The sequence below is a fragment of the Aeromicrobium terrae genome (assembly GCF_008039565.1).
Taxonomy (GTDB): domain Bacteria; phylum Actinomycetota; class Actinomycetes; order Propionibacteriales; family Nocardioidaceae; genus Aeromicrobium; species Aeromicrobium terrae.
The window spans coordinates 503,865-560,637 of record NZ_VDUX01000001.1 but is presented as its reverse complement, the minus strand read 5'-3'; the positions used below and the strand labels follow the sequence as shown (position 1 = coordinate 560,637).

Annotated in this window: 54 protein-coding genes (2 of these 54 only partly in view); 32 read left to right on the top strand and 22 right to left on the bottom strand. The window is 70.4% G+C overall.

Translation table 11 applies throughout. The features are described from left to right. The 6 genes from whiA to FHP06_RS02760 all read left to right on the top strand — a co-directional run. Window positions 1-568 carry the 3' portion of a DNA-binding protein WhiA gene (whiA, locus tag FHP06_RS02785; protein WP_147683531.1) on the top strand. Its footprint begins 440 nt before the window's first position, so 568 of the gene's 1,008 nt are visible here — the last part of the coding sequence; its start codon lies off the left edge, out of view; the stop codon is at window positions 566-568. Between the two features lie 80 nt (window positions 569-648). Then, on the top strand, window positions 649-1,653 hold the full coding sequence (gene gap / locus FHP06_RS02780) for a type I glyceraldehyde-3-phosphate dehydrogenase (protein ID WP_147683529.1): 1,005 nt from the start codon (window positions 649-651) through the stop codon (window positions 1,651-1,653). Window positions 1,654-1,668: 15 nt separating this feature from the next. Next, window positions 1,669-2,865 carry a phosphoglycerate kinase gene (locus tag FHP06_RS02775; protein ID WP_147683527.1) on the top strand — a complete coding sequence of 399 codons (1,197 nt, stop codon included), beginning with the start codon at window positions 1,669-1,671 and terminating at the stop codon, window positions 2,863-2,865. Next, a complete protein-coding gene (gene tpiA / locus FHP06_RS02770; protein ID WP_147683525.1) occupies window positions 2,865-3,656 on the top strand; it encodes a triose-phosphate isomerase in 792 nt (263 codons plus the stop codon). The genes FHP06_RS02775 and tpiA overlap by 1 nt, the downstream gene beginning before the upstream one ends. Before the next feature lie 19 nt (window positions 3,657-3,675). After that, window positions 3,676-3,912, top strand: a complete 237-nt coding sequence (secG, locus tag FHP06_RS02765; protein ID WP_147683523.1) for a preprotein translocase subunit SecG — start codon at window positions 3,676-3,678, stop codon at window positions 3,910-3,912. A 1-nt stretch (window position 3,913) separates the two neighbouring features. Continuing rightward, a complete protein-coding gene (locus FHP06_RS02760) occupies window positions 3,914-4,267 on the top strand; it encodes an RNA polymerase-binding protein RbpA (protein ID WP_147683521.1) in 354 nt (117 codons plus the stop codon). Window positions 4,268-4,402: 135 nt separating this feature from the next. Here the strand turns inward: FHP06_RS02760 and pgl are convergent, their stop codons facing one another. From pgl to tkt, 6 genes are read right to left on the bottom strand one after another with little or no spacing between them, the layout of a single operon-like run. After that, window positions 4,403-5,092, bottom strand: coding sequence for a 6-phosphogluconolactonase (pgl, locus tag FHP06_RS02755; protein WP_147683519.1), 690 nt, complete (start codon window positions 5,090-5,092; stop codon window positions 4,403-4,405). Next, window positions 5,089-5,991: a glucose-6-phosphate dehydrogenase assembly protein OpcA gene (locus FHP06_RS02750; protein WP_147683517.1), complete on the bottom strand. Its 903-nt coding sequence runs from the start codon at window positions 5,989-5,991 to the stop codon at window positions 5,089-5,091. Before FHP06_RS02750 ends, pgl begins: the two co-directional genes overlap by 4 nt. Next, window positions 5,988-7,532: a glucose-6-phosphate dehydrogenase gene (gene zwf, locus FHP06_RS02745; protein ID WP_147683515.1), complete on the bottom strand. Its 1,545-nt coding sequence runs from the start codon at window positions 7,530-7,532 to the stop codon at window positions 5,988-5,990. The genes FHP06_RS02750 and zwf overlap by 4 nt, the downstream gene beginning before the upstream one ends. Next, window positions 7,529-9,112, bottom strand: coding sequence for a glucose-6-phosphate isomerase (locus FHP06_RS02740; RefSeq protein WP_147683514.1), 1,584 nt, complete (start codon window positions 9,110-9,112; stop codon window positions 7,529-7,531). The genes zwf and FHP06_RS02740 overlap by 4 nt, the downstream gene beginning before the upstream one ends. Before the next feature lie 3 nt (window positions 9,113-9,115). Further along, window positions 9,116-10,204: a transaldolase gene (gene tal, locus FHP06_RS02735; RefSeq protein WP_147683512.1), complete on the bottom strand. Its 1,089-nt coding sequence runs from the start codon at window positions 10,202-10,204 to the stop codon at window positions 9,116-9,118. Window positions 10,205-10,229: 25 nt separating this feature from the next. After that, entirely contained in the window at window positions 10,230-12,416 is a 2,187-nt protein-coding gene (tkt, locus tag FHP06_RS02730; protein WP_230973384.1) for a transketolase, read from the bottom strand. Window positions 12,417-12,511: 95 nt separating this feature from the next. On the opposite strand from tkt, the gene FHP06_RS02725 reads away from it, so the two are divergent. Genes FHP06_RS02725 through FHP06_RS02715 form a run of 3 tightly spaced genes read left to right on the top strand, consistent with a single transcriptional unit; the run spans window position 12,512 to window position 15,049 of the window. Then, window positions 12,512-13,456, top strand: coding sequence for a heme o synthase (locus FHP06_RS02725; protein WP_147683508.1), 945 nt, complete (start codon window positions 12,512-12,514; stop codon window positions 13,454-13,456). A gap of 34 nt (window positions 13,457-13,490) precedes the next feature. After that, the gene (locus tag FHP06_RS02720; protein WP_147683506.1) at window positions 13,491-13,988 is read left to right on the top strand and encodes a GNAT family N-acetyltransferase; all 498 of its coding nucleotides are present in this window, start codon (window positions 13,491-13,493) and stop codon (window positions 13,986-13,988) included. A gap of 5 nt (window positions 13,989-13,993) precedes the next feature. Further along, complete coding sequence (locus FHP06_RS02715) at window positions 13,994-15,049, top strand: hypothetical protein (protein ID WP_147683504.1); 1,056 nt, start codon at window positions 13,994-13,996, stop codon at window positions 15,047-15,049. On the opposite strand, the gene FHP06_RS02710 is transcribed toward FHP06_RS02715, so the two are convergent. The 4 genes from FHP06_RS02710 to FHP06_RS15845 form a co-directional block, all read right to left on the bottom strand. Beyond that, window positions 15,010-15,930 (bottom strand): COX15/CtaA family protein, encoded by a 921-nt coding sequence (locus tag FHP06_RS02710; protein ID WP_147683502.1) that lies wholly within the window; start codon window positions 15,928-15,930, stop codon window positions 15,010-15,012. The two genes, FHP06_RS02715 and FHP06_RS02710, sit on opposite strands and share 40 nt — an antisense overlap. Beyond that, on the bottom strand, window positions 15,921-16,697 hold the full coding sequence (locus FHP06_RS02705) for an ABC transporter permease (protein WP_147683500.1): 777 nt from the start codon (window positions 16,695-16,697) through the stop codon (window positions 15,921-15,923). Before FHP06_RS02705 ends, FHP06_RS02710 begins: the two co-directional genes overlap by 10 nt. Further along, a complete protein-coding gene (locus FHP06_RS02700; RefSeq protein ID WP_230973383.1) occupies window positions 16,694-17,614 on the bottom strand; it encodes an ABC transporter ATP-binding protein in 921 nt (306 codons plus the stop codon). Before FHP06_RS02700 ends, FHP06_RS02705 begins: the two co-directional genes overlap by 4 nt. Window positions 17,615-17,682: 68 nt before the next feature. Beyond that, window positions 17,683-17,838 carry a DUF6131 family protein gene (locus tag FHP06_RS15845; protein WP_187271747.1) on the bottom strand — a complete coding sequence of 52 codons (156 nt, stop codon included), beginning with the start codon at window positions 17,836-17,838 and terminating at the stop codon, window positions 17,683-17,685. A gap of 104 nt (window positions 17,839-17,942) precedes the next feature. Between FHP06_RS15845 and FHP06_RS02695 the strand changes: the two genes are divergently transcribed. Beyond that, window positions 17,943-19,028: an ATP-dependent DNA ligase gene (locus FHP06_RS02695; RefSeq protein ID WP_147683498.1), complete on the top strand. Its 1,086-nt coding sequence runs from the start codon at window positions 17,943-17,945 to the stop codon at window positions 19,026-19,028. Between the two features lies 1 nt (window position 19,029). On the opposite strand, the gene FHP06_RS02690 is transcribed toward FHP06_RS02695, so the two are convergent. Continuing rightward, on the bottom strand, window positions 19,030-19,872 hold the full coding sequence (locus tag FHP06_RS02690) for an SGNH/GDSL hydrolase family protein (protein ID WP_147683496.1): 843 nt from the start codon (window positions 19,870-19,872) through the stop codon (window positions 19,030-19,032). A gap of 58 nt (window positions 19,873-19,930) precedes the next feature. Here FHP06_RS02690 and FHP06_RS02685 point away from each other — a divergent pair, with 58 nt between their 5' ends. Then, window positions 19,931-20,434: a nuclear transport factor 2 family protein gene (locus FHP06_RS02685; RefSeq protein WP_147683494.1), complete on the top strand. Its 504-nt coding sequence runs from the start codon at window positions 19,931-19,933 to the stop codon at window positions 20,432-20,434. A gap of 6 nt (window positions 20,435-20,440) precedes the next feature. Here FHP06_RS02685 and FHP06_RS02680 read toward each other — a convergent pair whose 3' ends face one another. Further along, window positions 20,441-21,550: a DNA polymerase domain-containing protein gene (locus FHP06_RS02680; RefSeq protein WP_147683492.1), complete on the bottom strand. Its 1,110-nt coding sequence runs from the start codon at window positions 21,548-21,550 to the stop codon at window positions 20,441-20,443. Between the two features lie 43 nt (window positions 21,551-21,593). Between FHP06_RS02680 and FHP06_RS02675 the strand changes: the two genes are divergently transcribed. From FHP06_RS02675 to abc-f, 11 genes are all read left to right on the top strand, one after another. Beyond that, window positions 21,594-23,714: an MMPL family transporter gene (locus FHP06_RS02675; RefSeq protein WP_147683490.1), complete on the top strand. Its 2,121-nt coding sequence runs from the start codon at window positions 21,594-21,596 to the stop codon at window positions 23,712-23,714. 150 nt (window positions 23,715-23,864) lie between these two features. Beyond that, window positions 23,865-30,836 carry a choice-of-anchor P family protein gene (locus FHP06_RS02670; protein WP_147683488.1) on the top strand — a complete coding sequence of 2,324 codons (6,972 nt, stop codon included), beginning with the start codon at window positions 23,865-23,867 and terminating at the stop codon, window positions 30,834-30,836. A gap of 70 nt (window positions 30,837-30,906) precedes the next feature. After that, complete coding sequence (locus FHP06_RS02665) at window positions 30,907-31,608, top strand: helix-turn-helix transcriptional regulator (RefSeq protein WP_147683876.1); 702 nt, start codon at window positions 30,907-30,909, stop codon at window positions 31,606-31,608. Then, the gene (gene sufB, locus FHP06_RS02660; RefSeq protein ID WP_147683487.1) at window positions 31,605-33,041 is read left to right on the top strand and encodes a Fe-S cluster assembly protein SufB; all 1,437 of its coding nucleotides are present in this window, start codon (window positions 31,605-31,607) and stop codon (window positions 33,039-33,041) included. The genes FHP06_RS02665 and sufB overlap by 4 nt, the downstream gene beginning before the upstream one ends. Beyond that, a complete protein-coding gene (gene sufD, locus FHP06_RS02655; protein WP_147683485.1) occupies window positions 33,038-34,204 on the top strand; it encodes a Fe-S cluster assembly protein SufD in 1,167 nt (388 codons plus the stop codon). Before sufB ends, sufD begins: the two co-directional genes overlap by 4 nt. Further along, the gene (locus tag FHP06_RS02650; protein WP_147683483.1) at window positions 34,204-34,533 is read left to right on the top strand and encodes a non-heme iron oxygenase ferredoxin subunit; all 330 of its coding nucleotides are present in this window, start codon (window positions 34,204-34,206) and stop codon (window positions 34,531-34,533) included. The genes sufD and FHP06_RS02650 overlap by 1 nt, the downstream gene beginning before the upstream one ends. Further along, window positions 34,530-35,321, top strand: coding sequence for a Fe-S cluster assembly ATPase SufC (gene sufC, locus FHP06_RS02645; protein ID WP_147683481.1), 792 nt, complete (start codon window positions 34,530-34,532; stop codon window positions 35,319-35,321). The genes FHP06_RS02650 and sufC overlap by 4 nt, the downstream gene beginning before the upstream one ends. Beyond that, window positions 35,318-36,571 carry a cysteine desulfurase gene (locus FHP06_RS02640; RefSeq protein ID WP_147683479.1) on the top strand — a complete coding sequence of 418 codons (1,254 nt, stop codon included), beginning with the start codon at window positions 35,318-35,320 and terminating at the stop codon, window positions 36,569-36,571. Before sufC ends, FHP06_RS02640 begins: the two co-directional genes overlap by 4 nt. An 11-nt stretch (window positions 36,572-36,582) precedes the next feature. Beyond that, on the top strand, window positions 36,583-37,038 hold the full coding sequence (sufU, locus tag FHP06_RS02635; protein WP_147683477.1) for a Fe-S cluster assembly sulfur transfer protein SufU: 456 nt from the start codon (window positions 36,583-36,585) through the stop codon (window positions 37,036-37,038). Further along, complete coding sequence (locus FHP06_RS02630) at window positions 37,031-37,396, top strand: metal-sulfur cluster assembly factor (protein ID WP_147683475.1); 366 nt, start codon at window positions 37,031-37,033, stop codon at window positions 37,394-37,396. Before sufU ends, FHP06_RS02630 begins: the two co-directional genes overlap by 8 nt. A gap of 102 nt (window positions 37,397-37,498) precedes the next feature. Continuing rightward, window positions 37,499-39,097 (top strand): ribosomal protection-like ABC-F family protein, encoded by a 1,599-nt coding sequence (gene abc-f / locus FHP06_RS02625; protein WP_147683473.1) that lies wholly within the window; start codon window positions 37,499-37,501, stop codon window positions 39,095-39,097. Here the strand turns inward: abc-f and FHP06_RS02620 are convergent. Further along, a complete protein-coding gene (locus tag FHP06_RS02620) occupies window positions 39,070-39,828 on the bottom strand; it encodes an SURF1 family cytochrome oxidase biogenesis protein (protein ID WP_147683471.1) in 759 nt (252 codons plus the stop codon). The genes abc-f and FHP06_RS02620 overlap by 28 nt on opposite strands. Before the next feature lie 57 nt (window positions 39,829-39,885). On the opposite strand from FHP06_RS02620, the gene moaA reads away from it, so the two are divergent. Continuing rightward, window positions 39,886-40,872 (top strand): GTP 3',8-cyclase MoaA, encoded by a 987-nt coding sequence (gene moaA, locus FHP06_RS02615; RefSeq protein WP_222706326.1) that lies wholly within the window; start codon window positions 39,886-39,888, stop codon window positions 40,870-40,872. Between the two features lie 59 nt (window positions 40,873-40,931). Here moaA and FHP06_RS02610 read toward each other — a convergent pair whose 3' ends face one another. Continuing rightward, entirely contained in the window at window positions 40,932-41,132 is a 201-nt protein-coding gene (locus tag FHP06_RS02610; RefSeq protein ID WP_147683467.1) for an acetone carboxylase, read from the bottom strand. After that, window positions 41,125-41,439 carry a DUF3099 domain-containing protein gene (locus FHP06_RS02605; RefSeq protein ID WP_147683465.1) on the bottom strand — a complete coding sequence of 105 codons (315 nt, stop codon included), beginning with the start codon at window positions 41,437-41,439 and terminating at the stop codon, window positions 41,125-41,127. Before FHP06_RS02605 ends, FHP06_RS02610 begins: the two co-directional genes overlap by 8 nt. Before the next feature lie 54 nt (window positions 41,440-41,493). Between FHP06_RS02605 and FHP06_RS02600 the strand changes: the two genes are divergently transcribed. Further along, the gene (locus FHP06_RS02600; protein WP_147683463.1) at window positions 41,494-41,709 is read left to right on the top strand and encodes a dodecin; all 216 of its coding nucleotides are present in this window, start codon (window positions 41,494-41,496) and stop codon (window positions 41,707-41,709) included. A gap of 3 nt (window positions 41,710-41,712) precedes the next feature. Here the strand turns inward: FHP06_RS02600 and serB are convergent, their stop codons facing one another. After that, window positions 41,713-42,930, bottom strand: coding sequence for a phosphoserine phosphatase SerB (gene serB / locus FHP06_RS02595; protein WP_147683461.1), 1,218 nt, complete (start codon window positions 42,928-42,930; stop codon window positions 41,713-41,715). A gap of 92 nt (window positions 42,931-43,022) precedes the next feature. Here serB and FHP06_RS02590 point away from each other — a divergent pair, with 92 nt between their 5' ends. From FHP06_RS02590 to FHP06_RS02580, 3 genes are read left to right on the top strand one after another with little or no spacing between them, the layout of a single operon-like run. Further along, window positions 43,023-43,832, top strand: coding sequence for an ABC transporter ATP-binding protein (locus tag FHP06_RS02590; RefSeq protein ID WP_147683459.1), 810 nt, complete (start codon window positions 43,023-43,025; stop codon window positions 43,830-43,832). Then, on the top strand, window positions 43,829-44,278 hold the full coding sequence (locus FHP06_RS02585) for an NfeD family protein (protein WP_147683457.1): 450 nt from the start codon (window positions 43,829-43,831) through the stop codon (window positions 44,276-44,278). The genes FHP06_RS02590 and FHP06_RS02585 overlap by 4 nt, the downstream gene beginning before the upstream one ends. Then, entirely contained in the window at window positions 44,278-45,390 is a 1,113-nt protein-coding gene (locus FHP06_RS02580; protein ID WP_147683455.1) for an SPFH domain-containing protein, read from the top strand. Before FHP06_RS02585 ends, FHP06_RS02580 begins: the two co-directional genes overlap by 1 nt. 68 nt (window positions 45,391-45,458) lie before the next feature. Here FHP06_RS02580 and FHP06_RS02575 read toward each other — a convergent pair whose 3' ends face one another. After that, on the bottom strand, window positions 45,459-45,986 hold the full coding sequence (locus FHP06_RS02575) for a YbhB/YbcL family Raf kinase inhibitor-like protein (RefSeq protein WP_147683453.1): 528 nt from the start codon (window positions 45,984-45,986) through the stop codon (window positions 45,459-45,461). Between the two features lie 18 nt (window positions 45,987-46,004). On the opposite strand from FHP06_RS02575, the gene FHP06_RS02570 reads away from it, so the two are divergent. Then, window positions 46,005-46,808 carry a TrmH family RNA methyltransferase gene (locus FHP06_RS02570; protein ID WP_222706325.1) on the top strand — a complete coding sequence of 268 codons (804 nt, stop codon included), beginning with the start codon at window positions 46,005-46,007 and terminating at the stop codon, window positions 46,806-46,808. A gap of 3 nt (window positions 46,809-46,811) precedes the next feature. On the opposite strand, the gene def is transcribed toward FHP06_RS02570, so the two are convergent. Further along, window positions 46,812-47,408, bottom strand: coding sequence for a peptide deformylase (gene def, locus FHP06_RS02565; RefSeq protein ID WP_147683451.1), 597 nt, complete (start codon window positions 47,406-47,408; stop codon window positions 46,812-46,814). Window positions 47,409-47,576: 168 nt separating this feature from the next. Between def and FHP06_RS02560 the strand changes: the two genes are divergently transcribed. The 3 genes from FHP06_RS02560 (at window position 47,577) to FHP06_RS02550 (ending at window position 50,639) form a co-directional block, all read left to right on the top strand. Next, on the top strand, window positions 47,577-48,884 hold the full coding sequence (locus FHP06_RS02560) for an acyl-CoA dehydrogenase family protein (protein ID WP_230973382.1): 1,308 nt from the start codon (window positions 47,577-47,579) through the stop codon (window positions 48,882-48,884). A gap of 14 nt (window positions 48,885-48,898) precedes the next feature. Then, a complete protein-coding gene (locus FHP06_RS02555) occupies window positions 48,899-50,113 on the top strand; it encodes an acyl-CoA dehydrogenase family protein (RefSeq protein ID WP_147683449.1) in 1,215 nt (404 codons plus the stop codon). Window positions 50,114-50,183: 70 nt separating this feature from the next. Beyond that, window positions 50,184-50,639: a MarR family winged helix-turn-helix transcriptional regulator gene (locus FHP06_RS02550; protein ID WP_147683447.1), complete on the top strand. Its 456-nt coding sequence runs from the start codon at window positions 50,184-50,186 to the stop codon at window positions 50,637-50,639. 13 nt (window positions 50,640-50,652) lie between these two features. Here the strand turns inward: FHP06_RS02550 and FHP06_RS02545 are convergent, their stop codons facing one another. After that, window positions 50,653-51,699, bottom strand: coding sequence for a zinc-dependent alcohol dehydrogenase family protein (locus tag FHP06_RS02545; protein ID WP_147683446.1), 1,047 nt, complete (start codon window positions 51,697-51,699; stop codon window positions 50,653-50,655). 54 nt (window positions 51,700-51,753) lie between these two features. Between FHP06_RS02545 and FHP06_RS02540 the strand changes: the two genes are divergently transcribed. Continuing rightward, the gene (locus FHP06_RS02540) at window positions 51,754-52,116 is read left to right on the top strand and encodes an FKBP-type peptidyl-prolyl cis-trans isomerase (RefSeq protein ID WP_147683444.1); all 363 of its coding nucleotides are present in this window, start codon (window positions 51,754-51,756) and stop codon (window positions 52,114-52,116) included. Between the two features lie 3 nt (window positions 52,117-52,119). Here FHP06_RS02540 and hrpA read toward each other — a convergent pair whose 3' ends face one another. The 3 genes in view from hrpA to ypfJ are tightly spaced (at most 4 nt apart) and all read right to left on the bottom strand, a layout consistent with a single transcriptional unit that may run on beyond the window. Beyond that, window positions 52,120-55,731, bottom strand: coding sequence for an ATP-dependent RNA helicase HrpA (gene hrpA / locus FHP06_RS02535; RefSeq protein ID WP_147683442.1), 3,612 nt, complete (start codon window positions 55,729-55,731; stop codon window positions 52,120-52,122). After that, window positions 55,728-56,492 (bottom strand): CPBP family intramembrane glutamic endopeptidase, encoded by a 765-nt coding sequence (locus FHP06_RS02530; RefSeq protein ID WP_147683440.1) that lies wholly within the window; start codon window positions 56,490-56,492, stop codon window positions 55,728-55,730. Before FHP06_RS02530 ends, hrpA begins: the two co-directional genes overlap by 4 nt. Window positions 56,493-56,496: 4 nt before the next feature. After that, window positions 56,497-56,773 carry the final stretch of a KPN_02809 family neutral zinc metallopeptidase gene (gene ypfJ, locus FHP06_RS02525; protein WP_147683438.1) on the bottom strand. Its footprint extends 626 nt past the window's final position, so 277 of the gene's 903 nt are visible here — the last part of the coding sequence; its start codon lies beyond the right edge, outside the window — the gene reads right to left on this strand; it ends in the stop codon at window positions 56,497-56,499.

Here is a 56,773-nt window from a genome sequence, read left to right as displayed (position 1 = left end):
GTCGCTGGAGGTCAGCTGTCCCGGTCCCGAAGCCGCCCTGGCGCTCGTCGGTGCCGCTCGCCGCCTCGGCATCAGCGCCAAGGCGCGCGAGGTCCGCGGCGTCGACCGCGTCGTCATCCGCGACGGCGAGGCCATCGGCGCGCTGCTGACCCGGCTCGGCGCCCACGAGTCCCTGCTGGCCTGGGAGGAGCGCCGCATGCGGCGTGAGGTCCGAGCCACCGCCAACCGGCTCGCGAACTTCGACGACGCCAACCTGCGCCGGTCGGCGCGGGCCGCGGTCGCCGCCGGTGCCCGCGCGCAGCGTGCGCTGGAGATCCTCGGCGAGGAGGTGCCCGACCACCTGAAGATGGCCGGCACCCTGCGCGTCGAGCACCGTCAGGCCAGCCTGGAGGAGCTCGGGCAGCTGCACGACCCGCCGCTCACCAAGGACGCGATCGCCGGCCGGATCCGCCGGCTCCTGGCCATGGCCGACAAGCGTGCCGAGGAGCTCGGCATCCCGGACACCGAGGCCAGCCGCCCGGACGACTGGGAGGAGCCGGCCGCGGACGAAGCGGCTACTGGTTCGTAACAGAACCGGGGCGTCGGGGAGGTGCACCCACTCGATAGGCTGGGACCTCAGACCCGTCGACCTGCAGGAGCATCTCCGCCGTGACCGTTCGCGTAGGCATCAATGGATTCGGCCGCATCGGCCGCAACTTCTTCCGAGCGGCTCGTGCCGCCGGCGCAGACATCGAGATCGTGGCCGTCAACGACCTGACGGACAACGCGACGCTCGCCCACCTGCTCAAGTACGACTCGATCCTCGGCCGTCTCGACGCCGAGGTCAGCCACGACGCCGGCTCGATCACCGTCGGCGACGCGAAGATCGTCGCCTTCGAGGAGCGCGACCCGGCCAAGCTCGACTGGGCCTCGGTCGGCGCGGACGTCGTCGTCGAGTCCACCGGCTTCTTCACCGACGCCACCAAGGCCTCGGCGCACGTCGAGGGCGGCGCGAAGAAGGTCATCATCTCCGCCCCGGCGAAGAACGAGGACGTCACGGTCGTCATGGGCGTGAACCACGACCAGTACGACGCCTCGGCGCACACGATCATCTCCAACGCGTCGTGCACCACCAACTGCCTCGCCCCGCTCGCCAAGGTCCTCAACGACGGCCTCGGCATCGAGAAGGGCCTGATGACCACCATCCACGCGTACACGCAGGACCAGAACCTGCAGGACGCCCCGCACAGCGACCTGCGTCGCGCCCGCGCCGCCGCGGTGAACCTGGTGCCCACGTCCACCGGCGCCGCCAAGGCCATCGGTCTGGTGCTCCCGGAGCTCAAGGGCAAGCTCGACGGCTACGCGGTGCGCGTGCCGGTGCCCACCGGCTCGGCCACGGACCTCACCGTCACGGTGGGTCGCGAGACCAGCGTCGACGAGGTCAACGAGCTGTTCCAGGCCGCGGCCGAGGGGCCGCTGGCCGGCTACCTCACCTACAACGTCGACCCGATCGTGTCGTCCGACATCGTCACCGACCCGGCGTCGTGCATCTACGACTCGCCGCTCACCAAGGTCATCGGCGACCAGGTCAAGGTCGTCGGCTGGTACGACAACGAGTGGGGCTACTCCAACCGCCTCGTCGACCTGGTGAACCACGTCGGCGCCTCGCTCTGAGCGCCGCCGCGACCTGTGAAAACGATCGACGACCTGGGTGACCTGCGTGGTCGCCGCGTGCTGGTCCGCAGCGACCTGAACGCCCCCCTCGAGGGGAGCACGATCACCGACGACGGCCGCGTCCGCGCGAGCGTGCCGACCCTGAAGAAGCTGGCCGACGCCGGCGCCAAGGTGCTCGTGGTGGCCCACCTCGGGCGCCCGAAGGGTGAGCCCGACCCGGCGGCGTCGCTGCGTCCGGTGGCCGAGCGGCTCGGCGAGCTGCTCGGCGCCGACGTGAGGTTCGCCGAGGACACGGTCGGCGAGGACGCGCAGCGCGTCGCCGGCGAGCTGCAGGACGGCGAGGTCGCCGTGCTGGAGAACGTCCGCTTCAACGCGGGGGAGACCAGCAAGGACGACGACGAGCGTGGTGCCTTCGCCGACGAGCTCGCCGCCCTGGCGGACGTCTTCGTCTCCGACGGCTTCGGTGTCGTGCACCGCAAGCAGGCCAGCGTCTACGACGTGGCCACGCGCCTGCCGGCCGCCGTCGGGGGCCTCGTGCTCAGCGAGCTCGAGGTGCTCAAGCGGCTCACCGAGGACCCGGAGCGCCCCTACGCGGTCGTGCTCGGCGGATCCAAGGTGTCCGACAAGCTGGGCGTCATCGACCACCTGATCGACAAGGCCGACTCCCTGCTGATCGGCGGCGGCATGGTGTTCACGTTCCTCGCGGCCCAGGGCCACGAGGTGGGGACGTCCCTGCTGGAGTCCGACCAGCTCGACACCGTCCGTGGCTACATCGAGCAGGCCGTCGAGCGCGGCGTCGAGCTCGTGCTGCCCACCGACATCGTGGTCGCCCCGGAGTTTGCCGCCGACGCGCCCCCCACCGTGGTGGCGGCGGACGCGATGCCGTCCGACCAGATGGGGCTCGACATCGGCCCGGAGTCTGCGCAGCGGTTCGCGGAGGCGATCGGCGAGGCGAGGACGGTGTTCTGGAACGGGCCGATGGGCGTCTTCGAGATGCCGGCGTTCGCCGCCGGGACGAAGGCCGTCGCGCAGGCGCTCGCCGACCTGGACGGCCTGTCCGTCGTCGGTGGCGGCGACTCCGCCGCCGCGGTCCGCCAGCTCGGCTTCGCCGACGACGACTTCGGCCACATCTCCACCGGTGGTGGAGCCAGCCTGGAGTACCTGGAGGGCAAGACCCTCCCCGGACTCGCCGTACTGGAAGGTGACGCCTGATGGCCCGTACCCCGCTGATGGCCGGCAACTGGAAGTCCAACGTGAACCACCAGGAGGCCGTCGTCCTGGTGCAGAAGCTCGCCTGGACGCTGCAGGACAAGAAGCACGACCCGGCGAAGGCCGAGGTGGCCGTCATCCCGCCGTTCACCGACATCCGCAGCGTGCAGACCCTCGTCGACGGCGATCGTCTCACCATCCGGTACGGCGCCCAGGACGTCTCCGAGCACGACGGCGGCGCCTACACCGGTGAGATCTCGGCGGCCATGCTGGCCAAGCTCGGCTGCGCCTACGTGGTCGTCGGGCACTCCGAGCGCCGCGAGTACCACGGCGAGACCGACGCGGTCGTCAACACGAAGGCGGCCAAGACCCTGGCGGCCGGAATGACGCCGATCGTGTGCGTGGGCGAGGGACTCGAGGTCCGCCAGGCGGGGGAGCACGTCCCCTTCACGCTGGCGCAGATCGACGGATCCCTGGCCGGATTCACGCCCGAGCAGGTCGCTGGGCTGGTCGTCGCGTACGAGCCGGTGTGGGCGATCGGCACCGGCGAGGTGGCCACTCCGGAGGACGCCCAAGAGGTCTGCCAGGCGATCCGCGGGCGCGTCGCTGAGACCTTCTCGCCCGAAGCGGCGGACTCGTTGCGTATCCTTTACGGCGGATCGGTGAAGGCGGCGAACATCGCCGCGATCATGGCCAAGTCCGACGTGGACGGCGCCCTGGTCGGCGGTGCCAGCCTCCAAGCGGAAGAATTCGCCGCCATCGCCCGTTTCTACGACATGCCGAACCTCGGCTGACCCAGACGAAGGACTCGACGTGATCCTCCTGTTCTCCATCATCCTCGCGATCTCGAGCGTGCTCATGATCGTGTTGATCCTCATGCACAAGGGACGTGGCGGAGGTCTGTCCGACATGTTCGGCGGTGGCATCTCCAGCTCCCTGGGCGGCTCGTCCGTCGCGGAGCGCAACCTCGACCGCATCACCGTCGGCATCGCCGCGGTGTGGGGTGTCTGCATCGTGGCCCTCGGGCTGCTCCTGAAGGTGAGCAACTGAGGTGGCCGCCGGCGCCATCCGGGGCAGCCGTATCGGCTCCGGCCCCATGGGCGAGGCTGAGCGCGGAGAGGCCGCACCGCGTCAGTCGGTGACGTACTTCTGCAGCAACGACCACGAGACGGTGCTGCAGTTCTCCGTCGAGGCCGAAGTCCCGGACTCCTGGGACTGCCCGCGCTGCGGCATGCCCGCCAGCCGGGACGAGGAGAACCGTCCCACGGCCCCGAAGATCGAGCCGTACAAGACGCACCTCGCCTACGTGAAGGAGCGCCGCAGCGACGCCGAGGCCGCCGAGATCCTCACCGAGGCCCTGGAGACCCTCCGCACCAAGCGGAAGTCCGGCGAGATCATCTTCTGACCGCTGACGAGGGACTTCCGCCCCGCTGACGAGCGGATTCCGGCACCCTGACGAGCGGATTTCGGCGTCGAGCGGCGCCGGAACTCTCTCGTGGGCGGGCCGGAACTCTCTCGTCAGCGGGCCGGAAGTCTCTCGTCAGCGAGACGCGGCGGCCTCGTCGAGGAGCCAGAGCGTCTCTCGACGCCCGGTGACGCCGCGGGCGGGAGTCTCGTCGACCGTGCCGTCGTCGGCGAGCGCTCGCGCGACCGCGTCGGCCTTGCCGTCGCCGGCCACGATGAACCAGGCCGCCTCGGTGTGGTTGAGCGTCGGCAACGTCATGGAGACGCGCACAGACGGCGGCTTGGGGGAGTCGAACACCTCCACGCACGCCCGCGCGGTCTCGTGCAGCTGGTCGAAGCCCGGGAACAGCGATGCCACGTGGCCGTCGGGGCCCACGCCGAGGAGCACGACGTCGAACGGCTCGGACGGGAGCGTCGCGGCGTACTGGTCGGCCGCCTGGGCGGCGCTGAGCGAGCAGTCGTTGCCGGCGACGCTGTGCACGCGGGTGGCGCCGACGCGGTCGAGGAACGCGTCCCGGGCCTGCTGGTCGTTGCGGTCCTCATGGCCCTCGGGGACGAAGCGCTCGTCGCCGAACCAGAGCTCGACGTCGGACCAGTCGGCGCCGTCGGCGTCGATCAGCTCGTACGCCGCGATCGCGATCGTGCCCCCGGTGAGGACGACCTTCGGGGTGCGGCCCTCGGCCTGGATCTCCGCGACGCGCGCGGTGAGGCGGGCGGCGATGTCCGCGGCCAGCGACCCCGCGTCGGAGTGGACCTCGACCGTCACGAGGTCTCCAACAGGTGCTTCAAGGTCTTGGCGTAGACGTCGTCGGCGTCGAGCCGGCGCAGGTCCTCGGCGAGCAGCTCGGCCAGGGTGCGGCGGCCGAGCGGCACCTCGCGCGGAGCGGACCCCGGGACGCTGAAGTGGCAGGCCGAGTCGCTGATGCGCTCGATGCAGACCTCGCCGGCGGCCGTGGTCAGCAGGACCTTGCTGATCTGCGCCGTGGTGCCCTTGCGCATGGTGATCGGCACCTTGAGTCGGCTCTCCAGCCAGGCGACCAGGAGCGCGGCGACCGGGTTGCCTGGTCCGACCTCGACGGACCCGCCGGTGACCTTCTCGGTGGCCTGGTCCAGGGCCGCTGCCAGCAGGGCTCGCCACGGAGTGAGGCGCGTCCAGGAGAGATCGGTGTCGCCCGGTGCGTAGTGGCGCCCGGTGGCCTTCAGGGTGCGGACCGGCGTGCTCGTGCGTTCGGCGTCGGTGATGCGGCGCCGCGCGAGCTGGCCGATCGGGTCCGCCGACGGGTCGGTGGGCCCGTGTCCCGGCCACCAGGCGACGACGGGGGAGTCGGGCAGCAGGAGCGGCAGGACGACGGACTCGGCGTGCTTGGCGACGGGGCCCCTCAGCCGCAGCAGGATGGACTCGCCGGCGGCGTCCTCGCCGACCTGCACGGTGGCGTTGAGCTGGGGGCTCCCGCGGCCGTCGCCGATGACGATGGCGATGACGCGGGCCGGGTGCTCCATCGAGAGGGTGGCCGCCGTCTTCAGCGCGTCGCCCACCGTCTCGTCGTCGGTGATGATCAGCAGCGTCAGCACCATGTCCATCGCCGGGCTGCCGGCCGCGATGCGCGCCTTCACCAGCGCCTGGGCGATCTCCGGCGAGGTGGTGTGCTCCAGCGAGATCCTCACGGGCGCCTCCAGGTCCGGCCGTCGCGCGCGATCATCGCGTCCGAGGAGGCAGGGCCCCACGTGCCGGCAACATAGGTGTCGATGCGGGACTGCTTGGCCCAGTGCTCGATGACCGGGTCGAGGATCTCCCAGGCCAGCTCGACCTCCTCGAGCTGCGGGAACAGCGGCGGATCGCCCAGGAGCACGTCGAGGATCAGCCGCTCGTACGCCTCCGGGCTGCTCTCGACGAACGCGCCACCGTAGGCGAAGTCCATCAGGACGTCGCGGATCTCCATCGTGGTGCCGGGCACCTTGGCCCCGAAACGCAGCGTGACGCCCTCGTCGGGCTGGATCCGCATGACGAGCGCGTTGCTGCCGAGCTCCTCGACGTCGTGCTTGGCGAACGGCTGGTGCGGCGCCGGCTTGAACACGACGGCCACCTCGGTGACCCGGCGGCCGAGCCGCTTGCCCGCGCGCAGGTAGAACGGGACACCGGCCCAGCGTCGGGTGGCGATGTCGATGCGCATCGCCGCGTACGTCTCGGTGGTGGACGACTGCGGGATGCCCTCCTCCTCGAGGTACCCGGCGACCTGCTGCCCACCGGCCCAGCCGGACACGTACTGGCCGCGCGCGGTGTGGAAGTCGAGGCGCGGCGCCGGACGTGCGTTGGCCAGGATCTTCTGCTTCTCGATCCGCAGGCTCGACGCCTTGAACGACACCGGCTCCTCCATGGCGATGAGCGCCATCAGCTGCAGCAGGTGGTTCTGGATGACGTCACGCGCCGCGCCGATGCCGTCGTAGTAGCCGGCGCGGGTGCCGATGCCGATGTCCTCGGCCATCGTGATCTGCACGTGGTCGACGTAGTTGCTGTTCCAGATCGGCTCGAACATCCCGTTGGCGAACCGGAACGCGAGGATGTTCTGGACGGTCTCCTTGCCGAGGTAGTGGTCGATGCGGAACACGCTCTCCGGCGGGAACACGTCGGAGACGATGCTGTTGAGCTCCTTGGCCGACGCGAGGTCGTGGCCGAACGGCTTCTCGATGACGACGCGGCGCCAGCCGCCGTTCGACGCTCCGCCGTCACCGTCGGACGTGGCCAAGCCGTGCTTCTTGATCTGGGAGACGACGACGGGGAACAGCCCGGGCGGGATCGACAGGTAGAACGCGTGGTTGCCGCCGGTGCCCTGCTTCTCGTCGAGCTCGCGCATCGTCTCGCCGAGCCGCTCCCACGCGGCGTCGTCGTCGAACTCGCCGGGGACGAACCGGATGCCGGCGGCCAGCTGCTTCCAGACGGTCTCGCGCCACGGGGTGCGCGCACCCTCCTTCGCGGCGCTCTTGATCATCCCGGCGAACTCCTGGCGCCCGAAGTCGTGCCGGGCGAAGCCGACGAGCGCGAAGCCGGGTGGCAGCAGGCCGCGGTTGGCGAGGTCGTAGACGGCGGGGATCAGCTTCTTGCGGGCGAGGTCGCCGGTGACGCCGAACAGGATCAGGCTGCAGGGGCCGGCGATGCGCGGCAGGCGACGGTCCTGCGGGTCGCGCAGGGGGTTGTGGGTGGCGCTCACGTCAGCAGCTCGCGCAGCGTCGGCAGGGCGGCCTCGACGTCGGCCAGGTGCAGGCGCAGGACGGGACGGCCGTGGTCGCGTAGCACCTGGGCGTCGCCCTCGGCCTGCGAGGCGATGAACTGGCCGAACGTGAAGTCGCGACCCGGCACCGGCAGGTCGTCGACCGGGTCGGACGTCAGCTGCAGGAAGACGCCGTTCGGCGGACCGCCCTTGTGGTACTGACCGGTGGAGTGCAGGAAGCGCGGCCCCCAGCCGAACGTGACCGGACGGCCGGTGCGCTGCGCGAGCACCTCGCGGAGCCCCGCGTAGGCCGGGTGGCCGATCCGGTCCAGGTAGGCCTGGATCGCCACGTAGCCGTGCGAGAGGTCGAGCTGGTCGAGCAGCGCGGTGACGGCCGCCTGGACGGAGTCCGCCTCGATGCCGTACGCCGTGATGCCGTCGCCCTGCGCCGTCGGGTCCTCGCTGGAGGACTGGCCGAGCCGGTCGCGGGCGGCCTGCTTGGCGCTCTCGACGTCGGGCTGGTCGAACGGGTTGATGCCGATCAGCCGCCCGGCGATCGCGACGGCGGTCTCCCACAGCAGCATCTGCGCGCCCAGAGGACCGCCGACGGCCGCGCCGTAGCCCGACTGGGCCTCCGGGGCGGCCCTGCCGCCGATCGCCACCAGCACCGAGTCGGCGGTGCTGGGGTAGAAGTTGACCGCGTTCTCGAACGGCACGACGACCGGCAGGATGCCGCGGCCGATCTTGCCGGTGGACTCCGCGACCAGCTGCTCGATCCAGTCGCCGAGGCCGGCGCGGGTCTGGTCGGCGAGCACGAGCTTGTCGACGTGGTGCCGGTTCGCGACGCCGAGCACGGCGCCGAGGCGCAGGGCCGGGTTGTCGGCGTCGTCCAGGGTCAGCGAGGGGGCGAGATGTTCGGCGTCGTCGAGGAGAGCGCCGATGTCCGCACCGGCGAGGCCGCTCGGCACCAGGCCGAACGCGGTGAGCGCTGAGTAGCGGCCGCCGACCTCGGGATCGGCGTGGAAGACGCGGTAGCCGGCCTCCGTGGCCTCGCCGTCGAGCGGGGAGTCCGGGTCGGTGACGACGACGATGTGGTCGCTGGGCGTCAAGCCGGCATCGGCGAACGCCTGCTCGTAGGCGCGGCGCTGGCTGTCGGTCTCGACCGTGCTGCCGGACTTGCTCGACACCACGACGATGCTGCGCTCGAGCCGGTCGGCGAGCGCGCGCCGCACCATGTCCGGCTGTGACGAGTCGAGCACCGTGAGCTCCACCTCCGCGGCGCGGCAGATGACCTCCGGCGCCAGCGACGACCCGCCCATGCCGCAGAGCACGACGTGGTCGAGACCGCGGTCGTTCAGGTCGCTGCGCAGGCTCTCGATCTCCGCGACGAGGCCGCGGGACTTCGTGGCCGCATCGGTCCAGGACAGCCGGATGCTCGCCTCGTGCTCGGCGTCACGCCCCCAGAGCGTCGCGTCGTGGCCGGCGAGGCCGGACGCCACGCCGTCGTCGATCAGGCGCCGCAGCGCGTGCTCGAAGCCCTGATGCGGGACGTCCAGGGTCAGGGCGACGGAGTCGGCCATCGCCTAGGCCTTGTCGAGCTCGTTCGAGACGGTGTCGCGCAGCTCGGCCCACGAGGTGTCGAACTTCTCGACGCCCTCCTCCTCGAGCACCCTGACGACGTCGTCGTAGCTGATGCCTTCGCGCTCGAGGGCGGCCAGGACGTCGCGGGCGTCGTCGTACGTGCCGTGGACGGTGTCGCCCCTGATCTCGCCGTGGTCGGCGACGGCCTTCATCGTCTTCTCCGGCATCGTGTTGACCGTGTTGTCGACGACGAGCTCGTCGACGTACATCGTGTCGGGATAGGCCGGGTCCTTCACACCGGTGGAGGCCCACAGCGGGCGCTGCTTGTTGGCGCCGGCGGCCTCCAGCTCGATGAAGTCCGGGCCGGAGAACACCTCCTCGTACGCCTCGTAGGCGAGCCGGGCGTTCGCGATCGCGGCCTTGCCGCGCAGCGGGTGGCCGTCGCCGAGGCGCTTGTCGATCTCGGTGTCGACGCGGCTCACGAAGAACGACGCCACCGAGTGGATCGTGCTGAGGTCGTGGCCGCCGTCCTTGGCCTGGCGCAGGCCCTCGAGGTACGCCTCCATGACGCCGCGGTAGCGGTCGAGGGAGAAGATCAGCGTGACGTTGACACTGATGCCGGCCGCGATGGTGGCGGTGATGGCCGGCAGGCCCTCGACGGTGGCCGGGATCTTGATGAACAGGTTCGGCCGGTCGACGCGCTTCCAGAGACGCTGGGCCAGGTCGACCGTGTGGTCGGTGTCGTTCGCGGCGCCCGGGTCGACCTCGATGGAGACCCGGCCGTCGACGCCGTCCGTGGCGTCGAAGACGTCGCGCAGGACGTCGCACGCCTGCTGGACGTCGGACGTGGTGAGCTCGAAGACGGCGTCGTCGACGCTCGCGCCATCGGCCTTCAGCTGGGCGACCTGCTCGCTGTACTGCTCCCCGTCGGAGAGGGCGTTGGCGAAGATCGTCGGGTTGGTGGTGACGCCGACGACGCCGGACGTCTCGACGAGCTCGGCGAGGTTGCCGGTGACGATGCGCTCGCGCGACAGGTCGTCGAGCCAGATGGACACCCCCGCGTCACGGAGGGCTTGCAGCTTCTCGTTCATGCGGACTCCTTGTGGGTGGTCTCGATCAACGCGGTGCCGGACCGGTGGGTGCGTCCGGGTTGTCGCCGGGCCCGACCGGTCCGGCCGGACGGGCGTGGAACGCCACGCCGCCCGTGGTCTTGGCGGCGGCGATCGACTCCTTCGCGGCGGCCACCACGGAGTCGGCGGTGATGCCGAACTTCTCGTAGAGCGTCGCGTAGTCGGCGGAGGCGCCGAAGTGCTCCAGGCTCACGGTGCGGCCGGCGTCGCCGACCACGTCGCGCCAGCCGAACGCCACGCCGGCCTCGACGGAGACGCGGGCGCGCACGCTCGGCGGGATGACGCTGTCGCGGTAGTCGGCGTCCTGCTGCTCGAACCACTCGCGGCAGGGCATCGACACGACGCGGGCCTGGACGCCCTCGGCGGCAAGGGACGCGCGCGCCTCGACGGCCAGCTGGACCTCCGAGCCGGTGGCGACGAGGACGACGTCCGGCTCGCCCTCGCTGTCGAGCAGCACGTAGGCGCCCTTGGCGACGCCGTCGACGGCCGCGAAGCCATCGGTGCCGCGCGGGAACGTCGGCACGTTCTGCCGGCTCAGCGCGAGCGCGGCGGGTCGGTCGGTGTGGCTGAGCACGGTGCGCCACGCGGCGATCGTCTCGTTGGCGTCGGCCGGGCGGACGACGTCGAGGCCAGGAATCGCGCGCAGCGCGGCGAGGTGCTCGACCGGCTGGTGCGTGGGGCCGTCCTCGCCGAGACCGATCGAGTCGTGGGTCCAGACGTAGGTGACCGGCAGCTCCTGCAGCGCGGCGAGCCGCACCGACGGACGCATGTAGTCGCTGAACACCAGGAACGTGCCGCCGTACGGGCGGGTGGGGCCGTGCAGCGCGATGCCGTTGAGGATCGCGCCCATGGCGTGCTCACGGATGCCGAAGTGCAGCAGGCGGCCGTACCAGTCGCCCTGGAAGGACTTGGTGGACCGCTCCGGCGGCAGGAACGACGGCTCGCCCTTGGGCGTCGTGTTGTTGGAGCCGGCGAGGTCGGCCGAGCCGCCCCAGAGCTCCGGCAGCTGCGGAGCCGCCGCGGTGAGGAAGTCGCCGGACGCGACGCGCGTGGCGACGCCCTTCTGGTCGGCGTCGTAGGACGGCAGGTCGGCGTCCCAGCCGTCCGGCAGCGCGCGGTCGTGGAGGCGGTCGAGCAGCGTCTTGGCGTCGGGGTTCGACTCCGCCCACGCGGTGAACTTCTCGTCCCACTCGGCGTGCGCCTCGGCGCCGCGGTCCTTGACCTCACGGGCCCGGGCCAGGACGTCGTCCTCGACGATGAACGTCTCGTCCGGGTCGAAGTCGAGCTCGCGCTTGGTGGCCGCGACCTCGTCGTCCCCGAGCGCCGAGCCGTGGGAGGCGCCGGTGTTCTGCTTGGTTGGGGCGGGCCACGCGATGATCGTGCGCAAGACGATCAGGCTCGGCCGGTCCGTCTCGGTCCGCGCCGCCGCGTAGGCGTCGTAGAGCGCGGGGACGTCCTCGGTGTAGCCGGTGCCGCCGTTGGTCCAGTCGACGGTCTGCACGTGCCAGCCGTACGCCTCGTAGCGCTTCGCGACGTCCTCGCTGAAGGCGACGTCGGTGTCGTCCTCGATGGAGATCTGGTTGTCGTCGTAGAGCACCGTGAGGTTGCCGAGCTGCTGGTGGCCGGCGAGCGACGACGCCTCGGAGGAGATGCCCTCCTGGAGGTCGCCGTCGGAGGCGAAGACGTAGACCTGGTGGTCGAAGACGCTCTCGCCCGGGGCGGCGTCGGGGTCGAGCAAGCCGCGCTCGCGGCGGGCCGCCATGGCCATGCCGACGGCGTTGCCGATGCCCTGGCCGAGCGGACCGGTGGTGACCTCGACGCCCGGGGTGTGGCGGTACTCCGGGTGGCCCGGCGTCTGGCTGCCCCACGTGCGCAGGCTCTTCAGGTCGTCGAGCGACATCGGGTAGCCCGAGAGGTACAGCTGGATGTACTGCGTGAGGCTGGAGTGGCCGCAGGACAGCACGAAGCGGTCGCGCCCGATCCAGTGCGGGTCGGCGGGGTCGTGCCGCATGATCCGCTGGTACAGGAGATAGGCGGCGGGGGCGAGGCTCATCGCCGTGCCGGGATGGCCGTTTCCGGTCTTCTGGACGGCGTCCGCGGCGAGCAGCCGAACGGTGTCCACCGCCCTGTCGTCGAGCTTGGTCCAGTGCAGTGCGGGGGTTGCGGTGGTCACCAGCAAGGACTCCTGATCCGTAGCGATGATGGGCGCCTCTGCGACTCTTCGAGCCGTCGCCTCGACCCTACTGCGGTCGGTCTAGACTCTGCGACGTGAGTGCCCTCGAGACGTCGACGCCATCGGCCGTCTCTGCACCCGTACCCGAACGGGCTCGGACCACGCACGTCGTGGGTGCCTACGTCGCCCTGATGAAGCCGCGGATCATCGAGCTCCTGCTGCTGACCACCGTCCCGGTGATGTTCCTCGCGGCCGAGGACGTCCCGTCCTTCTGGCTCGTGGTCGCCACCGTCGTCGGCGGCACGCTGTCGGCCGGCAGCGCCAACGCGCTGAACTGCGTCGTCGACGCCGACATCGACGTCAAGATGCGTCGCACCGCGCGTCGCCCGCTGCCCAAGCACGAGGTCTCCAGCCGCTCCGCGCTGGTCTTCGGCGTCGCGCTCGGCGTCGTCTCCACGCTCTGGCTCGGGTTCTTCGTCAACTGGCTCTCATCGGGCCTCGCGCTGGCCGCCAACGTGTTCTACGTCGTCGGCTACACGATGATCCTCAAGCGCCGGACCACCCAGAACATCGTCTGGGGCGGAGCGGCCGGCTGCTTCCCGGCGATGATCGGCTGGACGGCCGTCACCAACGAGCTCGCGTGGACGCCCGTCGTCCTCTTCCTCGTCGTGTTCTTCTGGACGCCGCCGCACTTCTGGTCGCTCGCGATGCGTTACCGCGAGGACTACGCCGCCGCCAACGTGCCGATGCTGCCGTCCGTCACGACGTCGCGGGAGGTGGCGAGCCAGATCGTCACGTACTCCTGGGTCATGGTCGCCACGTCGGTCGCGCTGTGGCCGGTAGCCGGCATGGGCTGGTTCTACACCGGCATGGCGCTGACGCTCGGCATCGTCTTCCTGGTCGAGGCCTACGACCTCAAGGCGCGCTCCCGCGAGACCGAGGAGCTCTCCGTCATCAAGCCGATGCGGCTGTTCCACCTGTCGAACGCCTACCTCGCGCTGCTGTTCGTCGCCGCGGCGGCGGACCCCTTCCTCAGGTGAGACTCGGCAGGGGTGCCGGGCCCTGGGCGGCCAGATGAGCGCAGGCGACTGGTCCCTCGAGGCCGGCGTGACGATGAAGGTGCGCGAGGTCGGGCCGGACGACTGGCAGGTCTGGCGGCTGCTGCGGCAGCGCTCCCTGACCGAGGACCCGCAGGCCTTCGCCGCGTCCACCGAGCACTGGACCGGCGACCTGGACACCGAGGAGAGGTGGCGGGACCGCCTGGTCCAGCCCGGCGCCTGCTTCGTCGCCGAGCACGGAACCGCCCCGGTCGGCATGGTCGCGTGGCGGCCACGCGACGACGGGGGTGCCGAGCTCATCTCCATGTGGGTGGCTCCCGGTGTCCGTGGCCGCGGCGTGGGCCGCGCGCTCGTCGGGCGCGTGGTGGCGGAGACGGCCGGGCGACCCCTGCGCCTGCGCGTCATGGACGGCAACGAGGACGCCATCCGGCTCTACCAGCGGTGCGGCTTCGTCCTCGACGCGTGCGACGCGGACGACGAGGGGTGCCGGGTCATGCTTCGCCAGGCACACTGAGTCGGGTGACGACACCGGCGCACCGGCTCGAGGCGCTCGCGGGGGACGACCACCTGCTGGCGCGCTTCGTGAACCGGTTCCGGCGTGCCGGGCTGCGTGGCCTGTTGGCCGACCTGAACCGGTCGGCGACGCGGGTCGAGGTGCCGGCCGAGGCCGCCGTCGACGGCTTCACCTGGGAGCCGAAGGACCGATCGACCCGGCGCTGGTGGCCGCAGGGCATCACCACGTCGGCCGACGCGTACGGGGCGGACCCGAGCGGCGGGATGTTCGAGGGCCACAGCGTGATCGTCACCAGCTGGTACGCCCGCGGGATCATCGGGCGGCTCTGGCTCGGGTCGCGGCTCACCGTGCTCGACGCCGGTGGCGACGGTGACGCGCCCTACCGCCACGTCCTCCTCGTCGAGCCCCGGAGACGCTTCGGGCTGCTGTGGCTGAAGACCGTGCGCGTCCACGCGGGCGGCATCGTCTGGTACGGCAAGCACCTCTTCGTCGCCGGCGGTCCACGCGGCATCCGCGTCTTCCGGCTCGACGACCTGGTGCGCGTCCGCAACCCGCTGCGTGCCCGCGGCTACCGCTACGTGCTGCCCCAGACCAGCGCGTACGCCCCGGGCGTCGACGAGGGGAAGTCGATGACCTACTCGTTCATGTCGCTGGACCGGGCCGGCGAGGAGGATCACCTGGTCGTCGGCGAGTACGGGCGACGCGGCGGCTCGCACCGCCTGATGCGGTACGCGATCGACCGCGACACCGAGCTGCTGAAGGGCGACGATCGCGGCTTCGCGTTCCCCACCGAGCTGCACGACCAGCAGGTCGAGCGGATGCAGGGCGCCGCTCTCGCGCACGGCACGTGGTTCCTGACGTCGAGCATGGGCGAGGGGAACCCCGGCGACCTCTGGGTGGGGAAGCCGGGTGAGTACCGGCGGCACCGCGGCGTTCTGCCGACCGGGCCGGAGGACATCACGTACCTGCCCCAGCGGCACCAGCTCTGGACGCTGACGGAGTGGCCGGACCGGCGCTGGGTCTACGCGATCGACGCGGAGCGCTGGGCGTCGGCCGAGTGAACCGGCACGACGACCGCCACGAGCAGCCGGGTCGTCACCGCCACCAGCACGGCCGCACCGACGAGGTGGGCGGCGACGATCGCCACTGGCAGATCGGTGAAGTACTGGACGAACCCGATGACACCCTGCGCCAGCTCCACGGCGAGCACGAGCCGGACCGCGCCCGCGGCCGCGTGGTTGCGGAGCACGACGAGGAGCAGCACCGTGAGCCCGATCAGCAGGTACACGGCGCCGGCGTGGATGTGGCTCATCACCTGGGGGTTGAGGCCGTTGCGCGGGACCTCCGCGTCGCCGGCGTGCGGGCCGCTGCCGGTGACGACGGTGCCGAGGTACACGACGACGGCCACCATCGCGCCGAGGGCGCCGGCGATCATCACGGCGGCCGGCGGGACGTCGACCCGCTGGAGGCCGCGGACGTCCATGATGAGCACCATCGAGCCGGCGACCAGCAGCATCGAGAGCAGCAGGTGCAGCGAGACGATCCACGGGTTGAGGTCGGTGAGCACCGTGATCCCGCCGATCACGGCCTGCAGCGGGATCCCGAGGGCGAGGACCACCGCGAGGCGCCGGCGGAACGGCGTCGTCGCCGCCCACCGCCAGATCGCGACCAGGGTGCCGACGGCGATCGCGGTCAGCACGTAGGTGAGCACCCGGTTGCCGAACTCGATGACGCCGTTGATGCCCAGCTCGCGGTGCGGCGTGAAGGACTCGGGGGTGCACTTCGGCCACGTGGGGCAGCCGAGGCCGGAGCCGGTGAGGCGCACCAGGCCACCGGTGAGGACGAGCGTCGCGTTGGCGACCAGCGACGCCCACGTCCAGCGGCGGACCGCGGTGTCGGTGGGTGTCAGGAGCGCCTTGTCCAGGGCCGGGTTCACTCCCATCGGAACGTCCTCCCCGTCGCGACGCCGGCCACGGCACCCCACACGAGCAGGACGACGACCGGCAGGAGGCCCGGACCGGAGCCGGCGAACGCGTCGCGCAGTCCTTCGCCGAGCGCACCCGACGGCAGCAGCTCGAGCACGTGCCGGGTGCCGCCGGGGTACCGCTCGAGCGGGACGATGAGCCCGCCGCCGACGAGCAGCACGACGTAGACGAGGTTGGCGACCGCGAGCGTCGCCTCGGCCCGGAGAGAGCCGGCGATCAGCAGCCCGAGCGCCCCGAACGCGAACGTGCCGAGCACGGCGAGCAGGACGAGCCAGCCGAACGCCTCGGCGCCGCCGTGGGGGTCCCAGCCGACGAGCTGCGCCACCAGCGCCAGCACGACGAGCTGCGCGATCTCCACGACGACGACCGCGCCGATCTTGCCGACCATGAGTCCCCACCGCGGCAGCGGGGACGCGCCGAGCCGCTTGAGCACGCCGTACCGGCGCTCGAAGCCGGTGGCGATCGCCAGTGACGTGAACGACGTGGACAGCACGGCGAGGGCCAGGACGCCCGGCGTGATGATGTCGATCGGCCGGCCGGGTCCGAGGTCGACGATCTCGTCCGACCGGGTGCCCATGACGAGGAGGAGGAGCGGGATCACGAGGGTGAGCAGCAGCTGCTCGCCGTTGCGCGCCAACAGCTTGAGCTCCATCGCGGCTTGAGCGCGCAGCATGGGGCCGGTGGCCGCGGCGCCGGGCCGGGGGGAGAGGTCGAGGGTGCTCATCGGAGGGCCTTCCCGGTCAGCTCGAGGAAGCGGTCCTCCAAGGTCTGCCGCTCGACGAGCACCGACTCGGCGAGCACGCCCTGAGCGGCGCACCACGACGTCAGCGTGGCGAGCAGGCCCGGGTCGACGTGGCCCGCGATGACGTAGTGGCCGGGCTGCTGCTCGTCGACCTTCGTGTCGTCCGGAAGGGCCCGCATCAGGTCGATGACGTCCAGGCCCGGTCGGGCCGTGAACCGCACGGTGTTCTTGGCGCCGGACTCGGCCAGCTCCGCGGGCGTGCCCGAGGCGATCACGCGGCCGGCGTCGACGATGTGCACGACGTCGGACAGCGCTTCGGCCTCGTGCATGAAGTGGGTGGTGAGCACCGTCGTGACGCCCGCGGTCCGGAGCTCGTCGACGAGGTCCCAGGTGGCGTGGCGGGCCTGCGGGTCGAGCCCGGCGGTGGGCTCGTCGAGGAACAGCAGCCGGGGCCGGCCGACGACGGCCATGGCGAGGCTGAGCCGCTGCTGCTGGCCGCCGGACAGCCGGCGGTAGGGCGTGCTCCCGCACGCGCCGAGCCCGAGCCGCTCGACCAGGGCGTCGACGTCCAGCGGGTGCGCGTGCAGCGACGCCATGTGCCGGAGCATCTCGCCGGCACGGACGCCCGACCAGGCGCCGCCGGACTGGAGCATCACGCCGACGGCGGGCCGCAGCGTCGCAGCATCGGCGATCGGGTCGAGCCCGAGCACGCGGACGCTGCCCGACTGCGGGCGACGGAATCCCTCGCAGGTCTCGATGGTGGTGGTCTTGCCCGCGCCGTTGGGGCCCAGGATCGCCGTCACCGTCCCCGGTGAGACGTCGAGCGAGAGCCCGTCCACCGCCGTCACCGCGCCGTAGCGCATGACGAGGTCGTGCACCTCGACGGCCGGCTGGGTCACCTCCACAGTCTAGAGAGGCGGCGACGCCCGCCTCCGGGGAGGCGGGCGTCGCGTCGATGAGTCAGGCGTCACCAATAGTGGGCTCGTCCGCCGAAGCCGCGGCCGGCGCGGCCCATCAGCATCAGGACGAGACCGACGATCAGCAGGATGATGCCGATCGTGTACAGGACCGGGACGCCGATCACGAGTCCCAGGATCAACAGGATCGCTCCGAGGATGATCATGACTACTCCCTCTTCCAGAGCGTCGACACGATGTCGCCGCGTCCCAAGGATGAGGCTGCTCGGAGGTCGGCGCATGTCGAGCGCGGACGTGAAAGTCTGTGGTCATGGACCTGCCCGTGATGCCGCCCGTCCAGCCGATGCTCGCGAAGTCGGTCAAGGGGGTGCCGGCAGTGGACTCCGTCGACGGGGGACTGTCCTACGAGCCGAAGTGGGACGGGTTCCGAGCGATCGTGTTCCGCGACGGTGACGAGGTGGTGCTCGCCAGCCGGTCCACCAAGGAGCTGACGCGCTACTTCCCGGAGGTCGTCGACGCCGTCCGCGCGAACCTGCCGGAGCGCTGCGTGGTGGACGGCGAGATCGTGGTCGCCCTGAACGGCCGCCTGGACTTCGACGCCCTGTCGCAGCGCATCCACCCGGCCGACTCCCGGGTCCGGATGCTCGCCGAGGAGACACCGGCCAGTCTCGTCGCGTTCGACCTCCTGGCCATCAGCGACGAGTCGCTCATGGACGCGCCGTTCTCCGAGCGTCGCGACCGGCTGGAGCAGGCGCTCGCGTCCGCCGCCCCGCCGGTGCACGTCACGCAGCGGACGGTCGACGCCGACGAGGCCGAGCAGTGGTTCGACCGGTTCGAGGGCGCCGGGCTCGACGGCGTCGTGGCCAAGCGGCTCGACGGTCCGTACGTTCCCAACGGCCGGACGATGCTGAAGATCAAGCACTCGCGCACGGCTGACGTCGTGGTGGCGGGCTACCGGCTGCACAAGACGTCCACCGAGGAGCGCCCTCTGCTCGGGTCGATGTTGCTCGGCCTCTACTCCGACGACGGGAAGCTCCAGCACGTCGGCGTCTGTGCGTCGTTCAGCGAGGCGCGACGCGCGGAGCTGCTGCAGGAGCTCGACCCGCTCCGGGTCGACTTCGCCGACCACCCCTGGGGCGCCTGGCAGGACGAGGCGGCGCAGGCGAGCGGCCGACTACCCGGCGGCCAGAGCCGGTGGACGGGCACCAAGGACCTCTCGTTCGTGCCCCTCGCTCCCACGCGAGTGGCCGAGGTCGGCTACGAGCACATGGAGGGTGACCGGTTCCGGCACACCGCCCAGTTCAAGCGCTGGCGCGACGACCGCGAGCCGGAGTCCTGCGGCTACGCGCAGCTCGAGGAGGTCGCCACGTACGACCTCAAGGACGTCCTGCTCTGACCTACTCGAGGCCTAGTGCGTCGATGGCGTGCTGCGCCATGCCGGCCTCGCCCTTCACGTTCGGGTGGATGACCGCCAGCTTCGGGACCAGCACCGGCTCGACCCAGCGGACGTCGGCACGCTGGCACGCGTCGCGGCCCTCGGAGACCTCGGAGAAGTCGAGGAACTCGATGCCCGTGTCGTCGGCCGCGCGCTCGATGGCGTCGGACAGCGTCTGCTGGATGCCGCGCAGGTACGGGATGTCGCCGCGGGCGAGCGGCATGACCGGGAAGCAGCCGCGCGTCGGCGGGATCAGCCACAGGTAGTTGGCCGCGACGATCCGCGCGTTCGGCGCCTTGGCTTTGACGGCGGTGAACGCCGCGACGAGGTTCGCGTACGTGCTGGTGCGGATGGTCTCGGCGAAGGAGTCGCCGTACTTCTTCTCGCACGGGTTGCCGAGGCCGAGGTGGCTGATCGCGGCGGCTCCGCACTTGCCGGCGACGTTGAGGAGCGTGCCGTTGTCGTTGCCGCCGATCGTGAACGTCACCAGGTCGGTGTCGGCGGACAGGGCGTCCAGCTGCGGTGCCACGCCGTCGTACTGCGAGCCGGTGAAGTCCTTGGTCTGCGCACCGCCGCACGAGACGTCCGTGAGGCGGTAGCCCTTGGCGATCGCGATGTCGTGCGCCCAGTTGCGTGCCGACTGCAGGCAGCGGGGGTCGAAGCCGCGCGCGAGCGGCAGGTTGCCCGACCCGGCGCTGTACCTGTCGCCCAGGTTCACGTAGTCCACGTCGGGATCGGCATGGGCTGCGCCGAGATTCCCCATGACGGCGAGGACTGCTGCAAGGATGACGACGACGCGCTTCATGGCGACTCCGGTCTCGAAGGGACGGTGCCCAGATGCTACCGATCGGTAGGACTTTGTCATGACCCAGTGGAGTCGTGGCGAGCTGGCGGAGGCGTTCGCCCACTACGGGACCGAGGTCCAGGCCGCGTCCGACGCGAGGGACTGGGGACGCTTCGCCGACCTGTTCACCGAGGACGCGACCTACGACGAGCACCTGTACGGCACGTTCACCGGCCGCGAGCAGATCCGCTCCTGGATCGTCGAGACGATGACCACCCGGCCCGGCTCCTGGATGCCGTCGTTCCCGGCCAGCTGGTCCGTGGTCGACGAGGAGCGCGGCCGCATCGTGTGCGAGATCCTCAACCGGATGCAGGACCCGGGCGACGGCTCGATCCACGAGGCCACCAACATCACGATCCTCACCTACGCCGGCGACGGCCTCTTCTCCAAGGAGGAGGACGTCTACAACCCGGCCAAGTTCGTCACGGCCATCAGTGCGTGGGCGAAGGTCGCGCACGAGCACGGCACCCTCGACGACGAGGACATCGCCTGGCTCGACGCGGCGATGCCGGGGTGGCGCTGACCCCGGTCAGGACTGGACCCGCTTGCCGTCCTCGTCCCAGTGGTCGGCGACCTTCTTGCTCGGCTGGACCCGCGGGGGCTCGCCGGGCATCTTCGGGTACTCCGGCGGATACGGCATGTCCGGCAGGCCGCGCTCGACGTCGGAGCGCCAGAGGTCGAGCATCGGCTCGAGCGACTGCTGCACGTCGTCAATGGCGGCCATCGGGTCGCCGATCGAGGCGAGCCGGGCGGGCACGGTGCGCAGGGTGAACTCGCGCGGGTCGGTGAGGTCCGCCAGCTCGTCCCAGGTGACGGGGGTGGAGACCGGACCACCTTCCTTGGGCCGGAGGCTGTAGGCGCTCGCGATGGTGCGGTCGCGGGAGTTCTGGTTGAAGTCGACGAAGACGTTGTCGCCGCGCTCCTCCTTCCACCAGGCCGTGGTGACGCCGTCCGCGCGACGCTCGAGCTCGCGCGCGAACCCGATCGCCGCGTGCCGGACGTCGGTGAACGTCCAGCGCGGCTCGATGCGGAGGTAGACGTGCACGCCGTTCTTGCCGCTCGTCTTCGGGAAGCCGACCAGGCCGAGCTCGTCGAGCAGGTCCTTGGCCGCGCCGGCGACGCGCACGGCGTCGACGAACGACGTCGATCCGTACGGGTCGAGGTCGATGCGCAGCTCGTCGGGCCGGTCGTTGTCGTCCGCGCGCGTGGGCCACGGGTGGAACGTGATCGTGCCCATGTGGGCGGCCCAGGCCACGACGGCGACGTGGTCTGGACACAGCTCGTCGGCGATGCGCCCGGACGGGAAGTGCACCCGCGCCGACCTGGCCCACTCGGGCATCCCGCGCATCAGTCTCTTCTGGTAGAACGCGTCGCCCTGCGGCCCGCGGCCGTGCGTCGCGTCCCGCGCGGTGAGCCGCATCCCGGGCAGCACGCCCTTGGGCCAGCGCTCCAGCGACGTGGGCCGGTCGCGCAGGGCCCGCACGATGCCGTCGGCGACCGCGACGTAGTACTCGACGACCTCCAGCTTGGTGACGTCCGGGCCGAGCTCGGAGGCCGGGAAGATGACACGGTCCGGGCTCGACACCCGGACGGCGCGGCCACCGGCGTCGACCTCCACCGCCGCAGCCTTTGACGCCATGACCTCACCTTATGCGTGGGAACGCTCCGATACGTTGATCCTCGTGTTCACCTCCGTGGGTCGTTTCATCTCTCGTCATCCCTGGTACGTCATCGCCGCGTGGGTCGTCATCGCGGTCGTCGTGGTCATGACCGCGCCGGCCCTGACGTCCACCACCGACGAGGCCGAGTTCCTGCCCGACCACTACGAGTCGATCAAGGCGGAGACGATCCGTGCCGACGCGTTCCCCGGACAGGGCAGTCCCGGCGCGATCCTGGTGTTCGACCGCAAGGACGGCGGCAAGCTCACCGATGCGGACAGCGCCGACGTCACGCGGGTGATGGACGAGCTGAACCAGGATCTGCCCAAGGTGTTCACGCCGGGAGCCGCGCAGCCGCCGGCGGAGAACCGGCTCGTGCAGATCGGCGCGGTCGGGCTGGCGGACAACGCCACCGGCTTCGACACCCCCTCGATCGACGGTGCCAAGGAGCTGCGCTCCACGCTCAAGGACCTCGTCAAGGGCACCGACCTGCGCGTGCAGACCACCGGCGCCGCACCCCAGAGCCTCGACTCGCAGGACTCGTCGGAGAAGACGCTGGCCATCGTCGGCATCGCCACCATCGGGCTGATCATCGTGCTGCTCGCGATCATCTTCCGCAGCGTCATCATCTGCTTGCTGCCCATCGCCGTGGTGGCGCTTGTCTCGACGATCGCCAACGGCCTGATCGCCTGGGCGAACGAGGCGTTCGACCTCAAGGCGGACAGCTCCATCGAGGTCATCCTGATCGTGGTGCTGTACGGCATCGGCACCGACTACATCCTGTTCCTGCTGTTCCGCTACCGGGAGCGGCTGCGCACCGGCGAGGAGCCCAAGGAGGCGATCGTCCACGCCCTCGGCCGGGCCGGCGAGGCCATCGCGTCGGCGGGCGGCGCGGTGATCGTCAGCTTCATGGCGCTGGTCCTCTCGTCGCTGAGCATCTTCCGGTCCATCGGTCCCGCGCTCGCGATCGCCGTCGCGACGACGCTGCTGGCCGCACTCACCCTCGTGCCGGCGTGCATGCGCCTGCTCGGACGCGCCCTGTTCTGGCCGTCCAAGAAGTGGGCCGTGCCGTCCACCGGCAGCCGGTTCGCGCGGATCGGCACGACGCTGGGGGAGCGGCCCGCCCGGTTCGCCCTCGCCTCCGGCATCGCGCTCGCCGTGCTCGCCATCTTCGCCATCGGGTTCAACCCGTCGTTCGACTTCAACTCCAGCCTCCCCAAGAACCTGGAGTCCACGAAGGCGCTCGACACGTTGCAGAAGGGTCTGCCCAAGGGAGCCACGGATCCCACGGCCGTCATCCTGAAGTCCGACGATGGCAAGCCCATCCCCGCCTCGGACCTGACCGCGTTCCGGTCCGACCTCGCGGCGCTCGACGGCATCGCCGCCGTCGCTCCGGCCACCCCGTCCAAGGACGGCTCCACCGCACTCTTCAACGCGCTGCTCGAGGGCGACCCGGGCTCCGACGCCTCGATCGCCGCGGTCAAGGGACCGATCCGCGACGGCGCGCACGCGGCGGCGCCGAACGGCACCGAGGCCCTCGTCGGCGGCACCACGTCGGTGTTCGTCGACCTCCAGAAGGCGATGAACCGCGACTACTCCATCGTGTTCCCGGTGGCCGCGCTGGTGATCATGATCATCCTGGGCCTGCTCCTGCGCAGCCTCGTCGCGCCGTGGTACCTGATGGCGTCCGTGGGCCTCGGGTTCGGCGCCACGCTCGGTGCCACCGTGATCCTCTTCCAGCACGTGAAGGGGGAGTCCGGCCTCATCTTCATGCTGCCCATCTACATCTATCTGTTCGTCGTCGCGCTGGGCACCGACTACAACATCCTGATGATCGCCCGGCTCCGCGAGGAGGCACGAGAAGGCAAGGACTCGCGGGCCGCTGCCGCGGAGGCGGTCCGTCATGCCGGTCCCACGATCGCGGCGGCCGGACTGATCCTGGCCGGCACGTTCGCGGCGCTCATGCTCGGCGGAGATCCGCTGATCCAGTCGATGGGCTTCGCCCTCTCGTTCGGCATCTTCGTGGCGGCGTTCGTGATGGCGATGTTCTTCACGCCGTCGCTCACCGCGCTCATCGGGCACGCGGCCTGGTGGCCCGGACACGGCGACGAGGCCCGGGATCACGCGGAAAAACCGATTCACTGAGCAGGTTCGGCATGGTCCTTTCGGGCCATGGCCCCCTCCTTTCGGGCTACTTGACAGTGAACCCGTACATCGGAAACCTGATCCGCAACTTCTGACTTCGCTCGGGATCTCAGTCGCCTTCGGGGGCTCGTCCGATCCAGTGGAGGAAGAGTGTCCCGGTTCAAGCTGATCCCCGCAGCGTTGCTGGCCACCACGTTCTTGGTGTTCGTTCCCACGACGGAAGCCGTCGGCTCCGTGTCGCTCGCGTCGTTCCAGCAGTGCGCCAACGGCACCGGCACTGCCACCAGCTGCGCCGGCGGCTGGGTGAACGGTGGCCTCGGCAGCGGCAACTCGCACTACCGGGAGGACGACTCGGTGCCGCAGCGGATCGCCATGAACCTGACGGACGGGGCCGAGTACACGGTCACGATCAACTACATGGCCCGCAAGGGCGGCAAGCACACGTACGACTCACTGGCGACGTGGAACTACACGACGACGACGGCCGACCCCTGCCAGGGCCTGGCGGCCTCCATCTGTTCCGGCACCCCGTCCACGCTGCAGATGGCGTCGGACTCGACGGTCGTGCCGCCGATCGGTGCCGGCATCGCCTCGGCGTCGACGAACGGTGCGGGCGTCCTCGCGAACAGTCACGAGCTGCCCGCCGCCGACCGCAAGTGGACGATGTACGGCGCCGAGCTGATCTCGACGACCGCTGTCACCCACTCCGCCGCGGCCAACCAGAATGCCGACGACACCGCGAGCGTCACCCTGAAGTTCAAGTCCACCTCCGCCTCAGGCGGTCCGGCCGTCCTGCTGTTCGGTGGCCACGTGGCGGTCAGCGGCGGCCCGAGCCAGCCTCGTGCCTGGGGCGTCGACCTCGGCGGTTCGCACGCGCCCGGTTCCTCGTACCACATCGACAACTCTCTGGGTGGCGGCGACAACCAGCTCCAGGCCGGGGCGGTGCAGTCGCTCACGCCGGCTGCGTTCACGATCACGAAGACCGTCGACGGTCAGAGCTCGATCACCGCCTCCACTGGTCAGCAGGTCGAGTACAAGGTCACGGTGAAGAACACCGGCCAGCAGTCGGGTTCGACGACGTTCGTCGACAACTTCGACGACGCCGTCGATCCGTCCGCGGTGAGCGGCGGCACCTGTAACGAGGCCGGTGGACAGCTGTCCTGCACGACCTCGACGATCAACGGCGGCGGCGAGCAGGTGTTCACCTACACCGCGAACATGCCGGCGTCGTTCACGAAGGACCCAGGCGGCACGCCCTGCTCGTCGACTCAGTTCCTCGTGAAGAACACGGCGACCCTGGCCAACGGCTCGAGCGCCTCCTCGTCGGTCTGCGTCACCGCGGCCTCGTCCTTCAGCATCACGAAGACGACCGACGCGACGCCGGTCGGCTCCGGCAACCCGCAGAAGTACACCGCGAGCCCCGGCCAGCTCGTGGAGTACAAGGTCGTGGTGAAGAACACCGGGACCGCCAACGGGTCCACGACGTTCGTGGACGACTTCGACGGCAGCATCGACCCGTCGGCCGTGTCCGGCGGCACCTGCGACGAGGCCGGCGGGCAGCTGTCCTGTCAGACCGGCTCGCTCGCGCCCAACGCCGAGAAGACGTTCACGTACACCGCGGCGATGCCGTCGACCTTCAGCGGAGAGTCCGGCGGCGGCGTCTGCGACGCCGGCGAGTACCCGGTCGAAAACACCGCGACGCTGGCGAACGACGGCGGCAGCGACGCCGTCACGGTCTGCATCGCCGCGGCGTCCGACTTCACGATCACCAAGTCGACCAACCTCGACCCCGGTGAGACCGTCGGTCCCGGCGACTCCGTCACCTACACGGTGACGGTCAAGAACGTCGGCACGGCGGCCGGATCGATCGAGTTCGTCGACGACTTCGACGACGCTCTCGACTTCACGGGCGACGACGCCGACATCCCCACGGGCTGTGAGCTGGTCGTCGACGAGGACACCAGCAACGAGAGCTTCTCGTGCGAGACGAACCCGCTCGCAGCCGACGAGGACCAGACGTTCACGTACACCGTGTCGATGCCGACCTCCTTCACCGGCCCGTCCGGTGTCGGGGACTGTGACGACGGTGCCTACCCGGTCGTCAACACCGCGACGATCGCGGGTGTGGACCCGGCCTCGACGACCGTCTGTGTCGTCGCGTCGCCGGCCTTCTCGATCGAGAAGACGTCCAACGTGCCGGAGGGCGAGACCGTCGCACCGGGCGCCCTCGTGACCTACAAGGTCGTCGTCAAGAACACCGGCGCCGCTCCCGGCTCGACCGGGTTCGTCGACGACTATGACGACCGCGTCACCGATGACGACGATCCGTCGGGAGCCTCCATCACGGACGGCTCGTGCGTGAAGAGCACGCTCGGCAACGACGTCCTGCTCTGCGAGACGGGCGACCTGGATCCGGGCGAGTCCCAAGAGTTCACGTACACCGCGCACATGCCGCTGTCGTTCAGCACGGCACCGGAGGAGGGCTGTGAGGACGCGAGCGATTACCCGATCGTCAACACGGCGACCGTCGAGGGCGACGACCCGTCGACCGTGACCGTCTGCGTGGACACCGAGGCTGCGTTCACCGTCGAGAAGTCGTCCGAGATCGGTGACGACGAGACCGCGGAGCCGGGCCAGTCGGTGGAGTACACGATCACTGTCACGAACACCGGCTCGGAGCCCGGATCGACGTCGTTCACCGACGAGTTCGAGGGCACGCTCGACGAGGACGTCGCCATCGCGTCCGACCCGACGGGTGCCGACTGCGACGTCGACGGCAACGTCATCAGCTGTGAGACCGGCTCGATCAACCCCGGGCAGACGCAGACGATCACCTACAACGTCCTGATGCCGGACACGTTCACGGGTGCGTCCGGCGGAGGCGTCTGTGACGACGGCGAGTACCCGATCGTCAACGAGCTGACCCCCGACGAGGGTGCGCCCCAGTCGGTCACGGTCTGCGTGGCGGCGGCGCCGGACCTGGTGGTCCACAAGACGTCCGACGCCCACAACCCGGTCGCACCCGGGACGACCGTCGAGTACACCGTGACGGTCACCAACAACGGGTCGGCGCCCGGTGCCACGACCTTCACGGACGACTTCGCGAACAGCATCGACCCGTCCGCGGTGACCTCCGCCGGCGGCAGCTGTGAGGAGGACGGCGGCATCCTGACCTGCACCACGGGCACGATCGAGGCAGGCGAGAGCCGGGACTTCACCTACACGGCCGACATGCCCACGACCTTCTCGGGCACGCCGGACGACGGGTGTGAGGACGGGGAGTACCCGATCTTCAACCTGGTGACGCTGCTCAGCCCGTCCAGCCAGGGCGTCGACTCGGAGACGGTCTGCGTGACCGCGGCTCCGAAGTTCGTCATCGAGAAGTCGGCCAGCACGGCCAGCACGACGCCGGGTCAGCCGGTGACGTACACCATCACCGTCACCAACAAGGGCTCGCTCGCCGGGTCGACGACGTTCGTCGACGACTTCGACGACGTGCTCGACTTCACCGATGACGGCGCCGACATCCCGGCCGGTTGCGAGCTGGTCGACGGGGACGACGACAACGAGAGCCTCTCCTGCACGACGGGCTCGATCGACCCGACCGGCCCGAACGACCACCAGACGTTCCAGTACACGGTGAACATGCCGGGCTCGTTCACCGGCACGCCCGCCGAGGGGTGCCAGGACCCGACCGACTACCCGGTCGTCAACACCGTCGAGCTGAACGGCGCGACCGAGGAGAACGAGGACGACGACGACTCGGTGACGGTCTGCGTCGACACCGAGGCGGGCTTCTCGATCGCCAAGGCGGCCGATCTGGCCGACGACGCGACGGTCCTGCCGGGGCAGTCGGTCAAGTACACGATCACGGTGGAGAACATCGGCTCGGAGCCCGGGTCGACGTCGTTCACCGACGAGTTCGAGGGCACGCTCGACGAGGACGTCGCCATCTCGTCCGACCCGACGGGTGCCGACTGCGACGTCGCAGGCAACGTCCTGAGCTGCGAGACCAGCTCGATCGACCCGGACGAGACCCAGACGATCAGCTACAACGTCCTGATGCCGGCGAGCTTCACCGGCGAGTCCGGTGCGGAACCGTGCCGGGCCGGTGAGTTCCCGATCGTCAACGACGTCTCGATCGACGACGGCGGTCCGTCCGCGTCGGAGACCGTCTGCGTGACGGCCGCGCCGGACATCACGTTCGAGAAGACTGCCGACGCCGACTCCGCAGGTCCGGGCGACCCGGTCACGTACACCATCGTCGCGACGAACCACGGCAAGGCCGCGGGCTCGGGCTCGTACGTCGACGACTTCGACGACCGGCTGGACCTCAGTGGTGACGACGCCGACATCCCGGCCGGCTGTGAGCTGCTGACCGACGGCGGGAACGAGCGCCTCTCGTGCGAGACGGGCACGATCCTCGCCGGTGACAACCAGACGTTCCAGTACACGGTGGACATGCCGAAGACCTTCGAGGGCGATCCGGACGACACCGAGACGTGCTCCGGCTACGAGGTCGTCAACACGGTGCTCGTCGACGGCGAGGAGGAGACCGGAGCGAGCGTCTGCGTGGACGCGGCGCCGGACTTCGACGTCGACAAGACCTCCGACGTCGAGGAGGGCGAGTCCGCCTCCCCGGGCCAGACGGTGAACTACACGATCACCGTGCGGAACATCGGCTCGGCGCCCGGTGCGACGTCGTTCACCGACGACTTCGAGGACCTCCTCGAGCCGACGCTGCCGGCGACGGTTCCTCCGGGCGGCGGCAGCTGCGAGGAGGGGACCGGTGAGAACCGCACGTTCGAGTGCGAGACCACCTCGATCCCGGCGGGCGGCGAGCGGATCTTCAAGTACTCCGCCGCCATGCCGCTGACCTTCACCGGCGAGCCCGGCACGGACGAGCGCTGCGGTGAGGACGAGTACGCCATCGACAACGACGTCCAGATCGGCGACGAGGGCGCCGGCGACAGCGTGCTCGTCTGCGTCAAGACCGAGCCGAAGCTCGCGGTGACCAAGTCGGTCGACAAGGACACCGTCGGGCCCAGCGACACGGTGAAGTACACGCTCACCGTGTCCAACACCGGCTCGGCGCCGGGCAGCACGACCTTCGTCGACGACTTCGACGACGTCCTGGACCCGGCGCTCCCGACGAGCGCGTCCCAGGGCGGGGAGTGCACGCTCCTCACCGACGGTGGCAACGAGCGCTTCTCGTGCGACTCCGGCAGCGTTCCGGCCGGTGGCGCGAAGGTGTTCACGTACACGGCGGAGATGCCGGCGACCTTCACCGGCGCCTCCGGCGGCGGCACGTGTGACGCGGGCGAGTACCCGATCGTCAACGCGGTGGCCATCGGTGACGACGAGCCGCAGGAGGTCACGGTCTGTGTGACCGCGGCTCCGGAGCTCAGCCTGGTGAAGTCGCTCCAGGACCACGAGACCGACGAGAACGGGACGGAGTTCCTGACCTACCGGTTGACGTACACGAACGCCGGCCCGGCCGAGGCCCCGACGGCGATGATCCACGACGCCATCCCGGCCTCCACGGCCTACGTCAGCTGCACCGGCGGCTGTGTCACGACCGGCAACCCGAAGGTCACCAGTGCCGACTGGGCCGTCGGGCCGGTGGCGCCGAAGGGCGGCACGGGCTCGGTCACGCTGACCGTCCGGGTGACCGGCAACGAGTCGTGCCAGGTCACGAACGTGGCGAGCATCCGGTTCGGCCTCGGCGACCCGGTGTCGTCGAACTCGGTGACGACGAACGTCACGCCGAAGGGTGACCCGGCCGGTGCGCACGCGATCGGCAACGCCCGCGGCATCCAGGTGCTCGCGTCCGGCCTGCTCAACCTCGGTGGCGCGCAGGCGCCGCTCAGCCTGTCGGCGACCAGCCAGACCGGTCCGGGCGGTCCGGTGCTCGACGACGACTCGCTGCTCAACATCAAGGTGGGCAACCTGGTGAAGGCCGACGTCCTCACGACGACGAGCTCGAGCATGGTCACGCCGGCACCGAACGAGGCGCGGCACACCGCGACGTCCGAGGTCGGACACATCTGCGTCCTGCCGGTGGCCGGCATCTGCACCGTGGAGGCGGACGCGGTCCGCGCGGTCTCCTCCACCACGGCCAACGGGTCGACGGCGACGGTCAGCTCGGCCGGCTCCACGATCACGAGGCTGAAGATCGCCGGCATCGTCACGCCGGTCGACCTCAACCAGACGACGCGGATCCCGCTGCCGGCCGGTGTCTTCGGCAAGAACAGCTTCGTCACCATCGGTGAGCGGTCCGGTCCGGGCGTCGGCGCCCAGCCGCGGGCCGGGCTCGTGGGCGACGCCTACATGGCCGACCAGACGGTGACGATGATCCACGTCAAGATCACCGGACTCCTGGGGCTCCAGAAGGCCGAGGTCATCGTGGCCCAGGCGGTGTCGCACAGCGACTACCCGGCGTCGAAGGTCTGCTCGGGTGCGTTCAACCGCACGGTGAGCGGCCACGCCCTGGTGGCCGGCCTGCACACCGCGCCGATCCTGGAGAACATCCTCCAGGGCTACGTGCAGATCTCGCCGCTGGGCGGCGCCGAGAGCCAGCACGTCGCGGGCGTCAACGTCCCGGCGAGCGGCAAGATCGTCTCGGCACTCGCCGGTGACAGCTCGTCGGTCGGCTCGATCAGCGGCACCCAGGCGACGTCGCACAGCTACGCGGAGCTCGCGGGCAACACCGCGTCGCCGGCCTGTGTCCTGAAGTCGGCGGCCACGTGTGTCGTGAAGGCGACGGCCGTCCGGGCCGAGTCGCGAACCACGGCCAAGGCATCAGGGGCGAGCTCTGTCGACTCCGGGACGACGATCGCCAACCTGAGCGTGCTCGGCATACCCATCACGGTCACCGGAGAACCGAACCAGGTGATCACGCTGCCCGGCATCGGCTTCGTCGTCATCAACGAGCAGCTCTGTGACAACGGCGTGAACACCAACACGCACACCTGCACCGGTGCGACCCACAGTGGCCTCACCGTCCGGGGCGTGCGGGTCTTCATCACCGTCGCCAACAACCTGCTCGGCATCACCCCGGGCATCGACCTGGTCGTGGCCGAGGCGCACTCCGACGCCACGTTTGCGCAGGCCGCGAGCTGATCGAGGCGGGTTAGGCAGACCTTCGTTGAACGGCGGGATTGAATAACGGCACACTGGTGTTGTGAAAAACATGCGGGAGGACCAGGTGTCGTCGGTCGTCGACGACGCGCCCACCCGTGAGCGCGTGGCCACGGCGATCCTCGAGAACGGGCCGTCCACGGCTGCCGATCTCGCCGAGAACCTCGGGCTGACCCCCGCGGCCGTGCGCCGCCATCTCGACCAGCTGCTGGCCGACGGCGTCGTCGAGGCGCGCGACAAGCGCATCCGCGGCCACCGCGGCCGCGGCCGCCCCGCCAAGGTCTTCGTCATCACCGACGCCGGCCGCGACCACTTCGGTCACGCCTACGACGCGCTCGCCGCCGAGGCGATGCGCTTCCTGCAGCAGACCGGGGGAGACGAGGCCGTGGCCGAGTTCGCCCGGCGCCGCATCGCCGAGCTCGAGGAGACCTACCGGCCCCTCGTGGAGAAGGCGAAGCCCGCCGACCGCGCCAAGGTGCTGGCTGACGCGCTCACCACCGACGGCTATGCGGCGTCCGTAGGCTCGACGACGTCCGGCGAGCAGATCTGCCAGCACCACTGCCCGGTCGCGCACGTCGCGGGGGAGTTCCCGCAGCTGTGCGACGCCGAGACCGAGATGTTCTCCCGGCTGCTCGGCACCCACGTCCAACGACTCGCGACGATCGCCCACGGCGACGGCGTCTGCACCACCCACCTGCCGCACCAGACCACCCGCCCGGATCCCAGGGCTGACTCAGAGAGGTTGCGTTCATGACCACGACGCACGAGACCAACGCCATCGAGGAGGCGAACCCCGGCCTCAAGGACGTCGGGCGCTACGCCTTCGGCTGGGCCGACTCCGACGAGGCCGGTGCCATCGCGGCCCGCGGCCTGAGCGAGGACGTCGTGCGCAACATCTCCGGACTCAAGGACGAGCCGGAGTGGATGCTCGACCTGCGGCTGAAGGGCCTGCGCCTCTTCGAGCGCAAGCCCATGCCCACCTGGGGCGCGGAGCTCGACGGCATCGACTTCGACAACATCAAGTACTTCGTGCGGTCCACGGAGAAGCAGGCCACCAGCTGGGAAGAGCTGCCCGAGGACATCAAGAACACCTACGACAAGCTCGGCATCCCCGAGGCGGAGAAGCAGCGCCTCGTCGCCGGCGTCGCCGCCCAGTACGAGTCCGAGGTCGTCTACCACCAGATCCGCGAGGACCTGGAGGAGCAGGGCGTCCTGTTCCTGGACACGGACACGGCGCTCAAGGAGCACCCGGAGATCTTCCAGGAGTACTTCGCCACCGTCATCCCGGTCGGCGACAACAAGTTCTCCGCGCTGAACTCCGCCGTGTGGTCCGGCGGCTCGTTCATCTACGTCCCGCCGGGCGTCCACGTCGACATCCCGCTGCAGGCCTACTTCCGCATCAACACCGAGAACATGGGCCAGTTCGAGCGGACGCTGATCATCGCCGACGAGGGCTCCTACGTGCACTACGTCGAGGGCTGCACCGCGCCGATCTACTCCAGCGACTCGCTGCACTCCGCGGTCGTGGAGATCGTCGTCAAGAAGAACGCCCGCGTGCGGTACACGACCATCCAGAACTGGTCGAACAACGTGTACAACCTGGTCACCAAGCGCGCCACCTGCGAGGAGGGCGCCACCATGGAGTGGGTCGACGGCAACATCGGCTCCAAGGTCACCATGAAGTACCCGGCGGTCTACCTGCTCGGCGAGCACGCCCGCGGCGAGACCCTGTCGGTCGCGTTCGCCGGCGAGGGCCAGCACCAGGACGCCGGCGCCAAGATGGTGCACGCCGCGCCCAACACGTCGAGCTCGATCCTGAGCAAGTCGGTCGCGCGTGGCGGCGGCCGCACGTCGTACCGCGGCCTGCTCCAGGTGCTTGAGGGCGCCGAGGGCTCGGCCAGCACGGTCAAGTGCGACGCCCTGCTCGTCGACCAGATCAGCCGCTCCGACACGTACCCGTACGTCGACGTGCGCGAGGACGACGTCACGCTCGGCCACGAGGCCACGGTCTCCAAGCTCAGCGACGACCAGCTCTTCTACTTCATGTCCCGCGGCATGGAGGAGGACGAGGCCATGGCGATGATCGTCCGCGGCTTCATCGAGCCCATCGCCAAGGAGCTCCCGATGGAGTACGCCCTCGAGCTGAACCGGCTCATCGAGCTGCAGATGGAAGGAGCCGTCGGTTGAGCACCACCATCGCTGACGCGCTCGAGCTCGAGCACGTCGAGTCCCACCTGCATCCGGAGGGGTCCTTCGAGGTCGACGACCACCCGGTCCCCACGGGCCTGGAGGAGATCTGGCGGTTCACCCCGCTCAAGCGGCTCCGCGGCCTGCACCAGGACGCGCCGCTCGACGGCGCCGCGTTCACGGTCGACGTGGAAGCCGCTGACGGCGTCACGGCCGTCTCGGTGCCCGTCGCCGACTCCGCACGCGGCGCGTCCGGCTACGTGCCGGTCGACCGCGTCTCGGCCCGCGCCTGGCAGGCCGCCACATCGGTCTTCGAGATCACCGTCCCCAAGGACCTGGTCACCGAGACCCCCACGGTCGTGCGCCTCACCGGCTCCGGCGTCGAGCACGCGGCCGCCGGCCACCTGCTCGTCCGGGCGGGTGCGTTCAGCCACGCCGTCGTCGTGGTCGAGTACGCCGGGTCCGCCACCTGGGCCGAGAACATCGAGGTCGTCCTCGACGACGGCGCCCAGCTGACTCTCGTCACCGTGCAGGACTGGGCCGACGACGCCGTGCACGTCGTCAGCCAGCACTCGCGCGTCGGCCGCGACGCGTCGCTCAAGCACGTGGCCGTCACGCTCGGCGGCGACGTCGTGCGCGCCAGCACGTCGGCCGACTACGTCGGCACCGGCGGCAGCGTCGACCTGCTCGGCGTCTACTTCGCCGACGCCGGCCAGCACCTCGAGCACCGCCTCTTCGTCGACCACACGGCACCCAAGACCCGCAGCAACGTCGAGTACAAGGGCGCGCTGCAGGGCCAGGACGCGCACACGGTGTGGATCGGCAACGTCCTGATCCGCAAGGTCGCCGAGGGCATCGACACGTTCGAGCAGAACGACAACCTCGTGCTCACCGACGGTGCCAAGGCCGACTCGGTGCCGAACCTGGAGATCGAGACCGGCGAGATCGACGGCGCCGGCCACGCGTCCACCACCGGCCGCTTCGACGACCAGCACCTGTTCTACCTGCAGAGCCGCGGCATCGAGGAGGAGGAGGCACGGCGTCTCGTCGTGCACGGCTTCTTCAACGACGTCATCCGCCGCATCGGCGTGCCGGCCCTGCAGGAGCGCCTCGTCGAGGCCATCGAGGACGAGCTCGCCGAGCACGTGGGGCGGATCGGCTGATGCCTGCCGTTCCTGCGGCACCGCTCGCCGACGTCCCCGAGGGCGGCGCGCTCGCCGTCGTCGTCGACGGCGTCGAGATCGCCCTGGTGCGCGACGGCGACACCGTCTACGCGATCGCCGACGAGTGCTCGCACGCCGCCATCCCGCTCTCCGAGGGCGAGGTGGAGGGATGTGAGATCGAGTGCTGGCTGCACGGCTCGCGCTTCGACCTCCGCACCGGCAAGCCCGTCAACCTTCCGGCCACCGAGCCGGTCCAGACCTACCCCACGACCATCGAGGGGGAGCAGGTCCTCGTGGACCTGTCCCCGGCACAGGAGCTGAACGCATGACCACCCTGGACATCAAGGACCTGCACGTCTCGGTCGCCACCGAGGACGGCGACAAGGAGATCCTCCGCGGCGTCGACCTCACGGTGAACACCGGCGAGGTGCACGCGATCATGGGCCCGAACGGCTCGGGCAAGTCGACGCTCGCCTACTCGATCGCCGGCCACCCGAAGTACACGATCACCAAGGGCTCGGTGACGCTCGACGGCCAGGACATCCTCAGCATGACCGTCGACGAGCGCGCCCGCGCCGGCCTGTTCCTCGCCATGCAGTACCCGGTCGAGGTGCCCGGCGTCTCCGTCGCGAACTTCCTGCGCACGGCCAAGACCGCCATCGACGGCGAGGCCCCGAAGCTGCGCACGTGGGTCAAGGACGTCAACAGCGCGCTCGAGCGCATGACGCTCGACCCGTCGTTCGCCCAGCGCTCGGTCAACGAGGGATTCTCCGGCGGCGAGAAGAAGCGCCACGAGATCGCCCAGCTCGAGCTGCTGAACCCCAAGTTCGCGGTGCTCGACGAGACCGACTCCGGCCTCGACATCGACGCCCTGCGCGTCGTCTCCGACGGGGTGAACCGGTACACCGCGCAGGGTGACCGCGGCGTCCTGCTGATCACGCACTACACGCGCATCCTGCAGTACATCAAGCCCGACTTCGTCCACGTGTTCGTCGCCGGTCGCGTCGCCGAGCAGGGCGGCCGCGAGCTGGCCGACCAGCTCGAGGCCGAGGGCTACGACAAGTACACCCGGCGATCTGATGCGCCTGCCGGCGCGGGGGCGGCTGCCCAGGCATGACCGTCGTGGACCCCGTCACCTACGACGTCGCCAGGATCCGGGAGGACTTCCCGATCCTGGGCCGACGCCTGGCCGGGGACCTCCCGCTGGTCTACCTCGACAGTGCCAACACGTCGCAGAAGCCGGCGCAGGTCATCGAGGCGCTCGACGAGCACTACCGCCTGCACAACGCCAACGTCGCCCGCGCGATGCACCAGCTCGGGGCGGAGGCCAGCGGCGCGTTCGAGGACGCCCGCACCAAGGTGGCCACCTTCATCGGGGCACCGCGCCGCGAGGAGGTCGTGTTCGCCAAGAACGCGTCCGAGGCGCTGAACCTGGTGGCCCGCGTCCTGGGCGACGCCGGGCGGGTCCGCGAGGGCGCCGACGTGGTGATCACCGAGATGGAGCACCACTCCAACATCGTCCCGTGGCAGCTGCTCACCGAGCGCACGGGCGCCACGCTGCGCTGGTTCGGCCTCACCGACGAGGGCCGGCTCGACCTCGACGACCTCGACACGCTGATCACCGAGCGCACCGCCGTGGTGTCGCTGGCCTGGGTCTCGAACATGCTCGGGTCGGTCAACCCGCTCGAGCCCGTCATCCGACGGGCCCACGAGGTCGGCGCGCTCGTCGTCGTCGACGCCTCGCAGGCCGTGCCGCAGCTGCCGGTCGACGTCGCCGCGCTCGGCGCCGACTTCGTCGCCTTCACCGGCCACAAGATGGTCGGGCCCACCGGCATCGGCGTGCTCTGGGGCCGTCACGACCTGCTCGCTGAGCTCCCGCCGTTCCTCGGGGGTGGCGAGATGATCGAGACGGTCACGATGGAGCGCTCCACGTACGCCCCGCCGCCCGCGCGGTTCGAGGCCGGCACGCCGCCGATCGCCCAGGCCGTAGGTCTCGGCGCGGCCGTCGACTACCTGTCGGCCATCGGCATGGAGAACATCGCCGCGCACGAGCGGGAGATCACCGCCTACGCGCTCGGTCGCCTGCAGGAGATCGACGGTCTCACGATCGTCGGCCCGAAGGAGGCCGTCGACCGCGGCGGAGCGGTGAGCTTCACGCTCGACGGCGTGCACCCGCATGACGTCGCGCAGCTGCTCGACTCCAAGGGCGTCGCGGTCCGTGCGGGCCACCACTGCGCCAAGCCCGCGCACCAGCGGTTCGGCGTCCAGTCCACCACCCGCGCGTCGTTCTACCTGTACACGACGCCCGAGGAAATCGATGCGCTCGTGGATGCGTTGCACCACACGAAGCAGTACTTCGGAGTCTGAGAGGGGGAGCCATGGACGTCGACGCGCTGTACCAGGAGATCATCCTGGACCACTACAAGAACCCGCACGGGGCCGGGCTCCGTGAGCCCTTCGAGGCCGAGGTGCACCACGTCAACCCCACGTGCGGCGACGAGATCACGCTGCGCGTGCACCTCGACGGCGAGACCGTCTCCGACGTGTCCTACGCCGCTCAGGGCTGCTCCATCAGCCAGGCGTCGGCCTCCGTGCTCAACGACCTCGTGATCGGCAAGCCGGTCGGCGAGGCCATGGGCCTGCTCGACGACTTCACCACGCTGATGCAGGGCCGCGGCCAGGTCGAGCCCGACGAGGACCGGCTCGAGGACGGCATCGCGTTCGCCGGCGTCGCCCAGTTCCCCGCACGCATCAAGTGCGCCCTGCTCTCGTGGATGGCGTTCAAGGACGCCACCTCCCAAGCTCTCGACATCGAGGAGAAGACCGATGCCTGACCACTCAGACCTGCCTGACGTCGACACCGGATCCCCCGTGGGTACCGCCACCACGAAGGACGACGTGATCGAGGCGATGAAGGACGTCGTCGACCCCGAGCTCGGCATCAACGTCGTCGACCTCGGCCTGGTCTACGGCGTCGACGTCGACGAGCACAGCAACACCGTGCTGTCGATGACGCTCACGTCCGCCGCCTGCCCGCTCACGGACGTGATCGAGGACCAGACCCGCTCCGCCCTGGACGGGATCGTCAACGACTTCCGCATCGAGTGGGTCTGGATGCCCCCGTGGGGCCCGGACAAGATCACCGACGACGGCCGCGAGATGCTCCGCGCTCTTGGATTCAATGTCGGCTGACTGAATCGTCCTTTCGACAAGCTCAAGGACCGTGTGCTTGGCCGAGCCTCGGTCGTTGAGCTTGTCGAAGCGACGTCCCTGACCCACTCCTGAAAGACCCTCATGCTGACCGTCTCGAACGTCGAGCTGCGCTTCGGCGCGCGCGTGCTGATGTCGGACGTGTCGTTCCGGGTCAACAAGGGCGACAAGGTCGGTCTGGTGGGCCGCAACGGCGCGGGCAAGACGACGCTCACCCGCATGCTGTCCGGCGACGGGAGGCCGGCCGCGGGCACGATCACGTCCACCGGCACGATCGGCTACCTGCCCCAGGACCCGCGCACCGGTGACACCAGCGTCACGGCGCGCGACCGCATCCTCTCCGCCCGCGGTCTCGACGACGCCCTGGCCCGGATGCGGCAGGCCGAGACCGAGATGGCGTCGGACGACCCGGCGGTCGCCGAGCAGGGGATGAAGCGGTACGCCAGGGCGGACGCGGACTTCGGCGCCGGCGGCGGCTACGCGGCCGAGTCCGAGGCCGCCACGATCGCCGCCAACCTCGGGCTGCCCGAGCGCGTGCTCGAGCAGCCGCTGAGCACGCTGTCCGGCGGCCAGCGGCGTCGCATCGAGCTCGCGCGGATCCTGTTCTCCGACGCCGACACGCTGCTGCTCGACGAGCCCACCAACCACCTGGACGCCGACTCCATCCTCTGGCTGCGCGGCTTCCTGCAGGACTTCTCAGGCGGCCTCGTCGTGATCAGCCACGACGTCGCACTCGTCGAGGAGACCGTGAACCGGGTGCTCTACCTCGACGCGAACCGCGCGACGATCGACGTCTACAACATGCGCTGGAAGCAGTACCTCACGCAGCGCGAGGCCGACGAGCACCGGCGACGTCGCGAGCGCGCCAACATCACCAAGAAGGCCGAGCAGCTCACCGCGCAGGCGAACAAGATGCGGGCCAAGGCCACCAAGGCGTCGGCCGCGCAGAGCATGCTCAAGCGCGCCGAGAAGATGATGGCGGGCCTGGAGGAGGAGCGGGCGCAGGACAAGGTCGCACGCATCGCGTTCCCGGACCCGGCACCCTGCGGCAAGACCCCGCTGATGGCCCGCGGGCTGTCGAAGTCCTACGGCTCGCTGGAGGTCTTCACCGACGTCGACCTGGCCATCGACCGCGGCAGCCGCGTCGTGGTGCTCGGCCTGAACGGCGCCGGCAAGACCACTCTGCTGCGCCTCCTCGGCGGCCTGGAGCCCGGCGACACGGGCGAGGTGATCCCCGGGCACGGCCTGCGGATCGGCTACTACGCCCAGGAGCACGAGACCCTCGACACCAGCCGCACCGTGCTGGAGAACCTGCAGGCCGTCGCGCCGTCGCTCACCGACACGCAGGCCCGCAGCGTGCTCGGGTCGTTCCTGTTCAGCGGCGACGACACCGCGAAGCCCGCTGCTGTGCTCTCTGGCGGCGAGAAGACGCGGCTCGCGCTCGCCGGCCTCATCGTCTCCAGCGCCAACGTCCTGCTGCTCGACGAGCCCACCAACAACCTCGACCCCGCGTCACGCCAGGAGGTGCTGGCGGCCATCCGCTCGTACACCGGCGCGATCGTGCTGGTCACGCACGACGAGGGCGCCGTGGCGGCGCTGGAGCCGGACCGCGTCCTGCTCCTCCCGGACGGCGACGAGGACCTCTGGAACGACGACTACGCCGACCTGGTCTCCCTGGCCTGAGCCTGACGCTCCTCGCGCCGCTCCACGACGGCGAAGTAGACGTACCCTGACAGGGCGAGCAGGGCGAAGAACCACCACTGCAGCGCGTAGAAGAAGTGCGGTCCCTGGCCGAGGTCGGGCTTGGGCTCGAGCTCCAGCGACTCCGCCGCCTTCGGCGACTGTGAGCGGAGGTTGAGGAAGCCGTCCCGGAGCTCGCGCCCGACGAAGGACGCCAGGCCGGCGCTCGAGATCGCCCGTACCTGTCCGTCGTTCGGGGTCACGGCGTCCCGGCCTGCACCGTTGTTCGGCCGGAGCCACCCGGTGACGGTGACTGTCCCGGACGGGGGAGCGGCGATCGAGCTCGGGCGGTCGCCGGTGTTGTCGGCAGCCATCCAGCCACGGTCGACGAGCACGGCGGTGCCGTCGGCGAGGACGAGCGGCGTGACGACGTCGACGCCGGGCGCCCCGTCCCGCGTCATGAACTTCACCGTGACCTGGTGGTCGACGTCGTACGTGCCCGTGGCGGTGACCCGGCGCCACTGCTGGTCGTCCGGGACGACCTTGCCGCGGGCCACGACCTGGTCGAGCGGCGCGGGATCGGACGCGAAGTGCTGCCGGGTGACCTTGTTGGAGTCCAGCCGGTGCTCGAGCCGATGGATCTGCCAGAAGCCCAGGCGCGTGCAGACCCCGGCGAGCACGATGACGAAGAGGGCGAAGCCGATCCAGCGACGCGTCAGCAGGAACCGGGGCACGCTCTGACGGTAGTGCGGTCATCCTCACGATCGGGTCTCACCCCCTACCCTGGAGACATGGAGCTCGTCGACTCGCACGGACGCGTGGCGACGGACCTGCGGGTCTCCCTCACCGACCGGTGCAACCTGCGCTGCCAGTACTGCATGCCGGCCGAGGGGCTCGACTGGATGCCCACCGAGGACACGCTCACCGACGACGAGCTCATGCGGCTCCTCACGATCGGCGTCGAGCGGCTCGGCATCACCGACGTCCGGTTCACCGGGGGAGAGCCGATCCTGCGACGCGGCCTGCCGGCCATCATCGCCGCCACCAAGGCGCTGCACCCGTCGCCGCGCACCGCCATCACGTCCAACGGCCTCGGGCTGAAGCACGTGGCCCAGGCGCTGGCCGACGCCGGGCTCGATCGCGTCAACATCAGCCTCGACACCACCGACCCCGCGACGTTCGAGCAGATCACACGCCGCGACCGGCTCGACGACGTCGTCGCCGGTCTCGCCGCCGCGGCCGACGCGGGTCTCACACCGGTAAAGGTGAACGCCGTCCTGCTCCGCGGCATCAACGACCACGAGGCCGCTGACCTGCTCCGATGGTGCATGAAGCATGCCTACGAGCTGCGGTTCATCGAGCAGATGCCGCTGGACGCCCAGCACGGCTGGCAGCGCGACGCCATGGTCACCGCCGACGAGATCCTGACGCAGCTCGAGCAGGAGTTCACGCTGACGCCGCTGGACGGACGCGGCTCCGCGCCGGCCGAGAAGTTCCTCGTCGACGACGGTCCGCACACCGTCGGCATCATCGGGTCGGTCACGCGCCCGTTCTGCGGCGACTGCAACCGCGTCCGGCTCACGGCGGACGGCCAGGTGCGAAACTGCCTCTTCGCGCGCGAGGAGTCGGACCTCCGCACCCCGCTCCGTGCCGGCGCCTCGGACGACGAGCTCGCCGAGCGCTGGATCGCCGCCATGGCGGCCAAGCTGCCCGGCCACGGCATCGACGACCCGAGCTTCCTCCAGCCGGCGCGCCCGATGTCGTCCATCGGCGGCTGACGGGTCTTCGCGAAATGTGACGCTCAAGGCGTCATGAGCGCTGGATAACGCCCTGAGCGTCACATATTGCGGTCGACGGGGACGGTGTCCTTGTAGAAGCCGCGGGCGTCGAGGAACGAGCGCAACGTGGGTTCGTGCTCGTCGCAGGCCAGCCACACCTTGCGACGGTCCGGCGTGTGGATCTTCGGGTTGTTCCACTCGATCTGGTGCACCGCGGGGCTCGTGCACCCCTTCGACGAGCAGATCAGGGCGTCAGTCATCGGGCGAGCCGGGCCCCAGCGTGCCGTACGGCTCGGGCTTCATGAGGTTGTCGCCCTCGCCCCTCTGCCGCACGCCGGCGTTGGCCAGGACGACCGACGTGTACGGCAGCACGACCGCTCCGACCAGCAGCAGCCACGGCACCCAGCCGCCGATGGTCTGCCAGGCGATGATGGCGCCGACGAAGCACAAGGTGCGGATGCCCATGGAGATGGCGTAGCGCTTCTCGCGTGATCCGAGGTCGTCGCTGTGCCCGGACCGCGCGGACGTGATCGAGAAGACCTGATCGTCGTCGCGGTCGTTCGCCATGCCTCCAGCCTACGCTCGTGCACCTCGGGCCGCCCTTGGCGGCATGATGGGCGCATGAGCAACCGCACCTATCGCGTCACGGAGATCGTCGGCACGTCGCCCGAGGGCGTCACGGAGGCCATCGAGAACGGCATCCAGCGTGCGGGCCGCACGCTGCGCCACCTCGACTGGTTCGAGGTCGAGGGCATCCGCGGCCAGATCACCGACACCGAGGTCTCGCACTACCAGGTGACGATGAAGCTCGGCTTCCGCCTCGAGGACGACGAGTAGGACCTAGTCGGCGGCGTCGGCCGCCTCGACCTCCTCGCGCGTGATGCCGAGCAGGTAGACGATCGAGTCCAGGTACGGGACGTTCACCGACGTGCGCGCCTGGTCGCGGACCAGCGGCTTCGCGTTGAACGCGATCCCCAGCCCGGCGGCGGCCAGCATGTCGAGGTCGTTCGCCCCGTCGCCGATGGCCACGGTGTTCTTGACCGGGATGCGGGCCTCGGCCGCGAACCGACGCAGCGCCTCGGCCTTGCCGGCGCGGTCGACGACCTGGCCCAGCACCTGGCCGGTGAGCCGGCCTTCCGCGACCTCGAGGTCGTTCGCGGCGACGTAGTCGATGCCCAGCTCGTCGGCGATACGGTCGATGATCGCGGTGAAACCGCCGCTGACCAGCGCGAATCGGTAGCCGAGGCGCTTGAGGGTCCGGACCATGGTGCGGGCTCCCGGCGTGTACTCCAGCGAGGCAGCCACCTCGTCGAGCGCGGAGGCGGGCACGCCCTTCAGCAGGGCGACCCGCGCCCGCAGCGACTCCTCGAAGTCCAGCTCGCCGCGCATCGCCGACTCGGTGATCGCGGCCACCTCCGACCCGAAGCCGGCGTGCTCGGCGAGCATCTCGATCACCTCGCCCTGGATGAGCGTGGAGTCGACGTCCATCACCACCAGCCGCTGGGCGTGCCGCAGGATCCCGCGCTCCTCGACGGCGATGTCGACGCCGTGCTCGAACGCGGCAGCGGCGAGGTCGGCCTGGAGGACGTCCGGGTCGGCGCCGGAGACCTCCAGCCGCAGTGCGGTGACGGGGTAGCGGGCCAGGCGCAGGATGCGGTCGATGTTGCCGCCGGCCTCCTTGATCCGCTCGGTGATGGCCGCCATCGCGGCGGGACGCAGCGGGTGGCCCAGGATCGTCACCTGGCCGCGGCCGATGCGTCGGGGCCGGTTGTCGCCCGTGCCCTGCTCGATCTCGACGTCGAGATCGAACTGCTCGCCCACCTCACGGGCGGTGCGCTCGAGCGCGGCGACGTCCTCCGGTGCGGTGACGAGCGCGCTGAGCATCAGCCGGCCGCGGACGACGAGCTGCTCGACGTCGATGACCTCCAGGTCGAACGCCGCAAGGCTCTCGAAGAGCCGCGTGGAGACACCGCTCTGGTCCGCACCGGTGAGCGTGACCAGCACGGTCGGGTCGGTGAGGTGGACGGCGGGGACGTGGCCCTCCATGTCTGCAGTCATCGCGCCTGAGGTTATCGCGAGCGGGCAGGCACCGAGCGTGTGACGCCGGGCGATAGGTTGGCCTCACTCGGACCTGTATGAGGGAGGACTGCATGCCGCCGGCTTTCGCGCTCTCGGAAGTGAGTGTCGTACGACCCGGCAAGCTGCTCCTGGAGAACGTCTCCTGGACCGTGCACGAGGGGGAGCGCTGGGTCGTCCTCGGGGCGAACGGCGCCGGCAAGAGCACGTTGATGCAGATCATCGGCGCCACGATGTTCCCGTCGTCCGGCGAGGCCGAGATCCTCGGCCGCCGGCTGGGTGAGGTCGACGTCTTCGACCTGCGCACCCGCATCGGCCACACCGGCACGGCCGTCGCCGAGCGCATCCCGCCGCGGGAGTCCGTGCGCGACGCCGTGATGTCAGCGGCGCACGGCGTCCTGGGCCGCTGGCGTGAGGAGTACGACCGCGAGGACCTCGCCCGTGCCGACCAGATCATGGGCGAGCTCGGCATCACCGCCCTGGCCAACCGCACCTACGGCACGTTGTCGGAGGGCGAGCGCAAGCGGACGCTGATCGCCCGCGCGCTGATGACCGACCCGGAGCTCCTCCTGCTCGACGAGCCGGGCGCCGGCCTCGACCTCGGCGCGCGCGAGGACCTGCTGGCCAGCCTCGAGGTCCTGTCCGCGTCCGACGACGCACCCGTGCTCGTGATGGTGAGCCACCACGTCGAGGAGATCCCGCGCGGTTTCACGCACGTGCTGATGCTCCGCGACGGCAAGGTGGTCGCCCAAGGACCTTTGGCGGAGACGCTCACAGCGGACTCGTTGGGGCGTACCTTCGGCATGACACTGGAGCTGGGCGTCGACGACGGGCGCTACACGGCACGACGCTCGGCCTACGGGCGGCGAAGGAGGGTCACATGATCGACTGGATGACTGACCACGCGTGGGTCACCTGGGTCGGTGTCGCGGTCCTGCTGTCCGTCGTCGAGCTGATGAGCCTGGACCTCGTGCTGCTGATGTTCGCGCTCGGAGCGCTCGCGGGAGCCCTGGTGGCCGCGGCCGGCGGGCCGTTCTGGCTCGCCCTGCTGGTCTTCGTCATCGTCTCGGTCGCGCTGCTGTTCTTCGCCCGTCCGCCGATCGTCGCGAAGCTGCACGCCGGCCCCACGCTCACCACCGGCCACCAGAACCTCGTCGGGCGCGACGCCGAGGTCGTCGAGCCGGTGACCAGCACCGACGGCCGGATCCGTCTCGCCAGCGAGATCTGGTCGGCCCGCACCGACGGCCCAGACACCTTCGACACCGGCGCGTGGGTCAGCGTCGTCCGCATCGACGGCGCCACGGCCGTCGTCACCGCCAAGGAGTCCTGATGTCCACCATCTCCGTCTTCCTCATCCTCGTCGCCGTCCTGGCGGTGGTCGTCCTGTCGATGACGATCAAGATCGTCCCGCAGGCGCGGGCCGGCATCGTCGAGCGCTTCGGCAAGTACCGCACCACGCTCCCGGCCGGCCTGAACATCGTGCTGCCGTTCATCGACAAGGTGCGCTACATGATCGACCTGCGCGAGCAGGTCGTGTCGTTCCCGCCCCAGCCGGTGATCACCGAGGACAACCTGACGGTCTCGATCGACACGGTCATCTACTTCCAGGTCACCGACGCCGTGGCGGCCACGTACGAGATCGCCAACTACATCCAGGCGATCGAGCAGCTCACCATGACGACGCTCCGCAACATCATCGGCGGCATGACCCTCGAGCACGCGTTGACCAGCCGCGACCAGATCAACTCCGGCCTGCGCGGCGAGCTCGACGGCGCCACCGGCAAGTGGGGCATCCGCGTGAACCGCGTCGAGCTGAAGGGCATCGACCCGCCGCCGTCCATCATCGACGCGATGGAGAAGCAGATGCGCGCCGAGCGCGACAAGCGCGCCGCCATCCTCAACGCCGAGGGTCAGCGTCAGTCGGCGATCCTGTCGGCCGAGGGCGACAAGCAGTCGCGCATCCTGACCGCCGAGGGCCAGAAGCAGGCGCAGATCCTCAACGCGCAGGCCGACCGTCAGGCCGCCATCCTGCGGGCCCAGGGCGAGGCGCAGGCCATCCTGAACGTCTTCCAGGCCATCCACGACGGCAACCCGGACCAGAAGCTGCTGTCGTACCAGTACCTGCAGACCCTGCCGAAGATCGCCAACGGCGAGAACGCCTCGACGTGGATCATCCCGGCCGAGCTCACCAAGGCGCTGGGAACCCTGGGTGGCACGATCGGGAAGATCCCGGTCGACGGCGGCGGGAGCAAGCACCGCGTCGACATCGAGGAGCCTGTCGCGGAGGAGGCCGACGAGGACGCCGGCACCCAGGCCGCCGTGGAGCAGGCGCTCGAGGCGGCCAAGGACGCCGAGGGCCCGGGCGGGCGTCTGGGCGGATCCGCAACAGCGCCGAGCGACGCTCCGCCGGCGGATGAGGGAGAGCCACCGACCGGTCCTTGAGCTTGTCGAAAGGACGCTTCGCGCCCCCACGGGCATGCCCGCGGGAGGTGCCCCCAGCTCAACGTCCGTCAGTGCTGGTACGTGCCGTGGATGATGGCGCGGCCCAGCGTCTTGAACGCGAGGTTGAAGCCCACCACGGCCGGTGACGCGTCGGCGTCGACGCCGAGCGTGGGCTCCTTGACCGCGTGCACCACGAAGAAGTAGCGGTGCACCTGGTCGCCCTCGGGCGGAGCCGCGCCCATGAAGCCGTGGCCCCCGCCGTCGTTGCGCACGTGGAACGCGTCGCCGGGCAGTGAGTCGTCGGAGGCGCCGGCGCCGGTGTCGAGCGACGTCACGTCGGCGGGGATGTCGACGGCGACCCAGTGCCAGAAGCCGGAGACGATCGGTGCGTCCGGGTCGAAGCAGGTGACGACGAACGACTGGGTGCCCTCGGGAGCGCCGCTCCACGAGAGCTGCGGCGAGGTGTCACCGAAGGCGTTCACCTGGTCGTCCTTCAGGGGCTGTCCGTCGCTGACGTCCACGCTCGTGACGGTGAACGAGTCCACCTGGGGGAGCAGCGGGTACGGGTCCGGGGTCACAGGTCGATCGAGGCTCATGCTGCCTACGCTAGTGCGGTGGCCGTGACGACACACGTGGATGACCTCACCGATCCACGGCTCCGCGACTACGTCCACCTGCGCGACGTCCAGCTCCGGTCCAGCCTGGAGGCCGAGCGTGGCATCTACCTCGCCGAGGGCGAGAAGGTCGTGCGGCGGGCCGTCGAGGCCGGGCACCGGCCGCTCTCGTTCCTGATGGCTCCGCGCTGGCTCGACACGCTGGCCGACGTCCTGGACGCGAGCGACGTCCCCTGCTTCGTCCTGGACGAGGGCCTCATCGAGGAGCTGACCGGCTTCCACGTGCATCGTGGTGCGCTGGCGGCGCTGGAGCGTCCGGAACCTCTGGCCGTCGAGGACGTGCTCCGCACGGCGCGACGCATCGTCGTGCTGGAGGACCTGGTCGACCACACGAACATCGGGGCGGTCTTCCGCACCGTGGCGGCGCTCGGACTGGACGCCGTCCTGCTGTCGCCGCGCTGCGCGGACCCCCTCTACCGGCGGTCCGTCAAGGTCGCGATGGGCGCGGTGTTCCGGCTCCCGTACGCCCGCCTCGACGACTGGTACGCCGGGCCGGACCTGCTCCGGGACGCCGGTTTCACCACCTACGCGATGACGCTTGCCGACGACGCTGTGCCGCTCGACTCGGTCCCCGCGGACGTCGACCGCCTGGCGATCGTCGTCGGGGGAGAGGGCCATGGCCTCACCGAGCACTGGCAGCGGGAGGCCGACCTGCGCGTGACGATCCCGATGGCCGAGGGGATCGACTCCCTCAACGTCGCGGCGTCCGTCGCAGTGGCCTGCTGGCACCTGCGGCCGCGCTGACCGCTACTCCGAGTCAGGCACCATCGGCGAGACGGGCCAGTCGTCCGGGAACTGGTGCGCGAGCTCCTTGTGCTGCTTGTACAGGCGCTTGCGGGACCGCTCGGGGAGCCGGTCCCCGAAGACGGTGCCGAACAGGTGGTCGGTCTCGTGCTGCAGGCAGCGGGCGAGCAGTCCTGTGCCGACGAACTCGACGGGCTCGCCCTTCTCGTCGAACCCGCGCACGACGGACGAGTCGGGCCGCGAGCAGGCGGTGAAGGCGCCGGGCAGCGAGAGGCAGCCCTCGTCGGCCTCGTCGAGCTCGCGCTCCTTGCCCGTGGGGAGGGTGAGGACGGGATTGCACACCACGCCGGTGATGTGAACCTCGTCGGCGTCCGGGCAGTCGAAGACGAACACCTTCAGGTCGACACCGACCTGGTTCGCGGCCAGGCCGACACCGTTCGCGGCGTGCATCGTGGCCACCATGTCGCGGACCAGGACGAGCAGGTCGTCGTCGAACGTGGTGACGTCGGCCAGCTCGCGGTGCATCACCGGGTCGCCCCACCGCGTGATCGGGCGGACGCTTCCGCCTCCGGGCAGGGGCCGGGACTGCTGGGCTGGCACGCGTCGTTCTCCTCGGTCGGTGGTCCGCGGACCCACGCTATCCGGCGTGTGGCGCGCGGCGAGCCCGGGTGCCTGACGTGATCTTGGATACCTTGGGTATGCGAACTGCAACTCGGAGTTACACTCGGGGATGGACGGACGACCGTCTTCGTTCACGAGGAGCTTTCCGTGGCCAATCGCAAGGACCCCATGGGCATCGGCCTGGCAGTGCTGAACCGCATCGCCAGCTCGCCGGCCATCGACAAGCTCGGCCTCCGCAAGGCGACCGAGCGCGCCGTGTACCAAGGCGCCAAGGGCGGCTTCCAGGCCGCCGGAGCAGCAGCCCGCACGTTCAAGCGGGTCAAGGGCTCGGGCAAGCCGAAGCGTCAGAGCTCGGCGCCGGACGCCGGCGTCTTCGACCTCACGCCCACCGAGGACCAGGAGATGATCGTCGGCGTCGTGCGTGAGTTCGCCGCCGAGGTGCTGCGTCCCGGTGCCGCCGACGCGGACACGGCCACCGACACCTCCAAGGAGGTGCTCGCCCAGACCTCGGAGTTCGGGCTGACCCTCCTCAACATCCCGGAGTCTCTCGGTGGGCTGTCCGAGGAGCGCTCGGCCGTGACGGGCGTCCTCGTCGCCGAGGCTCTGGCCGAGGGCGACATGGGCCAGGCCGTCGCGTGCCTCGCGCCCGCCGCCGTGGCCACCGCGATCTCGCTGTGGGGCACGGACGAGCAGCAGCAGACGTACCTGCCGGCGTTCACCGGTGACGACGTCCCGGCCGCCGCGCTCGTGCTCGCGGAGCCGCGGGCCCTGTTCGACCCGTTCGCGCTGCAGACCACCGCCACCAAGACGGCCGACGGATACGTGCTCGACGGCCTGAAGTCCGCCGCCGTCCGCGGCTCGGAGGCCGAGCTGTTCGTCGTCGGCGCCTCGCTGGACGGCGAGTCCCGGCTCTTCGTGGTCGAGGCGAGCACCTCCGGCGTCGGCGTGAAGGCCGACCCGGGCATGGGCCTGCGCGCGGCAGCGCTCAGCCGGCTCCAGCTCGACGGCGTCACCGTCCCGGAGTCCGCGCTCCTCGGGACGGCCGACGACTACCGCGAGTGCGTCCGTCTGTCCCGTCTCGGGTGGGCGGCGCTCGCCCTGGGCACCGGCAAGGCCGTGCTCGACTACACGTCGGAGTACGTGAAGACCCGCGAGGCGTTCGGCGAGCCGATCGCCCACCGCCAGGCCGTCGCGTTCATGGTCGCGAACATCGCGATCGAGCTCGAGGGCATGCGCCTGACCACGCTTCGGGCCGCGTCGCAGGCCGAGCAGGGCATGGACATCGGCCGCCAGGTCGCGCTCGCCCGGCGGCTGGCCGGTGAGCACGGCATGAAGATCGGCACCGATGGCGTCCAGCTGCTCGGCGGCCACGGCTTCGTGAAGGAGCACCCGGTCGAGCGGTGGTACCGCGACCTGCGTGCCGTCGGCCTCATGGAAGGAGCAGTCCTCGTCTGAGGGCGGACACCACGATGATCAATCTCGAGACCCCGAAGAAGTTCCGCCTGTTCGTGCAGCAGGCCAACCAGGTCGCCGACAACTTCCTGCGCAGCAACTCGCGCAAGTACGACCTCGCCGAGCACGCCTACCCCAAGGAGCTCGACCTGCTCGCGTCGCTCGTCGACGGCATGAGCGACTCCGGCCAGAGCCAGGGTGCTGGCGCCGCCGGCGTCCGGCGCGACGAGAACGGCGACGAGAAGGGCAAGGTCAAGAACGGCACCAACATGTCGTCCGTCCTCTCGATCATCGAGATGTGCTGGGGTGACGTCGGCCTGCTCCTCTCGATGCCGCGTCAGGGCCTGGGCAACTCCGCGATCGCGTCCGTCGCCACGGACGAGCAGCTGGAGAAGTTCAAGGGCACCTGGGCCGCCATGGCCATCACCGAGCCGAGCTTCGGCTCGGACTCCGCAGCGATCACCACGACGGCGGTCAAGGACGGCGACGAGTACGTCCTGAACGGCGAGAAGATCTTCGTCACCTCCGGTGAGCGCGCCGACTCCGTGGTCGTGTGGGCGACGCTCGACAAGAGCCTCGGCCGTGCGGCGATCAAGTCGTTCGTCGTGCCCAAGTCGCTGCCCGGCATCCGGGTCGAGCGGCTGGAGCACAAGCTCGGGATCCGGTCCTCCGACACCGCCGTGATCGTGCTCGAGAACTGCCGCGTCCCGGCCGAGAACCTCCTCGGCAGCCCGGAGATCGACACCAAGCAGGGCTTCGCCGGCGCCATGGCGACGTTCGACAACACGCGGCCGCTGGTCGCGGGCATGGCAGTCGGCTGCGCCCGGGCCTCGCTCGAGGTCGTGCGGGACCTGCTCGAGGAGCAGGGCATCGAGATCGACTACGACCGCCCTGCGGCGCTGCAGTCGCACGCCGCGGCCACCTACATCCAGATGGAGGCCGACTGGGAGGCAGCCCTGCTGCTCACCCTCACCGCGGCGTGGCTGGCGGACAACCGCAAGCCCAACTCCATGGAGGCCTCGATGGCCAAGGCGAAGGCGGGCCGGGTCGGCAACGACATCACCCTGCGGTGCGTCGAGCTGGCCGGGACGCTGGGCTACAGCGAGACGGAGCTGCTCGAGAAGTGGTCCCGGGACTCCAAGATCCTGGACATCTTCGAGGGCACGCAGCAGATCCAGCAGCTCATCGTCGCGCGGCGGCTGCTCAACCTCACGTCCACCCAGCTCAGGTGACACTAGTCACGCCGGCCTATTTCGCGGCATTTGAAAACCGATCGGACCAGGGTTTCCCTACGATGTTCACATGACCCCAGAACAGTCCACTGGGTACGACGTGGACTACGAGCTGACCCGGTTCTTCCGTCGGGTTCGGGACCAAGCCATGAGCCGGCTGCACGAGATCCACGAGGATCTCGACTACAACACGTTCCTGCTGTTCATCGGCATCGCCGATGCCCAGGGGGGCGTGCGAGCGTCCGATCTTGCCGAAGGCATGCGGGTGCACAAGTCCACGGTCAGTCGAGGGGTGTCGACCTTGGAGCGTCTCGGCCTGATCGAACGGGTCCAGCACCCGTCCGACGGGCGTGCGCAGCTGTTGTCCGTGCCCCCGTCGGCACGGTCCCAGCTCGAGGCGTTCCGGAAACGCAACTATGCGTGGTTCGGCGAGCTGCTGTCCGACTGGACGGAGACGGACGTGCAGACGTTCGCGCGCCAGCTGGCGCGACTCAACGCCGCCGCGGAGCAGACGCCCCGCAGCTAGGTTCCCGGCCCGCTCACACCGTCAGCAGCGTCTTGACGGCGGTGCGCTCGTCCATGGCCCGGTAGCCGTCGGCCACCTGGTCGAGGGGCAGCGTCAGGTCGAACACGGCGCCGGGGCGCAGCGTGCCGTCGAGCACCTCGGGCAGCAGCTCGTCGAGGTACGCCCGCACCGGGGCGACTCCTCCGGCCAGGCCGATGTTCCGGCCGAACATGGAGGGGACGTTGAGCTGGACGTCGTGCGGCACGCCGACGTAGCCGACCCGCCCGCCGGGCCGGGTGCAGGCGAGCGCCTGCTTCATGCTGTCGCCGGTGCCGACGCACTCCAGGACGTGGTCGGCGCCGATGCCGTCGAGCATCTCGCGGACGATCGCCGCGCCCTCCTTGCCGCGCTCGGCGACGATCTCGTCGGCCCCGAAGGACCGGGCGAGCTCCTGGCGGTCGGCGTGTCGCGACATCGCCACGACGGTCGCCGCGCCGAGGCGCTTGGCGGCCAGCACGGCGGAGAGACCGACCGCGCCGTCGCCCACGACCGCGACGGTGCTGCCCTCGGTCACACCGGCGCTGACGGCGGCGTGGTGTCCCGTGGGGAACACGTCGGAGAGGGCGAGCAGGTGTGGGACGAGGTCCTCGCCGGGCACCGACGGAGTGGCCACCAGCGTGCCGTCCGCGAGGGGGACGCGGACCCGCTCGCCCTGGCCGGCGTCGACGAAGTGACCCGCGTGGTCGTCACCGCCCCAGAAGCCGCCCTGGACGCAGGAGGTGTGCACGCCGCGGCGGCAGAGCGCACAGGTGTTGTCGCTGTACATGAACGGCGCGATCACGAAGTCGCCCGGGCGGACGGTGGAGACGTCGGCCCCGACCTCCTCGACGACGGCGACGAACTCGTGGCCGATGCGCCGCGGCTCGTCCACCTCGTTGATGCCGCGGTACGGCCAGAGGTCGGAGCCGCAGATGCACGCGGCGACCACGCGCACGACGGCGTCGGTGTCGAGCGCGAGCTGCGGGTCGGGGACGTCGTCGAGCCGGATGTCCCGGGGGGAGTGGAGCACGGTGGCACGCATGAGGCAGTTGTACCAGCGTGCCGGGTGCCGGGCGCGACGTGACAGGATCGACGCATGACCTCCAAGCCTGAAGTCGACTTCATCGAGGGCCCCGCGCCCACCGAGCTCCAGATCACCGACCTCGTCGTCGGTGACGGTCCCGAGGCCCAGCCCGGTGGCGTCGTCGACGTCCACTACGTCGGGGTCGAGTTCGACACCGGCGAGCAGTTCGACGCCTCGTGGGACCGCGGCCAGTCGGCGCGCTTCCCGCTGCCCCAGCTGATCGGCGCCTGGCAGCAGGGCATCCCGGGCATGAAGGTCGGCGGTCGCCGGCAGCTCGTCTGCCCGCCGGAGCTCGCCTACGGCCCCGCGGGCGGCGGACACCGCCTGTCCGGCAAGACCTTGGTCTTCGTGATCGACCTGATCGGCGTCGGCTGATCCTCAGCGACCGACGAGGTCGTCCACGAGCCTCGTCACGCGCTTGACCGACACCGGGAACGCGGTGCCGAGCCCCTGCGCGAACAGGCTGATCCGGAGCTCCTCCAGGGCCCAGCGCACGTGCTGCACGGCGGGCGCGAGGCGTTGCCACGGCCGAAGCCTCGACGCGTGGTCGTGGAACCGCGCCTCCAGCTCGTAGAGCGCCAGCACGGGCTCCGTGGTGGGTGCCTGGAGCCGCCGCCGTGCCGCCTCGAGATAGAGCGCCAGCCGCGGCAGACGCTGCGTGCCCATCTCGCGGACGAGGTCGGGATGGACGAGCCAGGACAGCTGGACGCGGACGTCCTCGCCGGCGGGGGAGTCGTCCGGGATGACCTCGGCCAGCTTCGCCATCGCCGCGATGACGTCGTTCACGGCTCGGACCGTGAGGTCATGGACGTCTGCCCGCACCGCGTCGCGCAGCGCGCCGAAGCCTGCCTCGTCCCAGGCGACGCCGTGGTCCGCGACGAGCTGGTCGAGCGCGGCGATCCGGCACTCCTCGATGACGGCGGCCGGATCGGCATAGGGAGCAGTGGCCAGCAGCAGCTTCTGCCGTACGTCGAGCGTCCGCCCGATCTGCGGCACGACGGTGGGCAGGGACAGCGCGAGCAAGCGGGCCTGCCCGCGCACCATCGCCACCTCCTGCTCGACCGCGGAGTCCAGCACGCGCATCGAGACGGACGACCCGTCGTCGACGAGGGCCGGGTACCCGGTGACCTGGCCGACGGTGATGGTGCGCTCGATCGTGCCGACGTCCCAGCTCGTGATGCCGGAGTGCTCGAGGTCGGCCGCCTGCTCCTCGAGCCCGGCACGCAGCCGCGGTGCGAGCTCGGCGCGCAGGGCCTCGACGTCCCGGCCGCGGGTGAGCTCCGTGTCGCCGTCGACGACCCGGAACGACACCCGCAGGTGCTCCGGCACGGCGGACAGATCGAAAGCCGTCGGCTCGACGACGGTGCCGGTGCTGCGCCGGACCTGTCGGGCCAGCTCGGCCGTGAGGTCCGGTGCGTCCTGGTCCATCGCCTCCAGGAGCCGCGCCGCGTGGTCGGCCGCCGGCACCAGCTGGCGACGCAGGTTCTTGGGCAGCGTGCGGATGAGCGCCGTGACGAGCTCCAGGCGCCGGCCCGGCACGTTCCACTGGAAGGGCGTCGGGTCGAAGGCCAGCAGCTCCGTGACCGGGACGTCGATCGTCACGCCGTCGGCCGCCGATCCCGGCTCGAACGCGTACGTCACGTGGTACGCATCGCTCTCCGAGCGCCACGTGCTCGGAAACTCCGCCTCGACGTCCGGGACCTCGTCGGCGAGCAGCATCGCGGGGTCCACGGTGAGCAGGTCCGGTTGGTCGCGGCGAGCCTGCTTCCACCACGCGTCGAAGTGGCGGGTCGACACCACCTCCGGCGGGACCCGCGCGTCGTAGAAGGAGAACAGCGCGTCGTCGTCGACCATGAGGTCCGGCCGGCGCAGCCGCGCCTCCAGGTCCTCGACCTCGCCGATGAGCTCCTGGTTGCGCGCCCAGAAGGCGTGGTGGGTGCGCCACTCGCCCTGCACGAGGGCATGCCGGATGAACAGCTCGCGGGCCAGAGAGGCGTCGACCCGCGCGAGCGGCACGAGCCGGTCGACGACGATCGGGACGCCGTACAGCGTCACCCGCTCACGGGCCATGGCGGCGCCGCGCCGGGCGGACCAGTGCGGCTCCGCGTGCTGGCGCTTCACCAGGTGCCCCGCGGCCTTCTCGATCCATTCCGGCTGGATCCGCGCGACCGTGCGGCCCCAGAGCCGGGTCGTCTCGACGAGCTCGCCGGCCATCACCCAACGCGGCGGCTTCTTCGCCACGCCGGACCCCGGGAAGATCCGGAACTTCGCGCCGCGTGCGCCGAGGTAGTCGCGGCCGTCCGCGTCGCGCAGGCCGATGTGCGACAACAGGCCGGTCAGCAGCGCCTGGTGCACGAGGTCGGGGTCGGCGCCCGTCCGCCCGGGCCGCATGCCGAGGTCCTTGGCGGTGCGGCGGAGCTGGGAGTGCACGTCGTGCCACTCCCGGATGCGCAGGTAGTGGAGGAACTCGTCACGGCACATCCGGCGGAACGCCGAGTGCGACATCGCGGACCGCTGCTCCCGCAGGTACGTCCAGAGGGAGAGCCAGGACAGGAAGTCGGAGTCGGGCTGCCGGAACCGGGCGTGCTTCTCGTCGGCAGCCTGCTGCTTCTCGAGCGGACGCTCGCGCGGGTCCTGGATCGACATCGCCGCGACGACGACGAGGACGTCGGCCAGGCAGCCCAGCAGGTCGGCGGCGAGCAGCATGCGCGCGAGCCGTGGGTCGACCGGCAGCGTCGACATGGTGCGGCCGAGCTTCGTCAGTCGATCCTTCTCCGACAGTGCTCCCAGTTCGCGCAGCAGCTGCACGCCGTCGCTGACCGCCCGGGAGTCCGGCGGGTCGAGGAACGGGAACTCGGTGATGGACCCGAGGTCGAGGGCGGCCATCTGCAGCAGCACCGACGCCAGGTTCGTGCGCAGGATCTCCGGGTCGGTGTACTCGGGCCGGCCGTCGTGGTCCTCCTCGGAGTACAACCGGATGCAGATGCCGTCGGCGACGCGTCCGCAGCGACCGGCGCGCTGGGCGGCGCTGGCCTGCGAGATCGGCTCGATCGGCAGCCGCTGGACCTTCAGCCGCTGGCTGAACCGGGAGATGCGGGCCAGCCCGGGGTCGATCACGTACCGGATGCCGGGCACGGTCAGCGACGTCTCCGCCACGTTCGTCGACAGCACGATGCGCCGCCCGCTGTGCGGCGCGAAGATCTTCTGCTGGTCGTGCGCCGCCAGACGCCCGTACAGCGGCAGGACCTCGGTGCGGGGGAGCTTGCGACCTTCGAGGTGCTCGGCGGCGTCCCGGATCTCCCGCTCGCCGGAGAGGAACACGAGCACGTCGCCCGGAGCCCCGTCCGCTGAGCCGGTCGAAGGGAGCTCGTCGAGCGCGGAGGAGATGCCGTCCAGCCAGTCGTCGCCGGACTCCGCGAGCGGCCGGTACCGGATCTCCACCGGATAGGTGCGGCCGCTCACCTCGATCACCGGCGCGTCGAACATCGCGGCGAACCGGTCGACGTCGATGGTGGCCGAGGTGATGACGACCTTCAGGTCAGTCCGGCGGGGGAGCAGCTGCTTCAGGTAGCCGAGGAGGAAGTCGATCGCCAGGGACCGCTCGTGCGCCTCGTCGACGATGATCGTGTCGTACCGACGGAGGTCGCGGTCGTGGTGGATCTCCGACAGCAGCAGGCCGTCGGTCACGAGCCGGATGGCCGTGTCGCGGCGCGACGTGTCGTCGAACCGGACGGCGTAGCCCACCTCGGCGCCGAGCTCCACGTCGCACTCGTCCGCGATGCGCCGTGCGACCGAGCGAGCGGCGATCCGACGCGGCTGGGTGTGGGCGATCGAGCGAGCTCCCAGCTCGTACGCCATCTTCGGCAGCTGCGTGGTCTTTCCCGAGCCGGTCTCGCCGGCCACCACGACGACCTGGTGGTCGCGCAGAGCCGTCGTGATGTCGTCGCGGCGCGCCGTGATCGGCAGCGCCTCGTCGTACGCGATCCTCATCGCAGTCCGAGGGAGTCGGCGAACAGCAGGTAGCCGACGAACGCCACGATGTCGAGCAGCGCGTGGGCGACCACGAGCGGCAGGACGCGCCCGGTGCGCTGGAACCAGTAGCCGAAGACCAGGCCCATGACGGCGTTGCCGGCGGCCGGTCCGAAGCCCTGGTAGAGGTGGTACGAGCCGCGCAGGACGGCGCTGGTGACGAGCACCGCCCACGGACCCCATCGGAGCTCGCGGAGTCGCGTCATCAGGAACCCGACGACGATGATCTCCTCCGAGAGCGCGTTCTGCAGGGCGGAGAGCACGAGGATCGGGACGGTCCACCAGTACGTCGTGTCGGGCACCGGGACGACCTCGGCCGTCACCCCGAGCGCGCGGCCCGCCGCGTACAGGCCGAGCCCGGGGAGCCCGATGAGCGCGGCCAGCCCAGCGCCGCGGACAAGATCGCGCCTCGGGTCGCCGATCCTCAGGCCGAGCCGCTCGAGCACCGGCGGCCGGTCCTCGTCGAGGCTCAGGAGGTACAGCGCGAGCGCGACGGGCACGAGGGCGAATCCGATGCCGAGCAGCTGCAGGGTGGCGTCGAGCCACTGGCGGTCGCTCTGCGAGCTGTTCAGCGTGGCGGTGGCGTCCCGGATCGGCCCCCGGGTGAGGTCGGCGACGAGACTGACGACGGCGTAGACCGCCGACTGCCCGAGCGACAGCCCGAGGACGAGCCAGACCTCGGCCCGGACCCGTCCGGATCGCGGGGGAGTCTCGGCGGTCACCGGGTCACAGCTGGTCGGTGCTGAAGGTGTCGCACTGGTTGGCGGTGCCGCTCTTGTACCCGGTCATGAACCAGCGCTGCCGCGACTCGCTCGAGCCGTGGGTCCAGGTGTCCTGGTTGACCCCGCCGCCCGAGGACTCCTGGATGTGGTCGTCGCCGACGGCGGCGGCCGCGGACAGGGCCGACTTGATGTCGTCGTCCGTGAGTGGCTTGAGGAGCGTGTCGCCGTCCGCGTCCTTGGTGGACGAGGCGTGGCTGGCCCAGACACCGGCCAGGCAGTCG

Bases quoted from the DNA above. Each gene is read 5' to 3' on its own strand.
- hrpA (WP_147683442.1), bottom strand. From the start codon at position 55,731: ATGAGGATCGCGTACGACGAGGCGCTGCCGATCACGGCGCGCCGCGAC.
- FHP06_RS02720 (WP_147683506.1), top strand. From the start codon at position 13,491: ATGAGCGCAGGCGACTGGTCCCTCGAGGCCGGCGTGACGATGAAGGTG.
- FHP06_RS02695 (WP_147683498.1), top strand. From the start codon at position 17,943: ATGGACCTGCCCGTGATGCCGCCCGTCCAGCCGATGCTCGCGAAGTCG.
- FHP06_RS02710 (WP_147683502.1), bottom strand. From the start codon at position 15,930: ATGGGAGTGAACCCGGCCCTGGACAAGGCGCTCCTGACACCCACCGAC.
- FHP06_RS02580 (WP_147683455.1), top strand. From the start codon at position 44,278: ATGTCCACCATCTCCGTCTTCCTCATCCTCGTCGCCGTCCTGGCGGTG.
- moaA (WP_222706326.1), top strand. From the start codon at position 39,886: ATGGAGCTCGTCGACTCGCACGGACGCGTGGCGACGGACCTGCGGGTC.
- FHP06_RS02555 (WP_147683449.1), top strand. From the start codon at position 48,899: ATGATCAATCTCGAGACCCCGAAGAAGTTCCGCCTGTTCGTGCAGCAG.
- FHP06_RS02585 (WP_147683457.1), top strand. From the start codon at position 43,829: ATGATCGACTGGATGACTGACCACGCGTGGGTCACCTGGGTCGGTGTC.
- FHP06_RS02650 (WP_147683483.1), top strand. From the start codon at position 34,204: ATGCCTGCCGTTCCTGCGGCACCGCTCGCCGACGTCCCCGAGGGCGGC.
- tal (WP_147683512.1), bottom strand. From the start codon at position 10,204: ATGAACGAGAAGCTGCAAGCCCTCCGTGACGCGGGGGTGTCCATCTGG.
- FHP06_RS02640 (WP_147683479.1), top strand. From the start codon at position 35,318: ATGACCGTCGTGGACCCCGTCACCTACGACGTCGCCAGGATCCGGGAG.
- sufU (WP_147683477.1), top strand. From the start codon at position 36,583: ATGGACGTCGACGCGCTGTACCAGGAGATCATCCTGGACCACTACAAG.
- FHP06_RS02690 (WP_147683496.1), bottom strand. From the start codon at position 19,872: ATGAAGCGCGTCGTCGTCATCCTTGCAGCAGTCCTCGCCGTCATGGGG.
- FHP06_RS02590 (WP_147683459.1), top strand. From the start codon at position 43,023: ATGCCGCCGGCTTTCGCGCTCTCGGAAGTGAGTGTCGTACGACCCGGC.
- FHP06_RS02630 (WP_147683475.1), top strand. From the start codon at position 37,031: ATGCCTGACCACTCAGACCTGCCTGACGTCGACACCGGATCCCCCGTG.
- serB (WP_147683461.1), bottom strand. From the start codon at position 42,930: ATGACTGCAGACATGGAGGGCCACGTCCCCGCCGTCCACCTCACCGAC.
- sufB (WP_147683487.1), top strand. From the start codon at position 31,605: ATGACCACGACGCACGAGACCAACGCCATCGAGGAGGCGAACCCCGGC.
- FHP06_RS02740 (WP_147683514.1), bottom strand. From the start codon at position 9,112: ATGGCCGACTCCGTCGCCCTGACCCTGGACGTCCCGCATCAGGGCTTC.
- abc-f (WP_147683473.1), top strand. From the start codon at position 37,499: ATGCTGACCGTCTCGAACGTCGAGCTGCGCTTCGGCGCGCGCGTGCTG.
- FHP06_RS02540 (WP_147683444.1), top strand. From the start codon at position 51,754: ATGACCTCCAAGCCTGAAGTCGACTTCATCGAGGGCCCCGCGCCCACC.
- sufC (WP_147683481.1), top strand. From the start codon at position 34,530: ATGACCACCCTGGACATCAAGGACCTGCACGTCTCGGTCGCCACCGAG.
- FHP06_RS02705 (WP_147683500.1), bottom strand. From the start codon at position 16,697: ATGAGCACCCTCGACCTCTCCCCCCGGCCCGGCGCCGCGGCCACCGGC.
- FHP06_RS02550 (WP_147683447.1), top strand. From the start codon at position 50,184: ATGACCCCAGAACAGTCCACTGGGTACGACGTGGACTACGAGCTGACC.
- FHP06_RS02665 (WP_147683876.1), top strand. From the start codon at position 30,907: ATGCGGGAGGACCAGGTGTCGTCGGTCGTCGACGACGCGCCCACCCGT.
- tpiA (WP_147683525.1), top strand. From the start codon at position 2,865: ATGGCCCGTACCCCGCTGATGGCCGGCAACTGGAAGTCCAACGTGAAC.
- FHP06_RS02680 (WP_147683492.1), bottom strand. From the start codon at position 21,550: ATGGCGTCAAAGGCTGCGGCGGTGGAGGTCGACGCCGGTGGCCGCGCC.
- FHP06_RS02600 (WP_147683463.1), top strand. From the start codon at position 41,494: ATGAGCAACCGCACCTATCGCGTCACGGAGATCGTCGGCACGTCGCCC.
- FHP06_RS02545 (WP_147683446.1), bottom strand. From the start codon at position 51,699: ATGCGTGCCACCGTGCTCCACTCCCCCCGGGACATCCGGCTCGACGAC.
- FHP06_RS02575 (WP_147683453.1), bottom strand. From the start codon at position 45,986: ATGAGCCTCGATCGACCTGTGACCCCGGACCCGTACCCGCTGCTCCCC.
- FHP06_RS02610 (WP_147683467.1), bottom strand. From the start codon at position 41,132: ATGACTGACGCCCTGATCTGCTCGTCGAAGGGGTGCACGAGCCCCGCG.
- FHP06_RS15845 (WP_187271747.1), bottom strand. From the start codon at position 17,838: ATGATCATCCTCGGAGCGATCCTGTTGATCCTGGGACTCGTGATCGGC.
- FHP06_RS02605 (WP_147683465.1), bottom strand. From the start codon at position 41,439: ATGGCGAACGACCGCGACGACGATCAGGTCTTCTCGATCACGTCCGCG.
- FHP06_RS02685 (WP_147683494.1), top strand. From the start codon at position 19,931: ATGACCCAGTGGAGTCGTGGCGAGCTGGCGGAGGCGTTCGCCCACTAC.